The following is a 57,671-nucleotide window of genomic DNA, read 5'->3' as shown; positions in this document are numbered from 1 at the left end:
GCAGACACATGCGCCTGCCCGGTCCCGAGCATGCCGCCGTCCGGGCGAGCATCGCCATCATGCGAGATCGCCTGGCGGAATCTCTGACGCTGGCCACGATCGCCGCCGAGGTCCATTTGAGCGTGTACCACTTTGTCCGTGTTTTCCGGCAGGCTACCGGCGAGACACCGCACCGGTACCTCTCCCGGTTACGGATCGAGCAGGCGCGGCGGCTACTGTCCACCAGCTCCCTCAGCATCGAGCAGATCGCCCCGCGGTGCGGGTTCGCCACTCCGGGCGCGTTGTCGTCGGCCTTCCTGCGCCATACGGGTGTCCGCCCCGCGACCTACCGCAAGAACTGATCGATCGACGGCAATCGCCCGCATGTCCAGCGAAGTCGGCAGCTTCTACGTTTAGGTGCATGCCGTACTCCTATGGCGTGACTGCACGCTCGCAGGCTGCTCCTGACGCCGTCTTCGCGGCGCTCGCCCGTGCGGCCACCTGGCCCCGGTGGTCGCCGATCGACTCCGCCGATGTCGAGAGCGGCGACCCTGAGGACCGGCAAGAGGTCGGCGACACCAGGATCTTCCGCAGCGGCCGCAGCGTCTCCCGGGAGCGGATCGTCGAACTGATCGACAATCGGCGGTTCGTCTACGACAGCGTGAGTGGGCCCTTCCGTTCGTACCGCGGGACCATCGATCTCGCCCCGGTGCCCGGCGGGGGCACGCACATCACGTGGTCTGCCACCTTCAACCCAAAGATGCCGCTCTCGGGTGGTTTCTGGCAGTGGTATCTGACCCGCTTCATGCAACGCATGGCTGACGGTCTCGCCGCATACGCGAACGCCACCGATGGGTGATCAGCACCTCCCCATGGTGGCGGCGAAGTCCGAGGCGCAACGCGTCCCCCGCCGCGGCCGGCAGTCGTTCCTCGACCACCCGAGACAATGAAGGGACACACGATGTCCACGACGAGAGCACGCTCCATCCGCAGCCGGAGGTGGTGGGCGTTGTGGGGGCTGATGGCAGTGTCCGCGGTCGGCTTCGCCGTCCAGTCGGTACCGCCGTACCTGAGCGGAGACGCGGCCGACGCCGTATTGCCGCTCAACCCGGATGTGGCGCTGCACTACCTGTCCCTGACGGTGCACGCCGTCCCAGGTGGCCTCGCCCTGGCCCTCGGGCCGTTGCAATTCGTCAACCGCCTCCGCGTCCGCCGGCCCACGCTGCACCGCGTCGTCGGCCGGGTATACATGATGTCCATCGTGATCGCGTCCATCGCGGCCGCGGTCGCCGCCGCGGTCACGATCAGCGGCTTCGCGGTCCAGGTCGCGTTCTCCATCCTCGTGATGGCGTGGCTGTACACCCTGGCCATGGCTTACCGGAGCATCCGCCGCGGCGAGGTGCAACTGCACCGGATCTGGATGATCCGTAACTACGCTCTGACGTTCGCCGCGGTCACCCTACGCGCCTACCTGCTCCTCGGCCTGCAACTGTCCCCCTCGATGGAGTTCGAGGCGATCTACACCGCCGCCGTATGGGCGTCCATCCTGGGTAACGTCCTCGTAGCCGAGTACTTCATCGTCCAGCGCATGCTGGCCCCCTTGGCCCGTCGTCAGCAGCGCCGGGACGCCCCACTGCTCTCCACACCGGTATGACAGCCTCGCCGGGCGGCTCGTGCGGTAGCCGCCGGTGGCGGGGACGGCATCCCCCCGAGGTTAAAGCCAGCCCTTGCTGGTTAGTGGCCTTCGAACATCGGAACGAAAAGTCCCGCCAAGGCGAGGTAGCTGAACCCGGTCAGTACGGACGTCTCGGAACGTTCCCGGGCAGCCGCCCGCGGTGTGGGTGAAGGAGACCCCGAATAGCCGGACGCGTTCGAGGAGGTTCCATGCCCGCCGTGGCGACAGCCGCGTACATTGTGATCAGCGCCGCGTCCGCCTCGCACCCAGCCTGTTCACCACGCGACTCTTTTCCCCAAGGCTCCGAGCAGAGGCCCCATGACGGCCACACCGCGCTTGCTGTGATGGCCCCAGCGACATCAACCCTTCACGAAGCGCCCGAGGTGTCGGCGCAGTCACCGCATCGACCGAACACCTCGAGCGCATGTCGCGTCACCACGAAACCATGGGCATCGGCGACGTCATGCAGCCAGGACTCATCAGGCGGCTCCTCGAGAACCTACGGAGCCGACGACGGTTGCTGGCCACCTCACCTGGACAGTGGCTCCTCGCAAGGTTGCTCATTCGTATGAGTTACTGGTATCAACGAGGTAGTGAGCCAGTGAGATTGGCGCGGGCTCAATTAGATGACCTCGAGACTGAGAGACAGTGATGGCCAAGAGGACGCGAGCTCCCCGACAGAGCGACATCGCGCGGCTCGCCGGCGTCACTCAGTCCACGGTCTCGCTCGTGCTCAATGGTCGCGCGGCGGAGGAGTCCATCCCGCAGACGACGCAGGATCGCGTCCACGCGGCCGTCAAGGAACTCCAGTACGTCCCGAACGTCGCGGCCACCTCGCTGCGCGGGGGGCGCAACGGTCTGATCGGAGTCCACACCTTCGAGCCGGTGTTCCCCGTGGCCTCCGACGACTACTACCACCCGTTCCTGGTGGGGATCGAAGAGCAGGCCGTCGAGCTCAAGGTCGACCTCGTGCTGTTCGCGTCCACGCAGGGCGACGACGGGACCCGCAGGATCTACGCCAACGGGACCAACCGGCTTCGTCTGGCCGACGGAGCGGTGATGCTGGGTATGGAGCAGAACGAGGAGGAACTGGTCCGCCTCGCCTCCGAGCAGTACCCGTTCGTGTTCATCGGGCGACGAGACGGTGCGAGCGCGCAGCTCCCGTATGTGGCCCCCGATTACCACCAGGCGCTCGCCTCGGTCCTCGAGCCCCTCGCCGAGGCCGGCCACCGCCGCATCGCCTATCTCGGAGAGACCGCGCGCAGGAACCCGCAGGAGGCGCGCTACGAGGGCTTCCGTGCGCATGTCGCCCGCCTGGGCCTCGGCTCCGGCGACCCGCTGTTCATCGCGCCGGACGAGCTGAACGCCGAGGTGTTCCACGGGATCCTCCGCGAGGGCTCCACCGCGCTGGTGATCGAGAACCACGACTCCGCGACGATACTGGCCGCCATCGCGCAGGCCGTCGGGCTCGACATCCCCCGCGACCTCTCGGTCGTGGTGCTCGACACCGTGCCCGACGTGTCGCCTGCGCGCATCTGGAGCCAGATCCGGATACCGCGCCGCGCACTCGGTCGTCGCGCCATCTCCGTGCTCATGGAGCTGCTCGACGGGACCATCCCGAACACCTACCACGAGTTGCTCCCGGTCGAGCCGCCCTCGACGGCGACCATCACCAGCCCCCACACGTCCCGCTCGGCCATCCCGACCTGAGCGGAGCTGCACCCTGCACCCTGCATCAAGACCGAGTAGTTCTCTACTCATACGAAAAAGGAAATCCAATGAAGGCTCATGCTCCACGACGCGCCCAGCGCTGGGTCGGCGTCACCGCGCTGACGATCGGCGCGGTCCTGCTCGCCGGATGCACCTCGGCGCCGACCGACGACGCATCGCCGAGCGGCGACGGGTTAAAGGGGAAGACTCTGACCGTCTGGTTCCCCGGGACCAACCAGACCGAGATCGACCTCGTCACCGGACCGATCGCCAAGGCGTTCGAGAAGGAGACGGGCGCGAAGCTCGACGTCACCTTCGTCGACTGGGGCGACCTGTCCACGAAGCTGAACGCCGCGTTCGCCGCGGGGACCGCCCCGGACGTGTTCGGACACGGTCCGGCCGCGATCGCCGACTTCGTCGTCAACGACCGGCTCGAGCCCCTCGACGACTATCTCGCCAAGCTCGACTCGGCAGACCGAGAGGACATGGCCGCCGCCCTGCCGGGCGGACAGGTCGACGGCGTGCATTACCTGATGCCGCTGTCCATGCAGGGCAGCTTGATCGTGTACGACGCAGCCGACTTCACCGCCGCCGGGCTCGACCCCGACGCGCCGCCGAAGACGTGGGAAGAAGTGCGCGCCGCCGCGGAGAAGCTCACGGTGCGTGACGGCGACACCATCACCCGCTCCGGGCTGCTGGTGCCCAGCCAGGCGATCGGCCGACAGCAGACGTTTGCCGCACTGCTGGGATCGGCGGGGGGATCCCAGTTGAACGAGCAGGGCACCGAGGCCACGTTCAACTCCAAGCAGGGTGTCCAGGCGCTCGAGTTCTTCACCGATCTGTTCGCCGGTCCCAACGCAGTCTCGGCGAACCTCGGCGCGGACTACATCAACGCGCCGGCCGCGCAGCAGCCGATCGTTCTCGACACGGCAGCGATGGAGATCCAGTCGGCCAGCGGCGCGAACCAGATCGTCGCCGCGGCCCCCGACCTGGACCTTCGTGTGATGGATGCCCTGCCCTTCGAAGGGCAGGATGAGGGCTCCGCTCTGGGCGGATCGGGCCCCGGCCTGATGATCAACGCCGACAGCAAGGTGAAGGACCTCGCGTGGGCATTCATCTCGTACATGCTCGACCCTGAGGTCGGCGCCGAGTACACCGAGGGCATCGGCGCTGTTCCGGTACGCGCGTCTGCGGCTGAGACGGCCTACGTGAAGGACAACCCAGTGCTCCAGGTGTTCGTGGCGAACGCGCCGAACTTCAAGCCCAACCCGAATGTTCCGGGCTGGGTGCAGGCGCGAGACACGCTGGACAAGCACCTCGAGCAAGCGCTGAACGGCGTCGTGACCGCGCAGGAGGCACTGGACCAGGCGAAGGTCGAGGTCGACAAGGTCCTCGAGCGGAGCCGGTAGGAGCCTCTCCTCGTGTCGACCAGCACCCCCCGCACCACTTCGCCCCGCCCCGGACGCCGTCGCTGGAACCGCCTGCAGCTCATCGGTCTGCTGTTCGTGCTTCCCGCGGGCCTGTACATCCTGATCTTCCAGATGATCCCGGTCGTCTACGGGTTCATTCTCAGCTTCACCGACTACAACCCCATCCGCCGGGGCGGCCCCGAGTTCACCGGCGTCGACAACTACGCCGAACTCATCAGCAACCCCGAGTTCGGCAACGCGCTGCTGGTCACCGGGCGGTACGTGCTGCAGGTCCTGCCGCTGACGGTCGTCATCGCCCTCGTTCTCGCGCTGCTGGTGAACCGGCCGTTCCGCGGAGTCGGCCTGTTCCGCTCCGCGCTCTACCTCCCGCACATCGTCTCCCTGACCGTCGTGAGCCTGGTCTGGCTGTGGATGTACTCTCCGAACGGCCTGTTCAACGACATCCTCGCCACGTTCGGCCTTCCGCAGCAGACGTGGCTGCTGGATGCCGACACGGCGCTCAACGCCGCCTCGGCCATGCGGATCTGGAAGGCGCTCGGCAGCAACATGGTCCTCCTGCTGGCCGGTCTGCAGTCCATCCCTCGCGACCTGTATGAGGCCGCCCGCGTCGATGGCGCCGGTCGCTGGAACACCTTTCGCTACGTCACGCTCCCAGGGCTGCGGCCGATGCTCGTCTACGTCGTGACGATGGACATCGTCTTCCTCGCGCAAGGATTCGCCGAGATCTATGTCCTCACTAAGGGTGGGCCTCTGGGGTCGACCACGACCGTGAACTACCTGATCTACGCCGAGGCGTTCCAGTACAACCAGCTCGGATCGGCGTCGGCGATGGCGTTCGTGCTGTTCGCGTTCATCGTCGGGTTCTCTGCGCTCTCCGTCCGCTCGCTCGTTGGGAGACAGAAGTGACCGTCACGCGACCTATGGCGACCACCTCACGACGCACGACGAGGATCAAGGGCACGTCGCGCGTGCCGGCCATGATCTTCCTCTACGTCTTGTCGTTCCTGGTTGTCGTGCCTTTCCTGTGGATGATCAGCCTGGCCTTCACGCCGAACAACGAAGCGTTCGGTTCCGTCTCGCTGATCCCCGCTAACCCCACACTGGAGAACTTCGGCACGGCGTGGACGGACGCCAACCTCGCGCGGGCCATGCTCAACTCGACGATCGTCGCCGTCGGTGTCGTGGCATGCAACAGCGTCTTCTCGGTCCTCGCCGGCTACGCGTTCGCACTGATGCCGTTCCCCGGCAGCTTCGGCATCTTCCTCGGGATCGTCGCCACCACAGCGATCCCTGTCTCCGTGACTCTCATACCGCTGTTCCTGATGGCGCGCGGGATACCGCTGGCGGGAGGCAACGACATCCTCGGGCAAGGCGGCAGCGGGCTCCTCGACACCCTTGTCGGGGTCATGCTCCCGTACCTGGTCCTGCCGATGAACATCTTCCTCGCTCGTCAGTACTTCAGCACGGCATCCCCTGCGCTCGCCGAAGCAGCACGCATCGACGGCGCTGGCGAGTGGCGAATCTTCCGCTCCATCTACCTGCCGCTGGCGAAGCCGCTGATCGCTGTCGTCGCGATCTTCTCCTTCGTCGGCGTCTGGGACGACTTCCTCTGGCCGCTGGTGGTGACCAACACGGAGAGCTCCCAGACCGTGCAGCTGGCGCTGGCACGATTCCTCGCCAGCGGCAACATCCAGTACGGCCCGCTGATGGCCGGCGCGGTCATCGCGACCATCCCCGTCGTCGTCCTCTTCCTGTTCAACCAGCGCGCGTTCGTGGCCGGACTGGCCGACGGCAGCGTCAAGGGCTGACCGGCCCGACCCCTCGAAAGGAATCCTTTGCACACCTCCGCCATCTCCACAGATCTCCTCGTCGTCGGCGGGGGGCTCGGAGGCGTCGCGGCGGCGCTCACCGCCGCGAAGCTCGGACGCCGGGTCGTCCTCGCCGAACGCTCGACGTGGCTGGGCGGACAGCTGTCCACGCAGGCTGTGCCGCCTGACGAGCACCAGTGGATCGAGACCTCTCTGACCTCGCCCAGCTATCGGGCGCTGCGGGAGGCGATTCGCGGTCACTACCGGCGCGCGTACCCGCTCACCGAGGACGCCGCCGGGATCGAGCATCTCAATCCCGGGATGGGCTTCGTCTCGCGGATCTGCCACGAACCACGCGTCGGGGCCCTGGCGGTGGAGGAGATCCTCTCGGCGCACATCGCATCCGGGGCGATCACCGTGCTGCGCGAGCACACCGCGGTCGACGTGCGCCGGGATGGGCGACGGATCACGTCGGTGACGCTTCGCGCGCCGAACGGCGATCAGCTCGAGGTGCGCGCGACCCTGGTCGCCGATGCGACGGAGGAGGGCGACCTCATCGAGCTGGCCGGACTGCCGGTGGTCATCGGCGCGGAGGGGAAGGACGAGACCGGGGAGCTGCACGCCCCCGACGTCGCCGACGTCCACGACCAGCAGGCGGTCAGCTGGTGCGTCGCCCTGGAGTACCGCCCGGGGGAGGACCACACCATCCCCCGGCCCGACGGCTACGAGCACTGGCGCGACACCATCGACCCGCGCTGGCCCGGATCCCAGCTGTCCTGGGAGGACGTGGTCCCCGACACCCTGCAACCGCGGGTGCGCCCGTTGTTCGCGCAGTCCCCGGAGGAGGCGATCCGCACGCGTGCGGACGATCTCTGGCAGTACCGGCGGATCCTCGCCAGGCAGCTGCTGGACCCGGCCTTCACCGGCGGGGAGATCACCCTGGTCAACTGGCCGCAGATCGACTACTGGGAGCTGCCGCTGCACGGCGTGAGCCCGCAAACCCGTGAGAAGGCGCTGGAGGGCGCGCGCTCTCTCACCCGCAGCTTCGTGCACTGGATGCAGACCGAGGCGCCCCGCCACGACGGCGGGTTCGGCTACCCGGAGCTGCGTCCCCGCGGGGACGTCACGGGCACGGCCGACGGTCTCGCGAAGGAGGTGTACATCCGGGAGTCGCGGCGTATCCGCGCCCTGTTCACTGTCACCGAGGGACACATCGGCCGCCAGATGCGCGGTGCTGACGCGGGAAGCGCGATCTTCGCGGACAGCGTCGGCATCGGCTACTACCGCATCGACCTGCACCCCAGCACGTCGGGGCGCAACTACGTCGACATCGACTGCTTCCCCTTCCAGATCCCCCTCGGCGCGCTGATTGCGGCCGACGCCGACAACTTCGTCGCCGCGAACAAGAACATCGGTACCACCCACATCACCAACGGCGCATACCGGCTGCACCCGGTGGAGTGGTCGATCGGCGAAGCCGTCGGCGCCCTGGCCGCGCGCGTCGTGGAGACCGGTCTGGACCCGGCGCAGATCCGTGAGGACCTGCGGCAGCTGACGCAGCTTCAGCGGGTGCTCGCCGAGGATCTCGGGGTGTCCCTGGCCTGGCCGGAGCAGACCCGCACCGGCGGGGCTGCGTTCGACCGTGTCCCGATGCCGTCTGATGACGCGGCGCCGGCTCCCGCGCCGGCGGGGGTGTAGCAGAGATGCTCACCGACCTCGACGAGGCAGGGCTGCTCGACTACCTCGGCGCCGTGGTCGACCCGGAGGACTTCGGAGCGATTGGGAAGAGCAAGAGATGAGACTGCGACGAACCGACGTGCGCGACGGCTGGACCCTTCTCCACCTGGAAGGAACGGCGCCCGTCGGGGTGGGTGGCGTGCGCGTCCCGGCCGAGGTCCCCGGCACCGTGCACACCGCGTTGCACGCCGCCGGCATCACCGAGGATCCCTACCTGGACGATCAGGAGTCCGCTCAGGCGTGGATCGGTCGGTCACGGTGGCGATACCGCACCGACTTCGATCTGGACGATCTCGGCCCCGGACTCGACCTCGTCTTCGACGGCATCGACACGGTCGCCACGGTTCGGCTGAACGGTCACGAGCTCGGCCGCCCCGAGAACATGCACCGCAGCTACCGGTACGACATCCGAGCCGCCGCGCGGCGCGGATCGAACGCCCTGGAGGTCGACCTCGAGTCGCCCGTCCGCGAGGCCGACCGCCGCTCGCTGGAGCTGGGATACCGGCCGCATGTGAACCCCCACCCGTTCAACGCGCTGCGCAAGATGGCATCCAGCTTCGGCTGGGATTGGGGAATCGACACGGCCAGCGTCGGCATCTGGCGTCCGGTGCGGGTGGAGCGGTGGACCGCGCGGCTGAGCGACGTGCGCCCCGTCGCCACCGTGGAGGGTTCGCTCGGGCTGCTTGCTTTGCACATCGATGTCGCCCGCGCCGATCGCGATCGGCGCCTTGCCGTCTCCGTGACGATCGGGGGCCGAACGATCCGCGCCGATCTGGGCCGGGACACCGACCGGATCGTGGTCGACGTGGAGGTTCCCGACGTGCGGATGTGGTGGCCTCGCGGGCACGGGGACCCCGCGCTCTACGACGTCACGGTCGCCCTGATCGATGTCAGCGACCCCGCATCTGAGACGGTGCTCGACGTGCGCGACCAGCGTATCGGGTTCCGCACGGTCCACCTCGACACGACACCCGACGAGCACGGCACTCCGTTCACGGTCCAGGTCAACGGTCGCCGCATCGAGGTCCGCGGCGCGAACTGGATCCCCGACGACGCGTTCCCGCACCGGGTCATCCGTGACCGCTACGCCGCCCGCATCGGTCAGGCCAAGTTCGCCGGGCTGAACCTGTTGCGCGTCTGGGGAGGTGGCATCTACGAGTCCGACGACTTCTACGATCTCTGCGACGAGCGAGGGATCCTCGTGATGCAGGACTTCCTGTTCGCGTGCGCCGCCTACGCCGAGGAGGAGCCGTTGCGCGGCGAGGTCGAGGCGGAAGCGCGTGAAGCGGTCACTCGCCTCGCCGGGCATCCGTCGCTGGTGATCCTCAACGGCAACAACGAGAACCTCTGGGGCCTTCACGAGTGGGGCTACGTCTCGCGGCTGGACGGCGCCACGTGGGGGGCGTGGTACTACCACGACCTCCTGCCCAGGATCGTCGAGGAGCTCGCACCGCACATCGGATACACCCCCGGAAGCCCGTTCACCCCCGCCAGCAGCGGGCTCGGCGACGACCCGGATCACAACGACCCGCGTCACGGCAGCATCCACATCTGGGACGTGTGGAACGAGAAGGACTACCTCGACTACCTCGACTACACACCGCGGTTCGTGGCGGAGTTCGGCTGGCAGGCACCACCGGCCTGGGCGACGCTGACGCGTGCCGTCTCCGATGACCCGCTCACGCCGGAGTCTCCGGGCATGGTCGTCCACCAGAAGGCCATCAACGGCAACGACAAGCTCACCGACGGGCTGCTCCCGCACCTGCGGCTGCCGAACGACATGTCGGACTGGCACTGGGCGATGCAGCTCAATCAGGCGGCCGCGATCCGCACCGGGATCGGATGGTTCCGCTCCCGCGCGCCGATCTGCTCCGGCACCATCGTCTGGCAGCTCAACGACTGCTGGCCGGTGACCTCCTGGTCGGCCGTCGACGGTGACGGGCGCGCGAAGCCGATGCTCTATGCGCTGCGACACGTCAACCGGGAACAGCTGGTCACGATCCAGCCCGCTCCGGACGGTCTCGAGGCGGCGATCCTCAACGACACCGACCAGCGATGGGACGGCGAGCTGCTGCTGGAACGCAGAGACTACGAGGGCGCGATCCTGGCAGAGGCCGCCATCGCGGTCGCCGTCGGACCCCGCAGTGCGCAGCGCGTCCGGATCCCCGACGAGATCGGCACCGCCTCCTCCCCGGAACGGGAACTGGTCGTCGCGGCCCTCCACGGCGTCCGCGCCCTCTGGTTCTTCGCCGAGTACCGAGACAGCGCGCTCGCGTCGGCGTCGTTCCGCGCCGAGGTGAGCAGGATCCCGGAGGGATACGAGCTGACCGTCCAGGCCAGAACGCTGATCCGGGATCTCACCCTCCTCATCGACAAGGTCGATCCGGCGGGGTTCGTCGACGACGCCCTCATCACGCTGCTGCCCGGGGAGCAGACCACGCTGCGGATCCACAGCACCGAGGAGCTGGACCTCGAGACCCTCAGCTCGCCCGACGTGCTCCGATCCGCGAACCAGCTCGTTCCGTCAGTCCAGGTGATGCCCGAACGACCACATGTAAGGGCGTAGCCCGCGCGGTCCCAGAGACCGTCTGGCACAACTTCATCGAGCTCATTTCGATTCACACCGATTCCCTAGGAGGTTGATCATGGAAGATCAGTCCGTTCCCTCAGCGTTTCGTCTGTCCCTCTCCCGCCGACAGACCCTCATCGGCATGGCCACGGGAGCAGCGGTGTTCACCCTGGCGCTGAACACGGCAAGGCCCGCGCTCGCCGCGACATCCGAGACCGGCGGCCCGCTGGCCGATGTCATCCCGTTGCCACCCGGTGCCCCCGACCGCAGTCTCTTCGCTGCGGCTGAGCAACGACTGGCCCCGTATCTGGCCGTGCTCGCGCCCTTGGCGAACGGGGTGGAGGATGAGGACCCGAACACGTACGGGTTCATGAGGGGCGGGTTCTGGCGGTCGCCGGCCGAACCGTTCAACGCCCGGGTGCAGGAGAACGTCTTCACCCTGTCGTGGTTCCACGCGAACGCCCGGAGCTGGAACCCCTACACGGGTGACCCCGCGCTGCTGGCGCGCCTGGACGCCGCCATCGGCCACTATCTCAAGCTGCAGAAGCCAGAGGGCTGCTGGCCGGAGTACTCCGCCGGAGAGCTGTCACGACCCGCGACGGGCTTCGCGCTCGGCTTCCTCACCGTCACGCTCGTGGAACTCCAACGCACCGGCACACTGCCCGAGACCCAAAGCAAGATTATCGCCGCCCTCCGCAAGGCCGCGGACTGGTTCCTGGACCCGGCCAACCCGAGGGTCTGGTCGAACCCGATCCCGTACACCAATCAGGTCGCCGGGGGCCTTCTGGGGATCGCGGAAGCACTGCCGTTGCTCGGCGATCCCACCCTGGCCACCCGTCTCAACGAGCGGATCGACGTGCTCGCCCGGGACGGACTGAGCCCCGTCGGCTACTTCTACGAGCAGAACGGAAACGACCTGGGGTACTCGCTCGGTGTCATGACGCCCGACCTGGCGGCGCTCTACGAGACCACCGGCTCGCCCGTCGTGAAGCAGATGCAGGAGACGTACTACGAGTGGATCCGGTACAACTTCGTGCGCGAACCCGACGGCGCCGGCTGGTTCTGCAACGTCGCGACGTCGTCGCGCACCTCCCTCTACATCCTCGACGACGTGAAGGACGACAGCTACAAGGCGGACATCAACTCCCTGTGGACGTCCAGCATCCCCGCCTCGGCGGCCTTCACGACGGCCCAGGAGGACAAGGCGGCGCTGAGGGCAGAATGGGCGGCGTCGACCGAACCGGTGCCGCAGCCGCCGGCAGGCCAGGTCGATCCGCAGGTGGTGCGCCTCTCCACCTACCCCGAGAGATTCCCCACCCGCGCTGACAAGGATGCCGCGATCAGCACCATGCCCTACCTGACCTCCGACAGCTTAGTGGAGTTCCGGACCGATCCGCGCGGGCAGCAGTTCCTCTTCGTCCGAAAGCCCCCCTACTACTTCGGGGGCCTGTTCGGCGTCCGTGCCACATCCCGGGTCCAGAGCGGGCTGAGTTTCCTCTGGCACCCGGATGCCGGCATGCTGCTCTACAGTACGAACAACTCCGTGGAAGGGTGCTGGGGCACGCATCGTTCCGACCGGTTCACCAGCATCGACTCCAACGGGAACCTGTCCGCCCGGTACTTCCGGGGCGATCCGGCCCAGAACGATGAGCTTGCGCTCGACGAGGTGAGCTCAGCCGAGCATCTCGGCATCCGCTACACGACGCCGGACGGTCGACTCACGAAGGACGTCGATCTCCGCGCCGATGCCCTTCGCGTCAAGGTCACCGCGCTCCAGCACTCGACGGAGCGCATGCCTCTCGTGCTGCGCGGCGACGATCGTCTGACGCTGCTCGGTCCGGTGGAGACGGAGTGGACGCCGGGTGTCGACGTCGCGGGCGAGGGCACGGGGCTGCGCGTCCGGCGCGGTCGCACGGACATGGTCATCGAGTGGAACGCGACGCTGACGGCTCGAGTGGTGCCGAAGACGCAGACGTACTTCAAGGACGCCTCCCGGCGCCAGCACATGCTGCTCCTGCCGTTCGGCACCGAACTGGAGTACACGGTGCGCTTCGCGGACGTCGCGGCGCTCGACGTGACGGCAGCGGTCACGCCACGCACGCGCGGCGGGAAGGTGCACTTGTCGGTGGCGGCGACGAACGACAACACCTTCCCGGTGGACGTGGCGATCGCCACCGCCTACGGCGACAAGACGTTCAGGAACGTGGTCCCCGGCAAGACCGTGAGCGCGTCGATCAACACGCGGCTGACCTCCGTCCCCGCAGGCGTGGCCACCATCACCGCGACAGGCGTCGTGCACGGTGAGACCGTCACCGCGACCAGGTCCGCCGACTACGGAGCGTTCCCGGCCGCACCGTGACTCGCGGCACTGTCCGAACTCATCACCGAACACGGCTGGACTGCCAGGGACGAGCCCCGCTGAACAGCGCCTCATTGCTTAGCGGGATTTTGCGGCCGGATATGGTTACTCGCAGGTAGAGGCGTGCGTCGCCTCGGCGGTCGTCAGCCTTCGGGGTGACCGTCGTAGGCGCGGAGCTTGTATTCGGTGGTCTCCAGCGCGAGGGTGAGTTCTCGGATCTGTCGCTTGATACGGTCGCGCTGGTCGAGCATGATGCGCCTGCGTTCAGGGATCGTGCTCGCACCTTGCTCGATGAGCGCGATGTACCGCTTGAGGTCGTGCATGGTCATGCCCGACAGACGCATCCGTGTGAGGAAGACCAGACGACGCAGGTCGAACGCGGTGTACTCGCGGTACCCGGAAGCATTGCGGGCGGGTCGCACGAGGCCCTGCTGTTCGTAGTAGCGGAGCGTATGCGTGGACAGGCCGACGAGGCCGGCGGCCTCGGCGACGCCCTTCGGCGCCGTCGAGGCGTCGATCGTGGCGTCGTTCACCAGTTCGTGCAGCGTATCGATCACCGACGTGGACGGCTCGTCGCCGGTGGCGAGGATGCGTTCGATCAGCGCTTCGGTTGCCATGGACGACAGCGTAGGACGGTCAGAATGCACGCGCCGCAGGCGGCATCCCGGGGAAGTCCGCCGACTCGCTCATGGAAGCCCACTTCTGGACGTCGTCGAGCGCGCGCTGGTAGACGCGGGTGAGGTTGCGGACCGCCTCGGCTCCGAGCGGCAATCGCAGCGGCGCGTCGGCGGTGTCGAGCATGTCGCGGATCACGGTGGCAGCGCGGTCCGGGTCGCCTTCCTGGATGCCGTCGGCCTCCGCCATGTTCGTGCGCACGGCACCGATCACCTCGTCGTAGCTCGCATTCTGGTCCGCAGTGTTGAGCACGTCGGATGCGTTGAACTCGGTGCGGAAGCGGCTGGGCTCGACGATCAGCACGCGGATACCGAACGGCGCGACCTCGCCCGCGAGGGCCTCGGACCAGCCTTCCAGCGCGAACTTGCCGGCCGAGTAGCTGCCGACCGCGGGGAACGACATCCGGCCTCCCTGGCTGCTCATCTGCACGATCGCGCCCGAGCGGCCCTCCCGCATGTGCGGGAGGACCGCTCGCACGTAGGCGGCTGGGCCGAACAGGTGCTGTTCGAGCATGTCCCGCAGCTCGCGGTCCGTGATCTCCTCGGCAGCCCCGACCTGCCCGGCACCGGCGTTGTTGACGAGCACGTTGATCCGCCCGAACATGTAGAGGGCGCGCCGCACGACTGCGGCGGCCGCTGACGTGTCCCGCACATCGTGTTCAACCGCCACGAACCGATCTCCGTAGCGAGCCTTGAGCGCGTCGAACCGGTCAACGCGCCGCGCCGTCCCGACCACCTGCTCGCCGGCCCGCAGGGCGGCCTCGGCCAGCGCCAGTCCGAGGCCCGAACTCGCGCCGGTGATGATCCACGTCTTGATGTCGTTGGTTGTAGCCATGACCCCGACGGTAAAGATTCGAGCGCGCTCCAAGGCAAGTGGGCAACGAAAGACCGGTTGGGGCCGCGCCACCACAGAAGGAGCGACCGGTCCTCGTCAGGCGCGCGGGATCTCGGTCGGCAACCACTGACCTGCATGCGTCGTCGGTCAACCCCCTCGAACTTCAACAAGATTGCGAAGCCGAGTCGCGTGGCGTCCCGTTTCCGGCAATAAGGTCGCGCTCGACCCTCCAGCAGATCATGGCCATCAACTCCCTTGCCCAACGGGTTGGCACTGCCTGGAACCGACAATTTTTTTATTCCTTGACAGTTCTAGTTGTCGGTGGCTAGCGTGAAGGCATGTTCGACGTGGGAGTCATTGAGGAAGCCGGAGCGGCGGAGGTGGCGCTCGCCCCGATCCGGGCGCGGCTGCTGGCCCTGCTGGTCGAGCCGTGCTCGGCGACCAGCCTGGCGGCCGTCCTCGGGCTGCCCCGGCAGAAGGTGAACTACCACCTCAAGACCCTCGAATCGCACGGGCTCGTCGAGTTGGTCGAGGAGCGGCGTAAGGGCAACGTCACCGAGCGGGTGTTGCGGGCGACCGCCGCCTCGTTCGTGATCTCGCCGTCGGCGCTCGCGAGCGTACAGCCCGACCCGGCACGCTCACCCGACCGGCTTTCCGCGCGCTGGCTGCTGGCCATCGCCGCACGGCTGGTCAGGGAGGTCGGCCAGCTCATCACCGGCGCCTCGCGCGCCGGGAAGCCGGTCGCCACGTTCGCGCTCGACGGCACGGTGCGGTTCGCCTCCGCCGCCGACCGCGCCGCCTTCGTCCAGGAGCTCGCCACCGAGGTCACCGCCCTGGTGAGCCGCTACCACGACGAGAACGCCCCTGACGGCCGTGACCACCGGGTCATCGTCGCCATCCACCCGAGCATCAAGCCGCAGCCCGATAGCGGCCACGAGCAGACCAACTAAGGGAGTCCTGAAATGTCGCACGAATTCCAGCTGACCCACGACATCGACCTCGAAGCCACCCCCGAGCAGGTGTGGGCCGCCATCGCCACCGGACCGGGCATCGACTCCTGGTTCATGGGCCGCAACGAGATCGAGCCCCGCGAGGGCGGCGTCGCCACCATGACGATGCCCGGCTTCACCGCCGAGTCCACGGTCACCGCCTGGGACCCGGGCCGCCGCTTCGCCTATCGCGGCAAGGCCGCCGAAGACGGTTCGTTCATGGCCATGGAGTACCTCATCGAGGGCCGCGACGACGGCTCCACCACGCTGCGCTTCGTGCACAGCGGCATCCTGACCGGCGACTGGGAGGCCGAGTACGACGCGCTGAAGAAGGGCAACCCCCTCTACCTGCGGACCCTCGCCCAGTATGTCAAGCACTTCCCGGGCCGTACGGCGGTGCCGGTCTCCGCGTTCGGCCCGCAGCAGCCCGACCAGGACACGGTCTGGGCGGCCGTCACCCGCGCCACCGGGCTGTCCAAGGACGTCCGCGAGGGCGACGAGGTGCACTTCACGATCGACGGCGAACCGATCGACGGCGTGGTCGACACCGTGCTGGAGCCGTCGTTCCTGGGCGTGCGCACCGACGACGCGCTGCTGCGGTTCGTCGGCGGCGGCGGCATGGTGCTCACCGGCCACCACATCTTCCGCGACGTGGACCAGGCCACCGCCGAACGTACCTGGGGCGACTGGCTCGCCGCGGCGCTGGCATAGCCGGAGAAGGCCTCCGTACGGAACGAGCGCCGGTCACCGTCGACGCCTGACGAGTTCTCGTTCTGCGAGGAAGCGGACGACGATGAAGCCGATGCTCGCGGCAGCCACCGTCCAGACGATCGTCTTCCCTATGGTCTCGACTACCTCGTTCCTGCCGGGTGGGAGCACGATCATCTGGACGGTGGCGCCGACCGGCACGGTCAATCTCGCGAGCAGCCCGATCGTTCCCGGTCGCTTGGCGCATGCACCGACGGCACCCAAGGGCGCTCCGAAGATGACGCTGGTGATCCACCACACGAGTGGTTCGGCCCCGTACCAGGAGAAGTGTTCTGCGGTGCGGATGGTGTCCACGACGGAGTAAGCGGTCGTGGCCGCGAGCAGGGCCAGTGCACCAGCGGCAGCGCCCTGCGCCAGTGCGGTGGGATGGCTCTCCCCCGCGCGTGTGATCAGCCATCCCACCGCGACCGCCAATCCCGCCCAAGCCCAGCCGGAGTCGAGCAGCACGCTCACGATTTCCGCGATTGACCATCCGCTGGTGGTGTAGGCACGGCTTTCAAGGTCGGCGTAGCTGTGGGAGATGCCGTTCACGAGGGAGGTTGCCGCGCCGAACACCGCTCCGACCGTCAGGGCGCTCATCAGCATCTGCGCGAGGCGGGTCACTCGCGAGCGGTCCTGCCGTCGACCGCTATGTCGCTGATCGTCAGTCACGATGCCTTCCTACCAAACTCAGCCAGGTCAGCTGGTGCCGCCGGGGGAGATCAGGCCGGTCTCGTAGGCGACCACCACGGCTTGGACGCGGTCGCGCAGGCCGAGTTTGGACAGGATGCGCGCGACGTGGGTCTTCACCGTGGTCACGCTGAGGGTCAGCTGGTCGGCGAGTTCGGCGTTGCTCAGGCCCGTGGCGAGCAGGCGCAGGACGTCCAGTTCCCGGGGCGTCAGCTGGGAGAGGTCACGGTGGAGGGTGGGCTTCACGCTGTCGCGGCGGGCGAAACGTTCGACCAAGCGGCGGGTGATGGTGGGCGCGAGCAGGGCGTCGCCGGAGCGCACCAGGCGTACCGCGGCCACCAGGTGTTCGGGTGTGACGTCCTTGAGCAGGAACCCGCTCGCCCCCGCGGCGAGTGCGGCGTACACGTAGTGGTCGAGGTCGTAGGTGGTCAGGATCAGCACGCGGGTGTCCTCGGCGCCGCCCGCGAGGATCCGGCGGGTGGCTTCGAGGCCGTCCATCCGCGGCATGCGGATGTCCATGAGCACGACGTCGGGCCTGGTACGGCGGACCGCGGCGACGGCTTCGTCCCCGTCGGCGGCCTCGGCCGCCACTTCGATGCCGTCGGCGGCGAGGATCATGCGGAATCCCGTGCGTACCAGTGCCTGGTCGTCGGCGATGACGGCGCGCAACCGCTCGGTCATGTTGTCCTCCACGGGACGCGGGCCTGGATCCGGAATCCGCCTCCCACCGTCCGTCCGGCGTCCAGAGTCCCGCCGTAGACGGCGAGTCGCTCGCGCAACCCGATCAGCCCCCTGCCGTCGCCGGTCCGCGGCCCGGCGCTTCGTGCGCCGCCGGTGTCGGTCACCTCGATCTCCAGCCAGTCGCCGTCATGACCGATCGTCACGAACGCGGCGGCTCCGGCCGCGTGCTTGATCGTGTTGGTGAGGGCCTCCTGCACGACGCGGTAGGCGGCGAGGTCGATCCCGGGAGGCAGCGGCCCAGGCGGCGACACCTCGACGCTCACCGGCACGCCGGCGGCGCGGACCCGTTCCACCAGGGCGTCGAGCTGGTCGAGCCCGGGTTGGGGTTCGAGCCCGTCGGAAGGCCCGTCGAGACGCTCGCCGCCCGGGCCGGCGAGCAGGCCCATGACGTTGCGCAGTTCGGCCATGGCGGCCCGGCCGCCGGACTCGATCGCGAGCAGAGCCTGCTTCGACTGTTCCGGCTCCACGTCCATGACCTTGCGGGCCGCGCCGGCCTGGATCACCATCACGCTGACATTGTGGGTCACCACATCGTGGAGTTCGGCGGCGATCCGGGAGCGCTCCTCCGCGACGGCCCTGCGCATGGCGTTTTCCTGTGCCTGCCGCAGCTCATCGAGCCGATGCCGGCTGGCTCCCAGCTGTCGCCGCCAGAAATGGACGAAGCTTCCGAAGACGCCGACGCTCAGCAGGACGACGAACGGGCCCATCCAATTCGGGAGCGTAGGCGCGACGTCCCGGAAGGCGCCACCGGCGAGTCCGGCCGCGAGCACGAGGCCGCCCATTGCCAGGAATCGGTTACGGCTGTAGGCGACGGCGCCGTACGAGGCGACAGCGCAGGTCAGCACGGTGATCCAGGTCGCACTCGCGTATGTGGCCAGCGCTGCGGCCAGCACCACCCAGAAGGTGATGAGCGGGTACCGGCGCCGCGCCGCCAGCGGCAACGCCGTCAGCGCCACAAGGAACGCAGGCGGGTCGTCGGGCAGAGGCTGGTTGCCGGACGGGTTGCCAGGGGGCGGGGACAGGACGTCAGGAGGTGGTGGGAAATCGGTCGGGAGATCAGGAAGCGGCGGTGTGGGCGGGGTGGGGGGTCGGAGCCGTAAGTACTCGATCGCGTCGGGCTGATTCGCGATAGGGCCGATCACTGGATACCTCGCCGATACGGTCACCACGATGACCGTCAGGACGATCGCGACCACCACGTCGGCGGCGAGTGCTCTGCGAGACGGCCTTGGGAGTCCGTCGCCAGTGTCCCGGACGCCGAGCCGGTCCGGGCTGTCCAGGTCGAGCACATGCCGCCACCACGGTGGTCGTTCACCGGTCTCCACCGGCACATTGTCACGCCTGCCTGTCCCCTCCCGCATCGGCCGTTGTGACGGGGCTCGCGGTCTTGGGGAGTACATCGCAGGGATGACCTGGCGGCCCTTCGTTCTCGGGAGGTACGCGATCTCGGCATGACGGCCGACGCGCACCGGCATGGACAGTGCCTAGTTTCGTTCGCGACCTCGACCAAGCACCTCTCGGGAGGACATAGCGTGACCCCTGTCTTAGAGGCCCAGGGACTGGGCAAGAGGTACGGCAGACGCTGGGCGCTGAGCGACTGCACCATCGACATCCCGGCGGGCCACGTCGTCGGGCTGGTGGGCCCCAACGGGGCCGGCAAGACGACGCTGCTGAAGCTGGCCTGTGGCCAGCTCGAACCGACGGCGGGTGACATCACGGTGCTCGGCGGGCGACCCGGGAGCACGTCCGCGCAGCTGGCCAGAGTCGGGTTCGTCGCCCAGGACACCCCTGTCTACGCCGGGCTGAGCATCGCCGAACACCTGCGATTGGGCGCCCGGCTCAACCCACGCTGGGACCCCGCCATGGCGCGGGAACGAATCGGACAGCTCGGTCTCGATCCCTCGCGCCGGGCAGACAAGCTGTCGGGCGGCCAGCGCGCCCAGCTCGCCCTTGCCCTTGGCCTGGCCAAACGGCCTGAACTGCTGATCCTGGACGAACCGGTCGCCTCGCTCGATCCGCTCGCCCGCCGCGACTTCCTGTGGGGGCTGACGGAGGCCACCGTGGAGCACAAGCTGAGCGTGGTGCTCTCCTCCCACCTGGTCTCCGACCTGGAACGGGTCTGCGACTATCTGATCATCCTCGTCGACTCCCGCGTTCGGATGGCCGGGGACGTTGACCGGTTGCTGGCCACCCATCACCGGCTCGCCGGCCCGCGTTCCGCCCTCGATCGGCTCCCCGCCGACCAGCATGTGATCTCCGCCAGCCACGCCGACCGGCAGAGCACCGTCGTCGTCCGTACCGACTCCCCGATCCACGACCCCGTCTGGACGGTCGGCCGGCTCAGCCTGGAGGACCTCGTCCTCGCGTACATGGACAAGCATGCCGTGGAGGTGCAGCGATGATCTGGCTGACCTGGCGGCAGTTCCGCGGTTCGGCCGCGATGATGGTCGCCGTACTTGTGGTCCTCGCCGCCGTCCTGGCCCTGACCGGCCCGGATCTGGCCTCCCAGTACGCCGCCGGGGTCGCCGGTTGCACCCCGGACAACACCTGCGACGAGTTCTTCGACGGCTTCTTCGACGGATATCAGCTCCCCTTCGTGGCCGTCAGCTTCGTCGTGCTGGCGCTGCCCGCTCTCGTGGGGCTTTTCTGGGGAGCCCCGTTGATCACTCGTGAGTTGGAGGCGGGCACGCATCTGCTGGTGTGGAACCAGAGCGTCACCCGTGGCCGCTGGCTGGCGGTCAAGCTCGGGCTCGTCGGTCTGGTGGCCATGTTCGCCGCCTGTCTGTGCGGTCTCGTGGTGACCTGGTGGTCCGATCCGCTGGACAAGTCGGCTGTTGCGGACCTGGCTTTGATGGCTCCGTTGGTGTTCGGCGCGCGTGGCATCGCTCCGATGGGGTATGCGGCTTTCGCCTTCGTCCTGGGTGTGACCGTGGGCATGCTGGTGCGTCGCACGCTGCCCGCCATGGCCCTCACCCTGGCTGCCTTCGCCGCGATCCAGCTCGCCATGCCGCTGCTGGTCCGGCCCCATCTGATGCCCCCGGTCACCGCGACCTTCGAGCTCAGCCACGTGAACGGGGGCGGCATCCACGTACAAGGGCAGGGAGGCGGACCCGTGCACATATCCATGCAGCCGGCCGTTCCCGGCCACGCGGGCGCCTGGGTCCTGTCCAGCGACCTCCTCGATCCGTCCGGACGCACGATCGCCGGCACGGACGAAGAAGCGCCCCTCCCCTTATCCGCGACGTCGGGACCATGCGCGCCAGCAGGAGGACCACCGAGCTTGGACGCGTGCTGGATCGAGATCAACCGGCTTGGCTACCGGCAGCAGGCGACCTACCACCCCCTTGAGCGCTTCTGGCCCTTCCAGTGGATCGAGACCGGAATCTACGCCCTGCTCACCGTCGGGCTCACGTGGTTCTCCTTCTGGTGGATCCGGAGACGCCTGTCATGACCATCCTCAGGTCCGCGGCCGCCGGGCTCGCCCTCCTCCTGGCGGCGGCCTGCACGGCGCCGACGCCACCGCGCACCCAGGCGAGCGCGGCGGGCGCGACGGCCTGCGCGCACCCCCAGGGACGGCTCGGGACCGAGACGGCCACCACGATCGACGTCGCCGAGCAGGCGTACTTCTGCATCCTCGGCAACTACTACAGCGGCGCCACGCTGGACGCCCGCTCGCTACTGACCGCTGGGTTCCTCGCCCTGACGCAGGAGCTCAACCGCGACGGACGCGACGTGCCCGAGGCGATCATGCCGGCGCTGACCGGTGACAGGAAGGCCGACTGGGCCGCCTTCGAGGCCGCCTATCGGAAGATCACCGATCAGGTTCCCGACCTCCGCGACAAGCTGGTCGTGGTCACCCTCGAAGGCATCGTGGCCGCCCTCGGCGACAACCACGCCCGCTGGACGCACGACGTCAAACGTCCGCCCGACTACTACGACGGCGACGGCTACGGCCTGGGGTTCCAGGCGAATGTCAACGGTCCGCAGGTGGATGGCAGCACCCCCCGCGTCGCCCTCCCGCCGCTGTTCGTCACCACCGTCGAGGGTGGCGCGGCGCGGGGCGCCGGTCTGCGCCCCGGCGACATCATCGAGTCGATCAACGAGTCGGCGCCCTTCGTCGACGGCGAGGCCACCCCGGCGATCGCCGCTCTGTATCCGGAATACCCGGAGGCGAGCCCGGTCGAGTTGCGGCTCCTGCGGCAGACCACCGGCTGGACAGTCTCGCTCAAACCCGGTCTCTACCCGCGCGATCCGGCCACCCTGCGGGTGGTGCGGTCGAAGTTGCTGGACGACGTCGCCTACGTACGGCTGACCGGATTCGCTCCCGACTCGGCGAACAGGGTCCTCAAGGCGATCTCCAGGCTGCGAACCGGCCGGACGCTGTCCGGCGTCGTGCTGGACCTACGCGGCAACGGCGGCGGCAGCCCCGTGGAGGCGACCCGGCTGCTGAGCGCCTTCGTCCACGGCAAGATCACCGCCTACCAATGCACCGTGGACAACAGATGCGCGACCGCGCGAACCGACGACACCGTCGAACTGCTCAACCTGCCGCTGGTCGTGCTCATCGACCACGGCTGCGCCTCGGCCTGCGAGCACGTCAGCTCCGCGGTCAAGGACCTGCGCCTCGGCCAGCTGGTCGGAACCAGAACCGCCGGCGTGATCTCCGGCCCGGCGCAGCCCTACCAGCTCGCCAACAACACCATCCTGAGCTTCCCCGCCAGACACCACCTCGGGCCCAACCGCGAAGTCATCGACCGGATCGGCGTGCCACCCGACCACCACGTGCCGCTGACCCCGCAGGACGCGGCCGCCGGACGCGACCCCGCGCTGACCAAGGCCCTGACCTTGCTGCACAAGTGAACGGACCTCCCCATGAGACAGCTCCTGGCCGTCGCCCTAGGACTGGTCGTCCTGGCCGCGTCCGCCTGCTCCGCCCCCGCACCGCCCCGGTCCGACGCCCCGTCGGCCACGCCGGCCGGGCCCGCCACCCTGCCCTCGCCTACCGGTGACCGTCCGGTCGGCACCACCGTTCTGTATCTGACGGACACCTCCCGCCCCGACCCCTGGGACCTCGACGTCCAAGCCAGGGAGCTCAAGGTCACCGTGTGGTATCCGACCGAGCGGCGCGACGGGCAGCGTGCTCCGTACATGACGCCGAAGGAATCGGAGCTGCTCCTGAAGGGCTCGGGGATGGCGAGCACGCCGTACGACACGCTGAGCAAGACCCGGACCAACGCCGTCCAGGACGCCGAACCCGTCCGGGAAAAGCTTCCGCTGGTGGTGCTCTCCCCCGGCTTCACCAAGCCGATGAGCACCCTCACGTCCCTGGCCGAGGACCTGGCCAGCCGCGGGTACGTCGTGGCCGGGATCGACCACACCTACGAGAGCTACGCCACCACCCTGTCCGACGGGCGGGTCGCCGAATGCCTGGCGTGTGACAGCGACACAGACCCGGGCTTCCACGCCGGGCTGGTCCAGGGCCGGGCGGCCGATGTCTCCTTCGTCCTCGACCAGCTGACCTCCAAATGGAAGCATTCCGGCCTGATCGACCGCACAAGGATGGCGATGGTGGGCCAGTCGATCGGCGGGGCCAGCACTGTGGCGGCCATGGTCAAAGACCCACGCATACGCGCCGGCATCGACATGGACGGCACCACCTACGCTCGGATCCCCAAGAGCGGCCTCTCCCGGCCGTTCATGTTCCTGGGTTCGCGAGAGCATGTCCCGGGCGGCCGCGACAATTCGTGGGACCGCGACTGGAAGCTGCTGACCGGGTGGAAGCGCTGGCTCGTGCTGTCGGACGCCGAACACCAGTCCTTCACTGACATTCCGCTGGTGGCAGACGTCCTCGGCCTCGAACCTCTCCCTGGCATGCTGCCCGCGGCCCGTGGCGCAGAGCTCACCCGCGCGTACGTGGCGGCCTTCCTCGACCAGCACCTGCGTGGCACACCGCAGCCCCTGCTCGATCAAGCGTCGGCGAGGTATCCGGAAGTCAAGGTTTGCATGGTCGAGCAGAAGAAGGGGTGCCGGTAGGAGCGTGTCATGAGCCCCAAACGGCGTTGATCTTGCTGTGACTTGCCTGGTCAATGCTGGGTGGTCATGAAACCCCCCGATGCGCATCGACGAGCTGGTCGAGCACTGGACGATCCTGGACGAAGAGCGCGACTGCTATGGCATCAGTGGTGGGGCGCAATAGAACGAATGTATGGTGGCCGCCTGATCGCCGGTTTCGGCGGAGGAGTCATCCCAACGTCGTGTCCGGACTGGAGTTTGCTGGGTGGCTCGCCCGGGCACCGAGACGGTCCGGCCCTTGACGGGCGCTCCACCGCGAAGTACTCGACTGCGGTGTGAGTGAGGATTGATACCAGATGTCGACAGGTGCGGCTCCAGCCGCCCGAGCCGGAAAGGCCGTGTCAGTGAGGCTTGAGACCAGGGTGTCCGGCTGGTGAGAAGATCGGGATGCTTCGAAATCGCAAACGCCGTACTCGCAAGATTGCCGGGACCGCTGCACGCCCTTGCGCTGAAGCACCGTGAGCTGCTGAAGTTCGCGGTGGTGGGTGGAACAGCGTTCCTGGTGGACAACACGGTGTTCTATGGGCTGAAGCTGACCATTCTGGAACCGAAGCCGGTGACCGCGAAGGTCATCGCGGTGCTCGTGGCGACGATCGTGTCCTATGTGCTGAACCGTGAGTGGTCGTTCCGGACCAGGGGCGGTCGCGAGCGCCATCACGAGGCGGCGCTGTTCTTCCTGGTCAGTGGCGTCGGTCTGGTGCTCAGCTCCGTGCCGCTATGGATCTCCCGGTACGTGTTCCTGCTGGAGACCCCGGACGTGAGCCTGGTCACCCAGGAGATCGCCGACTTCATGAGCGCGCAGGTCATTGGCACGCTGATCGCCATGGTCTTCCGTTTCTGGGCGTTCCGGAAGTGGGTCTTCCCCGACGAGGAGGCTCACCCCGGCCGCGTGCGGCTGGCTCCGGTTCCCAAGCCCAAGGATGAGGCGGCCTGATCCGACCCTCCACTCGCCGGGGTGCATTGCTGCATCGAGGCTCCCTCAGCTGTCGTTCAACCAAGGAATAACTCGGTCACGACCGTGTCGGCCGAGGCATGCGACCGGAGAATCGGGCGGCTTGTCATATCCCTCTGCCTTCTTCCGGCCGGCCCCCCAGTTCAGCGGTGACGGCGCGCTCGCGCAGCAGCGCGGCCTCGGCGCGGGCCTCCTCCAGCGCGATACGAAGATCAGCCGTACGCGCCCGTTCGACGGCCAGCTCGGCCCGCGTCGCGTCCCGCTCGGCCACCGCCCCAGCCGCCCGCTCCCCCTCCCGCGCAAGCGCCGCCTCCGCCGCCCGCACCTGCTCACCGGCCGCCTTCACCCGCTCCCGCCCGTCCCGCTCCGCCTGCTTCCTCGCCTGTACGGCCTCCGCCGCCTCCCCCACCGCCCGCGCCCGCGCCACCTCGGCCGCCTCCGTCCGCACCACGGCCCGATCACGCTCCCCTTCGGCCGCTTCCGCCCGCGCCAACGCCCGCACCACGCCCTGCTCGGCGACGACAAGCTCCGCCCGCACCCGCGCCGCGTCCTCCACCGCCCGAGCCGCCTTCGCCACCGCTCGTTCCGCCCGCTCCCCCTCCCGTACGGCTTTCGCCTCCGCGTCCCGCGCCTCGCCCGCCGCCCGCTCGACCCGCTCCGCCGCCTCGGCCATAACCTGATCGCGGTCCGCCTCGGCCCGGCTCGCGCGCCGCCCCGCCTCCTCCGCGGCCTGCCGCGCCACCCGCTCGGTCGCCGCCGCCTCCCGCAGCGCCGCCAGCGCCTGCTCCCGCGCGTTCTCCGCATCCGCGAACGCGCTGTCCCGCTCCGCGTTCGCCTCCTCGGCCAGCCCGCGCGCCTCCGCCGTCTCCCTGCGGGCTTCCTCGGTGGCCTTGCGCGAGAGCCGTACCTGCTCGAAGGCCTGTTCCCGTTCGCTCCTGGCGACCGCGACCCTCGTGTGCGCCTCCGCCTGCACCGCGCTCAGCTTCGCCTCCACCCCCGCCGGACTCAACTCATCGGCCAAAACCTGCGCCAACGGCGCGATCGCCGCCGCCAGCCCACGCTCCATCCGGTCGTACAACTCCTCCGCCCGCGCCAGCGCCCCATCCAGCCCCGGCGTGGCCCGCCGCATCTCCCGCTCCCGCTTGGCCGCCGCCTGACAGTCCCCCTCCGGGCAGTACTCCTTCGGCCTCCCCCGCCCGTTGCGCTGCTCGATCGCCGTCCCACAGTGCTTACACGTTGTCACCACAAGATCACCCTATCCGATTTTCTAGAAACAGAAAATCAATAAAAGCGATCTGTTCCATCTAGCCTCTAGTGAGGGATCCCACATAATCCTCGTTATGTAGCATGCCGTCTCACCGACCTGAGGGCCCTTGAGCAGGCCCTGTTCTCGTATAGCTACCGCCAGGTGGCGTGTAGCGCTGAGTAACCGCCGTAGACCTCGTTTCCCGGCTCTTGCGGTCTCGTTGAGCTGAACGAGTGATGGGGAAGGGGCGGGGCGGATGCGGCAGGACTGGGAGCCGGAAGACCTGATCGAGGTCTGGACGCTGCTCGAAGACGACATGAAGAGGGTGCGGAACAAGTCCAGGGCGACCCGGTTGGGCTTCGCGTTGTTGCTCAAGTTTTTCGAGGTGGAGGCCCGGTTCCCGGAGTCGGCCAAGGAGATGCCCGCGGCGGCGGTGGAGTACGTGGCCCAGCAGGTGAAAGTGCCGTCAGGGGCGTGGGCGAACTACGACTGGCAGGGCGACCGGATCAAGCGGCACCGCAAGGAGATCCGGGAGGCGTACGGGTTCCGGGCGAACACCGAGGAGGACCAGGAGCGGCTGGCCGAGTGGCTGGCCGCTGAGCTGTGTCCGGTGGAGCTGTCGCGGGACCGGCTGGCGGCGGCTGTGGTGGCCCAGTGCCGGAACGAGCACATCGAGCCGCCCGCCCCAGGGCGGGTCGGGCGGCTGGTGGGCAAGGCGGTCAAGGACTTCGAGACCCAGTTCTGCCGCAGCAGGATGGAGCGCGCTGACCCCGATCTGGCCGTTTCCGGTCTTTCCCAGCGTTCCGGAGTACATCCGGGCCACTCCGGGGGAATCCAGGCCGTCCTTGGGGAAGCCGACATCGTCGATGACGACCGCCCGCGGGCCGATCCGCTCCAGCGCCCACCGAGTGAGGTTCTCCCGGACCGGTTCGTAGTCCCACGTCGAGTCGGCCATGAATTGCTGTAATCGCTGGGTGTCAACTCCCAGTCGTTCCGCCATCGGATCCATCGACTTGCGTCGCCCGTCCAGCATCAACCCCCGCACATACAACTCGCCCGTAGCCAGCTGGTCACGGCGACGAAGCACCCTGCGCAGCATCCGACCTGCGAACTTCTCAAGCTGAGGGCGTACCAGCGCCATCTCGTCAGGTGTCACAAGATCATGATCCCGAAGCGATTTCTCAAAACGATCACACTAGGCGATCACCAATCTTACGAAGTACTACTAGGCCGACCGGCAAAAGAGACACCCATTCATGCGATCACGAAGACCGCGCGCGATCCTCGCTGCCGCGTTCCTTGCGGCGGTGACCGCGGTGGTGCTCACCAGACGTTACCGGCCAGCGCTCAAGACGACGGGGCTTCGCAACCCGGTACCCGGCCGGCGGTTATGGGTGTCGGCAGGCTGGCCGTCACAGCCGCGTCCACCAGCGGACTCCAGTTGATCGCCAACGAGCGTGAACACATCTCGAAGTCCATCGCGGCGGTTACCACCGATTCCGATATCGGTGCTGCGCTCACCGTTCGGCCGTCGGTCGCCGGCGCGACCGAGCCGTCCACCGCGCGCACCAGAGCCTGGTAGAGCAGATGAGGGCCGGCGCCACTGTAACCCCCGCCGAACACCGTGCCCGAGCAGAAGTGTCGCCGTTATCATTGACCGGTGATCGGCAACCTTGAGTCGTTCCAGGACAAGCTGGCCGCCAGCGGGTTTCCGCCGCTGGTCAACAAGCTGGCCGGGGCCAGCTTCCGGGGCCGGATCGCCACCCGTGACCTCGGGCCGCTGCGGCTGGTCTCCCTCGACACGCCCGAGAGCGCCTGCATCGGGCGGGAGCGCGACGCCTCCGACGGCGAGAACCTGGCGGTCAAGGTGATGACCCGGGGCCGGACGCGGATCGAGCAAGGGCGCGCCGTCGCCGAACTCGGGCCGACCGACCTGGTACTGCTCGATCCCACGCGTACGCTCCGGTTCGCGAGCACCGCCGCGGCGCACGTCACCATCCTGGTTCCGCGCCGGGAGCTTCGGATCCGGCCCGCGCAGATCGACCGGCTCATCGGCGTACGCATCGACGGCAGCCGCGGCCCGGGCGCTCTCGTCTCCGTGCTGGCCCGGGAGTCGGCGCGGTCGGCGACCGAGTTCCGCGAGGCGGAGGCGCTGCGGTCGGCGGCGGCCGTCGTCGAGCTGATCGCGGTCGCGCTGGAGGCCCGGCTCGGCGACGAACAACCGGCCCCGGACGAGTGGCTGCGGAACCGGATCGCTGGCTACATCGAGAGCCGGCTGGCCGATCCCGATCTGTCCCCGCCCGGCATCGCCGCCGCCCACAACATATCCGTACGCCGGCTGCACAAGCTGTTCGAGGACCAGCCGCTCACCGTCGCGGCCCTGATCCGCCGTCGCCGCCTGGAGCGCTGCCGGGCTGAGCTGACCGGAAGCGGACGTACGGTCACCGCCGTGGCCGCCCGGTGGGGATTCTCCGATCCCACCCATTTCAGCAAGCTCTTCAAGGCGACGTACGGCTACAACGCCCGCGCACTGGTAACCAGCAACCGTGCACAGACGACCAAGACGCGCACAGCCGGCCCGGAGAAGGATGGTGGTGACCAAGGCAGGCAATAGCAATAGGAGAAGTCGTGGCGAAGGTAAACATCGTCCGCCCCGGTGAGGGCGAGATCCTCGGCAGCGGGGCGCAGCAGATCCGCATCCTGGAGAACGGCGAGCACACCGACCACCGGCTGGGGTTCGCCGAGGTCACCATTCCGCCGGGCACCCCGAGCCCGTTGCAGCATCGCCACGCCCAGCATGACGAGGGCTTCTACGTGCTGGCGGGAACTTTCCGGTTCACCGTCGGCGAGGACCAATACGACGCCGGGCCGGGCACCTGGGTCATCGTGCCGACCGGGGCGCCACACACGTTCGCCAACGTCGGCGACGAGAACGCGGTCATGCTGAACACCTTCACGCCGGACCTGTATGTGCAGTACTTCCGCGACTTCAAGGCCATGATCGATTCCGGGCAGCCGGTCAACGCCGAGACCATGAAACCGCTCTGGAAGAACTACGCCACCGAGATCTCGAACGAATACGCCTCGTGAAGCGCCTTCAATACGACCGCTACGGCGGCCCGGAGGTGATGCGGCTCGCTGAGTTCGAGCCACCACGCCCGGGTCCGGATGAGGTTCTCGTCCGCGTCCGAGCGGCGGCTTCCAACGCGCTGGACTGGAAGATGCGCAACGGCGAGATGAAGCTGATGACCGGCCGCTCCTTTCCCCGGGCGATGGGGCACGACTTCGCCGGAGTCGTCGAGGCGGTCGGCGCCGGCGTCACCCGCCTCAAGGCCGGCGACGCGGTACTCGGCCACGCTCGGTTCCGGCAGGCGGGGGCGTTCGCCGAGATGGTGACGGCCCCGGAGAAGGCGGTCGTGCTCAAACCGGTGGACCTTTCGTACGAGCAGGCCGCCGCCCTGCCGACCGTGGGCGTGACCGCCTACCAGGCCACGGCGGAAATCCGGCCCGGGCAGGCGGTCTTCGTCAACGGGTGCCTGGGCGGGGTGGGCCGGGCCGCCGCCCAGTTCGCCCGGGCGCGGGGAGCCTCGGTCGCCGGCAGCTGCCGCAACCCTGCGGCCGACGAGGCCCGCGAGCTCGGCGTCGAGCCGGTCGTGGGTTTCGGCTTCGACCCGGCCGCCCTCGCGGAACGGTTCGATCTCGTCCTCGACACGCCCGGCATGCTTCCCTTCGCCGCGGCCCGAACGCTGCTGAAGCCCGGCGGAACCATCATCGACATCGTCCCAACCCCGGCCAAAATGATCAGAAGCGCACTGCCCGGCCCGTTCCGGGCGATGATGGGCCGGCCGGTGACCGCCGACCTGGAGGAGGTGGCCCGGACCCTGCGCCTGCCCATCGCCCGTACGGTCCCGTTGGCCGAGGCGATTCCCGCCCTGACGGAGCTGGAGCGCGAGCAGCGCCCGAAGGGCGGCAAACTGGTCATCGCCATGGCCGGAAGCTAAGCCGGGCCGAGTTAGGGCGTGTCCTGTAGGTTGGCACGCAGCCATAACACGATGGCGGCGATGATGATTTCTGAGCGGTAGTAGGTGACGCGTTTGGCGTAGCTGGTGGCGATCGCGCGGAACTGTTTGAGTCGATTGAAGCAGCGCTCGACGACGTTGCGGCCGGTGTAGCGCTCGGGATCGAAGGCGGATGGGCGTCCACCGCGGGAGCCCTTGGCTTTGCGGCGGGCGATCTGGTTGCTGCGTTCCGGGCTGGTGAACGCGATCCCGCGAGCTCGCATTGCCGCCCGGGTTGACGGGTGGGAGTACGCCTTGTCGGCCAGGACCCGGTTGGGGTGTGTACGAGGGCGGCCGGGTCCGTCACGGCCGACGGCTATCTGGTCCAGCAGTGGCAGCAGTTGCGGGTTGTCCCCGGCCTGGCCCGGGGACAAGATGACCGACATGGGTAGTCCGCGCGCGTCGACGGCAAGGTGGATCTTGCTGGTCAGTCCGCCGCGGGATCGTCCGAGGGCTTCTCCGTCGACGGCGAGGTCTTCGACCCACTCGGTGGTGCAGCCCCCTTTTTTCCGGGCTCCGGCAGCGTGCTGGTGGGCCCGGACAGAGCTGGCGTCGATGCTGAACGTCCATTCCACGTTCCCGACCGAGTCGTCTTTGACGATCACCTCGTCGAGGATGCGTTGCCAGGTGCCGTCCCCGGTCCAGATCCGCAGCCGCTCGTGTGCGGTCTTCCACGGCCCGTAGCGTTCGGGCAGGTCTCGCCACGGAGCACCTGCTCGACCTCCTCCTCGTCTACACGATCCGCTCCTGGATGACCGAGACCACCAGCGGATCCTGGCCCGGCGCACTGGGCGACCCGGTGACGGCCGCCGCCCTGCGGGCGATGCACTCGACACCGGCCGCGCCGTGGAGCAACGACCGCCTGGCCGCAGAGGCGGGTGTCTCCCGTCCCACCCTGGCGCGCCGGTTCACCACTCTGGTCGGCCGCCCTCCGATGGCGTACCTCACCTGGTGGCGCGTGATCCTTGCCGCCACCCTGCTCCGCGACACCAAGGAAACCCTGGCCGCCATCGCCAGCCGAGTCGGCTACGGCAGCCCGTACGCACTCTCCCACGCCTTCGAGAGGGAGTTCGGCACTACACCGGGGCGGTATCGAGCGCATGTCAACGCGGGCCAAGGTTGCGATGTTGTAACTTCCCGGCGATCAGCTACACGGCCGCCGCACATGCCGCGCTCCTGAGCCTGGCACGGGCCGGCTGTCTCCACTGGCGAACATGTCTGTGAACAAGCACATGGCGCGGCCCTACCCTTTCGCGATGCACCCAGACGGACTACAGTGTCGTCCCGTACCTAAGCGGGCGCTTAGGTACGGGACAGCGTGCAAATGCCGATGGCCACCGACGGCGGCCGCCTGACGTTTCACGCCTGTCCCCCAACTCAGCGCCGTCGAGGGACTTGTCTGATGCTTACCAACGAGCACGGAGTCGTGGTGACCGGTGCGGCCCGGGGTATCGGCCGCGCGATCGCGACCAAGCTCGCGTTGGAAGGATGCCGAGTGGTGGCCGCCGACATCGACGCGATCGAACTTGAAGAGGTCGCCCATGAGATCGGCGCATACGCCGCGCCCGGCGATGCCGCTTCGGCCGAAGGGGCAGCCGCCCTTGTCGCGCAAGCCCGCGAGCATCTCAAGGCGATCGACGCGTGGTATGGCAACGCCGGGGTCGATCGCGGGCGGGGCCTGGATGCCACGGAGCAGGATTGGGCCAGTTCGTGGGATATCAACGTGATGGCCCATGTGCGAGCCGCACAACTGCTGCTACCCGAGTGGCTCGACCGGGGCGAAGGCCGGTTCGTTGTCACGGCCTCGGCAGCCGGCTTGCTGACAATGCTGACTGCGCCGTCCTACAGCGTCACGAAGCACGCTGCCCTGGCGTTCGCGGAATGGCTCTCTGCCACTTACCGCCATCGCGGGGTGGTGGTTCAAGCGATTTGCCCACAAGGCGTGAAGACCTCGATGCTGGACCGCGCCGGGAGAGTGCAGGAGATCCTTAGCCACGACGCCGCCCTGGATCCCGCCGACGTGGCCGAGTTCGTATGGCAGTCCGCACAGGACGACCGCTTCCTGGTCCTACCGCATGGTCGAGTCGCTGCGTACTACAAGGCTCGCGCTGCCGACACCGACGCATGGCTCGTGAATATGAACCATCTTCAAGTCCGCCTGGAGAACAGCGAACAAGAACCGCCCTTGTGACTGCCTCCCACCGGATCCGTGGCAATACTAAGCAATCGCTCATGTGGGTGTTCGCCTCAGTGCGAATGGCGTAGCCACAGCAACTCAGCCCGAGGAGAAGACGTGGAGCCTTCAGCAGCACAGCAGCGGCTTCTGGACGCCGCCGTAGACGCCTTTGCCGAGAGCGGATTCGGTGGCACCAGTACAAGGGACATCGCTACCCGTGCCGGCCGAAGCCCTGCCGCGGTGTACATCCATCACGAGTCCAAGGAGGAGCTGCTCTTCGCAGTTAGCATCCAGGGCCACATCGACTCCATGGAGTGCCTCAGGCAGGCGGCAGCGTCCAGCAACGACCCAGCCGAACGACTGCATGGCATGGTCTACGCGTATAGCCGGTGGCACATGGTCAACGCCAAACTCGGGCGTGTTGTCCAGTACGAGTTTCATGCGCTAACCGCGGAGCACAGGCAGGAAATTCTCGCGCTACGCCGGCAGTTCCAGAAGGTAATGGTCGAAGCGGTGTTGGACGGAGTGCACGCCGGCCGATTCTCCGTGGACGACGCAGCCGGCACTGCCAGGGCGTTGCTGTCGCTGTGTATCGACTTGGCGCGCTGGTTCGAACCGGGCCCGGGACGCAAAGTGGGCGTCGTTGCCGATCTCAACGCCGACCTTGCCTTGCGCATTGTGAACGCGCGGCCTTCCGGCGCCCCGCGCGCAGCCCAGAACCGGAACCCCGTCAAACGTCCAGCCAAGGCGTCGAGCCGACGGGGAGGCGCCGCTGCCAAGGCGACGGTCCAGCGGGAAGGGACATCGAAGTGAGGCGCTCTGTTTACGGCGAGGAGCACGAGGCCTTTCGCGACTCGGTCAGAAGGTTCTTGGAACGAAGCGCCGTACCCAACGTGGGAAAGTACCTGGAGGATCACGCCATCTCTCGGGAATTCTGGCTCGCGGCCGGCGAGCAGGGACTGCTCGGCCTGGAAATCCCAGAGGCCTACGGCGGGGTCGGGGCCGGCGACTACCGCTTTAACGCGGTACTCGGAGAAGAACTCGCCAAGGTCAGCGCCGCGCTCAATAGCTGCTGGGGTATCCACGCGGAAATCGTGGCGCCCTATCTGGTCGCACTCACGAACGATGAACAGCGCAAGCGGTGGCTACCGGGAGTCGCCTCAGGCGAAATTCTCTGCGCCATCGCCATGACCGAGCCCAGCGGTGGCTCTGACCTAGCCGCGCTGAAGACCACCGCCGTGCGCGATGGGGACTCGTGGGTGATCAACGGCTCGAAAACGTTCATCACGAATGGCTACTCCGCGGACCTGGTGATCGTCGCAACCCGCACCTCTTCTGAGAAGAGGGCCCATGGCATCACCCTTTTCGCCGTGGAGTCGACCACGAGCGGCTTTTCTCGGGGACGCAAGCTGGACAAGGTCGGCCAAGAGGAATCAGACACCGCCGAACTCTTCTTCGACGACGTCCGCGTCACCGAAAGCGAGATGATCGGCGACCTCGACGGCGGATTCATCCACATGATGCAGAACTTGCCGCAGGAAAGACTGAGCTGCGCGGTGAGTAACGTGGCGCACGCCAAAGAGATCCTCAACGAGACGCTTGCCTACACCAAGGAGCGGCAGGCCTTCGGGAAGCCCATCGGCTCGTTTCAGCACAACAAGTTCCTGCTGGCACAACTGTTCACGCAGATCGAGGTGATCGAGGCATACGTCGACAAGTGCGTCGATGCATACACCCGGCAGGAGCTCACCCCCATCGACGCGGCCAAGGCCAAGTGGTGGTCCTCTCAGGTCCAGTCCGAGGTGCTCGACCACTGTGTGCAGCTCCACGGGGGCTACGGCTACATGAACGAATACCGCGTCGCCCGCGCGTGGCGCGATGCCAGAGTCACCAAGATCTGGGCCGGTTCCAACGAAATCATGAGAGAACTCATCGGCCGCGACCTGGGGTTGTGAGATCCACCTGCATTCCTGCGTCGTCCGACCAATCTCAACTCGCCTTGTCCGTCACATGATGCTGTCGATCCAAGGAGCAGTTGATGTCTGAAACCCGTATTGCCGTCATCACTGGAGCCGCTCGGGGCATCGGTGCTGCCACTGCCCGCCGATTGGCCAGTGACGGGCACAAGGTAGCTGTCCTCGATCTCGACGCCGAGGCCTGCCGCGGCACGGTCGACTCCATCGTCTCCGCCGGCGGCACCGCATTGGCAGTGGGAGCGGACGTCAGCGACGAAGCCTCCGTCTTGGAGGCGTTCGAGGCGATCGTCAACGGACTCGGCACCCCAACAATCCTCGTCAACAACGCTGGCATCATCCGCGACAACCTGCTGTTCAAGATGACCGTAGACGACTGGGACGCAGTGACGGGCGTCCACCTTCGCGGGGCATTCCTGATGAGTCGCGCCGCGCAGCGGCACATGACCGAAGCGAAGTTCGGACGCATCGTCAATGTCTCCAGCACGTCCGCCCTGGGCAATCGCGGACAGGCCAACTACTCTGCCGCGAAGGCCGGCCTGCAAGGCTTCACGAAGACCTTGGCTATAGAGCTGGGCAAGTTTGGAGTGACGGTGAACGCGGTCGCGCCCGGCTTCATCCAAACTGACATGACCGCCTCTACCGCTGAGCGTATGGGGATGGCGTTCGACGACTTCATCGCGGCCTCCGCTGCCCAGATCCCGGTGGCTCGGGCCGGTCAGCCAGAAGACGTCGCGCACGCTGTCCGGTTCCTCGTGAGTGAGGAAGCCGGGTTCGTCTCCGGCCAGGTGCTCTACGTAGCCGGCGGCCCCACCGACTGACTGAAGCATGGATCGTTCGGCCACCCGGCCTTATCGATCTGAGAACGGACAACGATATTGAGAATCTTGAACGGCATTGATGACCTCGAACGTTCGGTCGGCACCCACTTGGGCTATTCGGAGTGGCATCAGGTCACGCAGGAGCAGGTCAACGCCTTTGCTGACGCCACCGGCGACCGCCAGTGGATCCACGTCGACCCGGCCCGCGCCGCCGTCGGCCCTTTCGGGGCCGCGATCGCGCACGGCCGTCTTGCTGTCGGGCGATGACGTGGAGGTTGTGGACGACCGCGGTGCGTCGTAGGTCGAACAGGTTCTTGCGGGTGCCGCGGTAGCGGGCGCGCCGGTCTTGCCAACGTCCGATGTGGGCCAGGGTGTGTTCCACCGCCACTCGCCGGCGGAGTTCGGCGCGTCCGGCCGGAGTGCGCTGGCGTTCGCGGAGTTCGGACAGCAGGTGCTCGTCGGAGTGAATGCTCACGCTGCGGCCCCGGACGCTGGTGGTGCAGCGCTCGCGCAGCGGGCAGGCCGCGCAGGCCGCGGCGGGGAAATGCACCGTGCGGAAGCCGACCAGGGTGCCCTGGCGAACGGAGCCCGCTCGGTATTGAGGCAGTCCAGCACCAGCTGCCAGCGCCGATCCATGATCGTCGCCTCGATCACCTCGTCGTCGGAGACCCCGGCATAGGCCTGCAGGATCAACGCCAGCGCCAGCTGAGCGGGCGGCACGGGCGGCTGTCCTTTGACGGCATCGTGGTACATGCCCGCCAGTTCGTCCTGGAAGGCGTCATCGAACAGCTCGTGCCGGTGCAGGCGCAGGAAGACGAACAGTTTGGCCCGTTTGATCGCCTTGATGATGGTCTGCTCTGCCGGTGACAGCTCCACCGGCGGTTGCCACGCTCTGGGACGCATGAATCACTGGATCCTCTCCCTGACCCCGACCGAGACGCGATCAGGAAGAGGTACCACAAGACAATCCAGGACTACATGACCGACTCTCTAGACCACCCAGCCTGCGTGCACTGGCGCAAGCGATAACCAAACCACCGACCTACCGTTGATTACGGCGTGGACCAGGCACTAGGCCTGGCCGCCTACTCGATCGCTGGAGGGAGGCATCCCGTTGACGCCGAGAATCAAGCCTGGCGTGGCCGTCGCGCCACCGTCGACGAGGAGCGTCTGACCGGAGATGTAGCTGGCGAGGTCGCTGACGAGAAACGCTACGGCGTCAGCGATCTCCGCCGGAACACCCATACGTCGCAGTGGGATGCTACCGGTGAAGTCGACCTGCTGCTGGCCCGGCTCGGGTGCTGTCGCCGGGGTGTTGATGCGTCCGGGGGCGATGCAGTTCACGCGAATGCCGAAGGGCCCGTACTCATAGGCGAGGGTCCGCGTCAACGATGAGATGCCGGCCTTCGCGGCGCCGTAGGCGGCGGCCAGCGGTGAACTCAACACGCCTGCAATGGAGCCGACATGTACGATCGTCCCGCCGCCGGACTGCACCATATCGCCAAGCGCGCTCCGAGTGAGTTGGAAGACGTACGTCAGGTTCATGGCTTGAATCAGCGACCACTCCTCGTCGGTCACCTCGTGAGTCAACCTGTAGGGGGCGAGCGCCCAGGAACCGCCAGCGACGTTCACGAGGATGTCGACGCTGCCGAGTTGCTCGGTTGCCGACGGGACGATCTGATCAACCTGGCTGGCATCGAGCAGATTCGCGATAATCGGCACCGCCGTGCCGCCGGCTTGCCGGACTGCCGCTACAGTGCCCGCCGCGCGATCCGCGCGGGAGTCGACGACAGCCACCGCCGCACCCGCCTCGGCGAGACGCAGCGCGACCGCTTCGCCGATACCGCGCCCGGCACCGGCGACCACAGCGACGCGGCCGGCTAGGGACAACGAAATCGGCATCAGAATGCGACCTCGCCCTGGCCGCCGCTCATGACCAGGTCGTGGCCGGTGAGAAAGCTCGCCTCGTCCGAAGCAAGGAATAGGATCCCGTAGGCGATCTCGATCGGCTGAGCGGCCCGTTTGAAATAGCGGTTCGACTCCTGCTTGTGAGCCCAGGCCTCCGTGTCCTCGGCCCCGCGAGCATGCGCAAGTGGGGTGTCCACCAGACCGGGCGAGATGCAGTTGACACGGATGTTCGGCGCGTAGTCCAAAGCCATCTGACGAGTGAGCGCCTTGATTGCACCTTTCGAGGCATGGTACGAGGCGAGCCGCGGCGAGGCCGTCGTCGCATGGTTGGAGCAGGTGTTCACAATGGCGCCCCGACCGCGGTCGAGCATCACCCTCAAGGCGGCCTTCGACACCATGAAGGTCCCCGTCACGTTCACGTCAAAGACCCGCTCCCACTCGGCTCGGGCTATCTCGTGGACGGCACCCGGCTTTCCGGTACCGGCGTTGTTGTGCAGCACGTCGACGGTGCCGTACTCCGCCACCGCATGCGCGATCATGGCCTCCGCCGCGGCCTCGTCGGAGACGTCCAGGACGAACGGAGAAGCGGTGCCGCCTGCTGCGATGATCTCGTCGCACACGCCGCGAGCCGCGTCACCCGACATGTCACCCACGACCACGGCGGCGGCGCCGTGCGCGGCGAAGAGCTTGGCCGTTGCGGCCCCGATGCCGCTTCCTGAGCCGGTGACAACGCAGACCTTTCCCTCCATGCGTCCAGTGGTCATGGCGTCCTCTCGGCTGCGAGTTTCAGAAAGGCGTCGAGCGACTCCGGCACTGAGAGGCTTTCGCGTTCTAGGGCGACCTCTGGCGGGACGCCCTGAAAGATCCGCTTGAGCGGGACTTCGACGAGCTTGCCGGTGCGCGTGCGCGGAATCGCCGAAACCTGGATCACCTCATCCGGCACGTGCCTTGGGCTGGCGTGTCGGCGCACCGCGTCCTTGATCGCCGCGACGAGATCCTCGGAAAAGTCGGTGCCGTCCTCCAAGACGACGAACAATGGCATGTAGTAGCCGCCGTCCAGCAGTTCGATACCGAGAACGAGAGAGTCCGCCACGTCGGGCAGTCGGCCGAGCGCGGCGTAGATTTCGGCCGAACCGATGCGCACTCCTCCCCTGTTCAGGGTCGAGTCGGAGCGACCCAGGATGCGGCAGGTGCCGCGTTCAGTGATCTCCAGCCAGTCGCCGTGGCGCCACACCCCCGGCCATGGCTCGAAGTACGAGGACCGGCAGCGCTTCCCCTCGGCGTCGTTCCACAGCCGCAACGGCATCGACGGCATGGGCTGCGTAACGACCAGTTCCCCGAGTTCGCCGATCACGGGCTTGCCGTCGCTGTTCCACGACTGGACGTCCACGCCGAGCAGAGGGCGCTGCAGCTCGCCTTCGGTGACCGACAGCAGCGAGGTGCCCCCGATGAAGCCGCTGGCGATGTCGGTGCCTCCGGAAGAGGAGGCGAGGAGCACGTCGGGCTTGACCGCCTCGTACACCCAGCGGAACGTCGAGGCAGGCAACGGCGACCCCGTCGAACCGATAGTGCGCAGACGAGAGAGGTCGAATCGCTCCCCCGGCTTCGCGCCCGCCCTCTCACAAGCGGTGAGGTAACCGGCGCTGGTGCCGAGGTAGGTGATGCCGAGCCTCTCCACCAAGGCGAACTGCACTTGGAGGTCGGGGTAGTTCGGGCTGCCGTCATGGACGACGACCGTGGCACCGCTCAGCAGCGCGGAGGTCGCGATATTCCACATGATCCAGCCGGTGGAGGTGTACCAGTAGAAGCGGTCACCCGGCCCGATGTCGTTCTGCAGCATCGACATCTTGCGCTGCTCGAGGACGATCCCACCGTGACCGTGCACGATTCCCTTAGGCCGGCCGGTGGTACCAGAGGAGTAGACAATCCATAGTGGATGGTCGAACGGCACGCGCACGAACGCTGGTTCTTGCTCCTCGGCGATCGCATCGGCCCAGGCGAGAACGTCGGCCGAGCGCGTCTCCAGACCGAGAACGGGCACCGCGATGGTCGCGCGCAGACTCGGCAGCGAGGCTCGGATCAAGTCCACTTGCTCGCGACGGTCGTGCTGCTTGCCGTTGAATCTGTACCCGTCGGCAGCGACGAGCACCGTCGGCTCGACTTGAGAAATTCGATCGAGCACGGCCGAGGTGCCGAAGTCGGGCGGACAGACGGTCCACACGGCACCGATCGACGCGCAGCCGAGCAGGGCGACGACTGCTTCTAAGCCGTTCGGGAGGTAGGCGGCGACCCGGTCGCCGGGCTTGACGCCGAGGCCTCTCAGCGTTGCCGCGAAGGCGCCGGCCCAGCGTCGCAGTTGCAACTGGGAAACCTCTGTGACGCGGTACTGCTCGTCCACGAGGACGAGGGCCGGGTGATCTTCTGTGGCGTCTCGCAGCATCTGCTCCGCGTAGTTGATCGAGCACTCCGGGAACCAGACGGCGCCCGGCATCCGGGCATCCGGCAGGACCGGCCCGTGATCTGTCGGTAGCGTCCCGCTCCATATGGCGAGGTCCGACCAGAAATCCTCCAGTTGATGCACTGACCAGCGCCATACGGCGTCGTAGTCGGTGGGGTCGCCGAAGGTCAAGTCTCGTCGCTGGCCAACCCAGGTCGCGAAGGCGTGCAGACGCGTGGCGCGAATCGACTCTGGAGTCGGTCGCCAGAGCACCGACGGTTCAGGTTCGTCTGGCACTGCTGCTCCTCTTACGGGAGGTTGGCGTTGTAGGCCGCCGCCACGTCGACGGTGCATCCCGAGATGAAGCGGGACTCCTCGGCCGCGAGGTGGAGCACCTCGTGAGAGATGTCCGTCGGCTCGACCCAGATCGTGGGCATGGGATTCATCTGCGTGAGCCGCGCCTCCATGTCCTCAAGGCCGGGAGCGTCCTTCTCGGGCACGAACACCTTGTAGACCTCGTCGTGGTGCATCATCGGCGTGTTCACAGCACCGGGTAGCACCGCGTTGCAGGTGATCATGTACGGTGCGGCCTCCAGCGCGACGGCCTTCACCAGGCCGATCAGCGCCCACTTCGAGGCGGCGTAGTGGCTCAGGTTCGGTACGCCGCGCCGGGCGGCCTGCGACGAGGTAACGACGATCCGCCCGTACTTTCGCTCCATCATGTGCGGCAGTACGGCGCGGATGCTGTTGGCGACGCCGGTGAGGTTGACGTCGATCGTGTCCTGCCACGCCTGGTCGTCCATGTCAACGAGCTGGTGGTACGTGACGACGCCGGCATTGGCCGCCAAGATGTCGATGTGACCGAAGGCTGCGATGCCGTCCGCCACGACGGCACGCATCGCGTCGATGCTGCGTACATCCGCCTCGACCACGAGGGCCTTCCGCTCCAGGCCCTCGACCGCAGAGGCGGTCTCACGCAACTCCGCGGAGGTTCCCAATGGGTACGGCACCGAATCGACCGGCTTGGGCACATCGACGAGGATGACGTCTGCACCGTTCTTAGCGAACTGGATCGCATGCTCACGGCCCTGGCCATGGGCGGCGCCGGTGACAAGTGCTATCCGTCGGGTGAAATTTGGCATGGTGCCGACTACTCCATCCTTGTCACGGTGTGCTGAATGAGGCCGAACAGCGAGGTGCCGTCGTCGGCGATCGCTTCGATGGTGACGGTGTCTCCTGCGGACAGGAAGGGCGTCACGGCAGCCCCGCTCTCCATGATTTCGACACCGCGCTTCTCCGCGATGCAGCCGAAGCCGCACTCCGTGTCGCCGTTGGAAATGGTCCCAGTGCCGATCATCGACCCGGCGATAAGCGGTCGCGTCCTGGTGAACTCCCCGATGATCTGCGGAAGGCCGAAGGAGAAATCGCGATCGGCCCGAGGAGCGCCGTACAGCGTTCCGTTGACGCTGCACTGCAGCGCTGCCCGCAGGAAGGAATTCTGCCACGCGGTACCGAGGGTGGCTGGCGTGACGAGGAACGGAGCGAAGCCTCGGCCGGGCTTGGATCCGTATGTGCCTGTCCCTTGACGGCGTTCCTCCACCAGTAGACGTCGATATGTGACGTCGTTGGTGATGCCGACCAGCTTGATGTGTTCGGGCGCCTGTGCTGCTGTCGTTCCCTGTGGAGCATCACCGGTGACGACAAAGACGGTCGGCTCATAGTCGAGTTCCCACGTCTCGTCAGGTAACGGCACCTCGGCGCGGGGTGGCCAGTTCGGCGCGCCGCCGCTCTGATAGACGATAGGGCGCTCGCGGTGTCGGTCAGGCAGCGCCTCCCCTCGGCCGCCGCGAATCCGCTCCATGTGCGAGAGGTACGAACTGCCCTCCGCCCAGTGGTAAACCCGGGGCAGTGGCGCCGCGAAGACCGCGCCGTCAACGGGGCTCCCTAGCGTCGGGTCGTCGAGCGACTCGAAGACGCCCTCCAGCAACGTCACGGATTCCGCCCAGGTGTCAAGCGACTGCTGCATGGTCCGTGGGCCTTGCGGCGGGACCAGAAATCGGGTCCTGTCGCTGCTGACGACCACCAGTGTTCCGTCTAGGCCACCGCCGGCCAACGAGGCAAGGATCATTTCGCTGCGGTGGCCACGGTGCTGTATTCGGCCGGCACGCAGAACTCAAGAGTCATGTAGTCAGGCGAAACGTCGAACGCGTTGTGAATCGAACCGCGCGACAGCGTCATGAGGTCGCCCGCGAATACTCGCTGGTTCGGCTCCCCGGGGCGGGCGACGTCGAGCCATCCGCGGATTGGCAGGAAGAACTGCGCCATCGAGTGGTAGTGCTCTCCTGTGCCGCCAGGCGGCGAGGGCTCGATCTCATCGAGCTTGATGATGTGGATGTGCACGCGCCCGTCGGTCGGGATGCGGGTGCCCAAGTCGCGGTACAGCGACCACCGGCGGGGGCCGTCGCCACGCACGTACGCGTCGGGCCGGTCGAAGGTGTAGACGCCCTTCAGATGGGCGAACTCGGCGGCGCGCTTTGGCTTGGGAGCGTCTTTGCCGGTGACTGTGCCGTAGTCGGAGGGGCCGAAAACCTCGACGCCTTCGAAGTCGTCGGACACCGCGCTGATCCGGTAGCGCCAGTAGGGCGGCTGGTAGGCGGAGGCACCCTTGTCGAGGACGAGGTCCTGGCCGTCCTCGGTCCGGACAGAGATCGAGCCATTCAAGACGAAGAACCACTGAAAGTCGGCGTCGTGGAACTGCCAGTCCGTGCTGGCATCCCCCTCTTTGCCCGTGTACCGGACGTGGCGGCCTACCAAGGCCCCGTCTGTGTTGGCGGCCAGGTGAAGGTCGCGGTACTCCAGTCCGGCGACCGGACCCTGCTCCCAGGTGCCCCCGTCCTTGCGGACCAGTTCGGTCTTGATGTCCAGGGGGTTGTCCATGTCCCAGCCGGAGCGCCAGGTCGTCGCGGGGGTCATCGCGTGTCTCAACTCCACTCGTGTGCGTCTGGCGCTCATATGAGCGCTGTGCGAACGAAGCTTGTCACGCGCATCACATGGCGTCAACAAGTCCTTGCCGTTCGATCCGTCGTGCGTGCGATGAATTGCGGGTCTTGCGTCAACGCATGTCTGGCAAGATGGTGGTTGCCTGTCCCGAGTAGGAGGCCCATGTCCGAGGTAGCTGAAGGTCCGTATGTCCACGCGCTCGAACGCGGACTCGCCGTCCTCCGGTGCTTCCACGACGACCGGGACCAGCTGACGATCTCGGACGTCGCGCGAGAGGCAGGGATGGACCGGGCGGTGGCTCGTCGCTTCCTGCACACGTTGGTGGCACTTGGCTATCTCGGCACGGTGAACTCCCGTTTCTATGTGCGCCCGAGAGTGCTCGAGCTGGCGCGCCCGTACCTCGACTCGGTCACGAACGTCGACGTGATCCAGCCGCACCTCGAGCAGCTCACGAAAGAGGTCGGCGAGACGTCGATGGCCTTCGTTCTGGATGGCCACGAGATCGTCTTCGTCGCTGGCGTTCAGGCCAAACGACTGGTGTCGGTCCACGTCGTTCTCGGCACGCGGGTTCCGGCGTACTGCAGCCCGCCTGGCAGGGTGCTGCTGGGCTCGCTCTCCCCCGACCAGCTTGACGACTACTTCCGTCATGTCGAGCTAGTGCAGCGCACTCCGCACACGGTCACCTCCGAGAATGCGTTGCGGGAGGAGATCAAGAAAGTCGCCGAACAGGGCTACTCCCTCGTCGACCAGGAGCTGGAGTCACAGCTGCGCACCGTCGCCGTTCCCATTCGGGACCGCGGGGGCAAGATCGTCGCGGCAGCCTCCATCGGAACGACGCTGGACGTCGCGATGGAGCATCTCGGCGGCGAGCTGCTGAGCAAGCTGACGACAGCCGCCACCGAGATGGAGCGAGACCTGGCATTGATCCGCTGAGCGGGAGCCACGTCCGCTCAGGCGTTGAACGCCGCCGCGACGTCCAGCATGGCGCCGGTGACGTACCGGGCCTCGTCGGCGACGAGATACAGCACCCCTGCCGAGATGTCCTCCGGCTGAATCCACTCGGTCGGCATCGGATTGAGCTGGCGGAGAACCGCCTCCATATCCTCGAGCGTCGGGTTGTCCAGGTCCGGACGGAACGTCCGGTAGACCTCATCGTTCTTCATCATCGGCGTCTCCACGCCGCCCGGGAGGATCGCGTTGCAGGTGATCCCGCCGAAGGGCGCCACTTCCAGCGCGACAGTACGAACCAGGCCTGACAGCCCCCATTTGGCAGAGCAGTAGTGCGCCAAGTTAGGTATGCCCTTTCGCCCGGCCTGCGACGATGTCACGACGATCCGGCCGTAGGAGCGCTCGATCATGTGCGGCAACACGGCTCGGATGGTGTTGGCCGTCCCGGTCAGATTGACGTCGATCATGTCGTGCCACATTTGGTCCGACATCGTGGCCAGTGGGCTGTACGAGGCGATGCCCGCGTTCGCCAGCAGGATGTCGATCTGGCCGAACCTCGCGATGGTGTCCGACACGACGCGTCGCATGTCCGCCATGGACCGGGTGTCGCCCTGCAGAGCGATCGCCGGGATGTCCTCCGCCTGGACCAGCTTCACCGTCTCATCCAGCTCGGCCTCGGTACCGAGCGGGTAGCTGACGGAGGCGATCGGCTTCGGGGCGTCGACCAGGGCGATCCTCGCCCCCTCCCGCGCGAGGGCAATGGCGTGAGACCTGCCCTGGCCCCGCGCGCCGCCGGTGATGAGGGCGACCTTGTTCTCCAACTTCCCCATGGTGATGTGCTCCTTACGAGGTGTGAAACAACGTTGTGCCGCCTCGGCTCTAGTCGAGGGCGGCGTAGACCGAGCGGATGAGCGGCTCGGCCCGGTAACCGCCGACGATGCCGTTGTACGTGCCGAGGACCCCGGGCTCCATCCGGTTCATGATGTAGGCGAAGGTCAGCCCACGGTCGATGTCGTTGATGAGCATGGAGCCTCCCCAGCCCGCCCAGAAGCAGACTCGACTGTCGGGCAGGTACGGGAATTGCTCCGGGTACGACAAGGCGTAACCGATGCCCCAGCGGATCGGCAGCCCGAGGTAGAGGTCGACACCTTTGGACTGCTCCTCGAAAATCCGGTCGATGGTCGCTTGGGAGAGCAACCGAACCCCGTGCGCCTCGCCGCCATTGGAGACCACCGACTGGATCCTCGCCAGCGAACGGGCATTGCCGTGGCCGTTGCCCGCCGCGCAGAACTCCGAGCGCCGCCATCGGACGTCCCAGCAGGTTGCGGGGTCGGTCGCGAGAGCGGCGATGGTCAGCTTGTAGCCCACGCTGTTCTTGTCCTCGAAGGCGAGTTCCGCGTCGAAGGCCGGGCCGGGAGGTGGGAGGATCAACGGGGAGATCCGGTAGTCCTCCCACTCTGGCAGGCCGATGCTGAAGTCGGCGCCGAGCGGAGCGGCGATCTCGGTGGCGACGAACTTGCCGAGACTAAGACCGGTCACCTTCAGCACGACGCCATGGATGAGGTGTCCGATGCTCAAGGCGTGGTAGCCGCCGGCGGTGCCGGGTTCCCACCACGGAGCCATGGCGGCTAGCTTGGCCAGGGAGATGTCCGGGTCGTAGATGTCGTCCATCGTCACCGGCATGTCCCAGCCGGCCACGCCGGAGGTGTGGGAGAGGATCTGCTTGACTAGGACATTTTCCTTACCGTTTTCCGCGAATTCGGGCCAGTACTTCGCTACCGGAGCATCCAGATCGACCAGACCCCGGTCGACCAGCATGAGCAGAGCGAGTACGGCGACCGTCTTCGTATTCGACCAGCAGTTGACGATCGTGTTTCTTTCCCACGGCCTGGTGTGTGCCTGGTCGATCCAGCCGCCCCAGGCGTCGATGACCGGCTCGCCCTTCACGAAAAGGGCGACCGAGGCGCCGACATCGTCGCCTGCGGCGAGGTGCTCGTCGAGGACGTCGATCACTCGCTGGAACTTCTTGTCCCACGTTCCTTCGACAGTCATGGCCTGGCCTGCCTTTCAGTCTCGTTCTTCGGTGCGTTGTTGCCTGCTTGGTGGCCGTCCCGACCCCACCAATAGACCGGGTCGGACCGGTCACGTCGGGACATGACCCAGTCCTCGGGGGAGAGATCCTGCACATCTACCTGCAGCGACTCGTCGAAGACGACCACGCGGTCGGCGATCGCCCAGCGCCCGTCACGGCGTTCGAAGCGGTCCACGTAACGGCAGCGGCTCACGCGTTCGGCCTGCCGCGCCTGGCTGTCTTCGGGCCGCATGCGCAGGAATGCGATACAGTACGACTCGACGAAGGCCAGGTTGTCCCTGTCGAACTCGATGATGACGTTGGTGACGAAGTGTTGCGCGGAGTCGATGACCTGGTGGCGGCTGCGGATGTCCTCGACCAGGCCTAGTGCCGTACCCGTATAGGAGCCATGCGTATCGATGGCGTCATCGAAATAGCATGCCGCTATGCCCTCGTAGTCCAGTCGATCGACTGAACGTGCATAGCGGTACAGGCACTCGTGAATAGCCAGACGGTCGGCGAGGCGCTCCAACATGTTGTTCCTCCGATCACTCGGTTGGCGCCGCTACCGGCGACGGGTGAGGCGGACAGAGAGGGCGACGGCCAGGATCAGGGCGCAGCCGTTGAAGAGACTGGAGATCCACGACGGAGCCCCGGCGAGTTGCAGCCCGTAAATGCCGGTCGCGAGGAGCACGCAGGCAACGAGGGTGCCGAGCACGTTCACTCGGCCGTTGTTGCGGACCTGCGTCGCACCCAGTAGCACCGTGGAGAATGCGGGCAGCAGATACGGCGTGCCGATATCCGGTCCACCCGTCCCGAGTTGCGCGGAGAGCACGACGCCGGCGAAGGAGGCGATGAGCCCGGAGGCCACCAGCGAGCCGAAGGAGATCAAGTTCACCCGGACACCGGCGAGACGGGCCGCTTCGGAGTTGCCGCCGATGCCGTAGAGGTACCGCCCTACTGTGGTCGCCTCGGTGACGTACCAGATGATGATGGCGACGACGACCGCGTACCACACCGGGTAGGCGAGGCCGACGAGGGTGCCCTGGCCCAGCTTGGTGAAGCTGTGGGCGTTGTCATTCGTCCCCACCAACTGGTTGCCGTCGGTGATCCAGTACGCGATGGCGGCGAGGACGCTGGACATACCCAGGGTGGCGATGAAAGAACTGACCTGCAGTCCCACGATCACCACGCCGTTGACGACGCCGATCACTAGGCCCACGCCGAAGGTGGCGAGGATCGCCAGCACGACTGGTGTCCCGCCTTCGATCAGTTTGAGCGAGAGAACCACGGCAACTCCCAGCGTGGCCGCCACGGAGAGATCGAAGATGCCGGCGGCCAGGGGCAGGATCAGCGCGAGCGCCGCCATGAAAGTGACGGCCTGGTTCTGGCTCACTGCCTTCAACGTGGTGGCAGTCAGGAAGGTGTCCGGCAGGGCCGTCCCGAAGATCACCACCAGCACTGCAAGGACGAGGACCCCGCTGAACCTATCCAAGGCGAGTTTCTCGGCAAACGATCGCTGCAGTGGCTTGGCCCTAGCCACTGACGTCGTCATGCCCCGGCCTCTTCTGTCTTTCGCGCCTCGGGCGTGGCGGCCAGGCACGCCGCAGTGATCGCAGCGGCTTCGACCGGTCCAGGGAGCTCACTCTCGACACGTCCTCCGGAGAAGACAAGTATGCGCGTACACAACAACGCCAGTTCCTCACTATCCGTCGAGCAGACGACCACCGAGCAGCCTGATGAGGCGGCTGCACGGATTCGGTCGTGGATGTCTTGTTTGGCCCCGACGTCAACGCCTTGAGTGGGTTCGTCGAGGATCAGCACTCGTGGCTCCAGGCGGAGCCACCTCGCGAGAATGACCTTCTGGGCGTTGCCGCCGGAAAGTCGCGACATCAACGCGTGCGGCTCGCGCGGACGTACGTCGAGTTCGCCCAGCCATCCCTGGACGGTGCGCATCTCCTCTCGACGACGCAGCCAGCCCTTCTGGCTGAAGTCCTTCAGACGCGCCAGCGTGAGGTTCTCGGCCACAGTGTGGCCGTGGACCACGGCGACTCGCGGCCGGTTCGCTGGCACCATGGCGATCCCTGCCCCGATGCTCAGGTCTGGCCGGCCAGAAGGCACGAAGTGGCCGTCGACGACGACGTCGCCAGTCCGCGGAAGGCCGCCGAAGATGAGCGATGCTGCCGCCTCACGGCCCGAGCCGGTGATGCCGGCGATGCCGAGGATCTCGCCCTTTCGCACGTCGGCACTGAGCTTGTGAACCGTGGCGCCGGAGATCGACTTCAGCTCCAGGACCACGGAGCGCTCGTCGACGACGGCGGTCTGTGTTGAGGACTGGACCGGGTGGCCCACGATCAGCTCGATGAGGGTGCTCCGGTCGAGGCCGGCGATCGGCCTCGTGGTGATCAGACGGCCGCCACGCAACACGGTGACCGAGTCCGCGAGTTCGAACACCTCGTCCAAGTGGTGGGAGATGAACAGGACCGCAACGCCGTTGTCGCGGACCCTGCGGACGAGGTCGAAAAGCCGCTCTACCTCGGGGCCGGGCAGGTTGGCTGTCGGTTCGTCCAGCACCAGCAGTTGCGGCCTTGAGTGGTGCTCGGCCACCGCGCGGGCGACCGCGACCGCTGTCCTTTCGCTGGCCTGCAGCTTCCCGGTCGGGACAGTGACGTCGACGTCATAGCCGAGTTCGGCGAGGTTCTGCCGAGCTTCGCGGCGCCGGTCAGCCCAGTTGACCGGCCGGCCGCGGCCACAGCCGAAGCCTCTGCCCAGACCGAGGTTCTCGACGACATTGAGCGAGTCGACGAGGGCCAAGTCCTGGTGCACGAATCGCAGTCCGGCATTCTTCGCCTCACCGGCGTGAGTAGTGGTGACCGGGTTCCCAGCCACCGCCACCTCAGTGCCCGCATCGGGTTCGTAGTAGCCGGCGAGGATCTTCACCAGCGTGCTCTTGCCTGAGCCGTTCTCACCAACGATGGCCCGGATCTCTCCGGGAAGCACCGCTAGGCTCACGTCCTCCAGCACTCGCACGCCGCCAAAGGTCTTGCTGGCGGAGTGCACCTGCAGCGCTGGAGTGACCTGATCCTTGAAGAGCCCGGCATCCTCGTCGGATGACGACTCAACCAACATGCCACGCCTTCTTGAACTGATCGCGGAATCCGGCCACGGCGACGTACTGGCCTTCCTCGATGGCGATCGTGTTCACGTTCGCCTTGGTGATCATCTGGCCGGGAAGTGGTACCGCGACCGCGGCAGCGACATCGTCTCCGGCGTAGTGGCGCGCCAGGGCGTCGATGGTGCGCCACCCCATCATTTCAACCGGATAGCCCGCCCATGCTCTCTCGTCACCGGTCTTGAGGGCCTCCAGGTTAGGGGCTGAAGGAGACTCACCAATGATGTTGATGCCCGAGATGCCGGCGGTCTTGAGCGCAGTGCTCACACCCAGTGCAGTGTCGCCGTTGCCGAAGACGGCCCACTTGGCCTGCGGGTTGCGCTGGAAGTAGGCGACGACGTTGGCCGGTGTCTTCGTGCCGACGTCCGCAAGCTGCTGGTTTTGGTCGTCGACCGTGCAGCCCGGGCACCAAGTCTTGACGGCGGCGATGAAGGCGCCGGTGAACGCCTTCAGGATCGGGAACGCATTGATATTGAAGAGGCCAGCCCGGCCCTTGCCGTCCGACTCGGTGATGAAGTAGGCAGCCACCAGCTTGGCGTAGAGCACGATCTGGTCGGAGCCCGCCACGTTCGCCAGAACTCCGTCAACCGGGCCTTCGGCGCCGACGTTCTGGATCACGGTGACGCCCTTACTCTTCGCCTCGGCGATTTGGGACGTGAATACCGTCGAGTCAGCGGTGCCACAAATGCAGATCGCGTCGGGGGTCTTCTGCAGAGCAGCCTCGAAGGCCTTGATTGCATCGGCCGGCGAGGAACCTGCGTTGATCGTGCTGAAGTCCCAACCGAGGGCCGCAGAGCCTTCGCGCATGCCGGTAGCCACCCGCGCGGCGATCGGCTGCGGGGTGACCAGCAGCATGATGACCTTCTTGCCCTTCGGCGGGGCCTCCTCGAGGTCGGAGACGCCGATGCTGGTTGGGTTCCTTGCGTTCGCTGCGATGTAGTCCGCGGCTTCCTTCAGGCCCGGGTTCCCGGCCGCAGTGCCGTTCTCGCCGCTCTTAGTGGCCCCGGGCGAGCCACCGGACGAACTGCACGCGGAGATCAGCAGGCCCGCAGTGGCGAGAAACGCCACGAGCGCGAGGCGGCGAGACTCCGTTGTCATGCTACTCCCTAGGATTGTGTGCGCTGGACGCATACTCATGCGTTGGACGCCCAACTCTGACAGGGGGCAGGTGTGGCGTCAATCACGTTGAGGACACGTTTCCGCGGCCGTGAGCGCCGACGGACGCGGCAGCGGCTCCGCCACCGCACCATAAGTCCGTAGGTGCCGCACTTCGCCCCGAGATGCTCCCTCGCCAGGGCGAATACCTGTTCTCTGCTCGTGGCGCCGAAGAGCACGCGGCCGAGCACGATCGTCCTCAGCGGTCAAGGCGCCGGCCACGGCGCCTTGACAAAGACGCGGACTGGCGAGCACCGCCATGTGAGCGGCCCTGAATGCCTAGGGCCTATCTGACGGATCATGGTGTTGCCCGGTCGCGTTTCGCGCGGAGCCAGCCCGCTCCGGGATCGTGTGCGGGATACCCCGCGCCCACAGCGACCTGCGGTTGGCCTTCGACCCGTAGGCCTTGTCCGCGGTCAGATGGTCAAGCTTCTTGCGGTGCCGGCCCACCCCGCCCGGGCGCGGGACGGCCACCGCGTCGAGCAGCGCCACCAACTCCTTGGTATCCGCCGCCTGCCCGGCGGTGAGCCGTTTGACCAGGCTCCGGCCGCGACCCTCGGCCAGGAGGTGCACCTTCGTGGTCAACCCACCCCGGGACCGGCCGATCGCCTGCGCGGCACGTGATTCATCCGCGCTCAACCCCCTTTACGCGCTCCAGCGGCATGCTGATGCGCCCGCACGATCGTGGCGTCGACCTGGGCACGCCACTCCAGTTCCCCAACAGCGTCGGCATCGGCCTGCAACCGCTGCTCGATCCGCGCCCACGTCCCGTCAGGCTCCCACTGCGAGAAGCGGTGATAGCACGTTTTCCACGGCCCGTACCGCTCCGGCACCTGATGCCACTTCGCACCATTGTCGATCCGCCACAGAATCCCGTTGATCACCTGCCGGTGATCACGCCAACGCCCACCACGCTACGGAACCATGCTCGGCAACGGCGGCGCCAACCGCGCCCATTCCACATCGGACAGATCACCGGCCACGCCACACCGTACCCGCTACAAGATCCGTCAGATAGGCCCTAGTTTGCCCTCGGCCCCATGATGGCGGGCGGTCTGGGATCTGGGCTGGTGGGCAGGCCAGCTCCCCCGCGGTTCGGTTCATCCTGAGCCAGTGAAGTTGTCCGACTCCTCAACGCCGTCTGGAAGGAGTCGGACAACGCAATGCAGAGCTGGTCGACGAGAAGCTCGAGTGTCCTCACAAAGGTTGGAGCAGCACGACGGGGATCCGTCGAGCCGTCTTCAACTGGTACTCGGCGTAGGTCGGGAACGCCTCGACGGCGCGATCCCACCAGGTGTCACGCTCGGCGCCGGTGAGCACGCGCGTCAGGTAACGCCGCTTGGTCGCGCCGTCCTGCAATTCGACCTGCGGCTGATGCAGAAGGTTCCCGTACCACTCCGGGTTCTCGGGCCTGCCGCCGTATGAGGCGATCGCGACGTACTGACCGTCGTGTTCGACGCGTATTAGAGGGCTCTTGCGGACCTTCCCACTCTTCCGTCCGATCGTGGTAAGCACCACGATCGGACGATCCTGCATAGTGTTCCCCTCGGTTCCGTTCGAGCGTTCGAACAGCTCGACCTGCTCGCGAGCGAAGTCCCGCGGAGTGGGTTCGTACTCCTCCTCGAAGACTGCGAGCGGGTCGTCGACACCCTGCAACGAGTGTCGGAACAGCAGTCGGGCTGCCGGGGATCCGTTGAGCAGCCGGTTGGTGCGACGACGGACCCGCCACCCCTCGGGCCGACGTTCCAGGGCCCATCTGTTGGCGGTCAGACGGCGGATCATGAAACCGTGTGGGCCGTTGGCGATGAGGATCTGGTAAGTAATGGCCACGGCCGTGTCGCCTTGCAAGGTGATCCGTGGCGGGGAGACCTGGTGGGACGAGCCGACGCGCACATACTCCTGATGCGTCTCGCTGTAGAGCATGTCGCGAATCTGTTGCCGGTTCCCCAGCTCCCAGCCGTCGATTTCGTAAATGCCGTCCTCGACCCAGATCTCTCCTGCCAGGTCGATGGAGTTGCTGTCCACCGAGGGGCCGTAGGAGGCGAGCAAGTGCTGAATCTCGACGATGTCGTTCAGGCGTGTGACGGCTCGCTCGAGTTCAGCGACCCGCTGCTCCAGGCCCTGGCTGTTGTCTCCCACTCCGGTTCCCCTCAGGCGTCGGTCATTTCGATCAACGGGCACCCTGCTTCAACCAGCGCAACTGTTCTTCTCATGTCTGCCTCGGATGCGGGCTCATAGGGGCGACCGAATCGACCGGCTTGGGGAGGTCGACGAGCGCTACGTCCGCGCCTCGAGCAAGACGCACCGCATGAGAACGCGCCTGTCCACGCGGGCCGCCAGCAATGAACGCGGTACGACCGCCCAGTCCCGACATCCGCTTACTTCTCCAATCGCTGTTGCGATGGCAGCACGTGCGGGGATGCGATCACCACTCGGCAAAGGTTGAACCGGCAGCATAACTTAGGCGTGTGCACACCGCGCTCTAGTGTGCGTTCTGCGAACGTCCCATTTTAATTGGGCCATGTCAACGCCCGCTAGGTCGCGGTGTTGTAACTTCTGGCCACGTCAAGCGAGGAGCAGTCCCACACCCCACCACCAGCGGTGGCTTCCCGCCGCTGACGCACAGTTGTGGATTTGTCGTTTTGAGATAGGAAGGCCTTCGAGGAGGCTGAGTGCAGAAATTAGCGATGGAGGTTGATCTTGATGAGCTATCGCAGATAGTGGCTGATTATCTGCGGTAGCGTCGTGCGTGGCGACGCAGGTGTTCGCGGACGAGGAGCTTGAGCTTCTGCGGGAGTTCCCGGAGATCGGCCGGGACGAGTTAGCCCGGTTCTTCACGCTGACGCCGGCGGATGTGGCGTTCGTCGACCCTGCAGGCCCTGGGCCACCGGTGCGGCCACCGGTGCGGCCAGCGGTGCCAGCCGCTGACGCCCTCCACGGCTGCGGCCTCCGCCAGCTCGAACTGCCGATCGCCGGGATCCGTGCTGATCACCGCCGTGGTACCAGCAGCAGGTCGCCGGTGCCGGACGCAACCGAGCAAGCAGGTGCCACCGCTTTGTGCGCATTCGCGACATCCCTGATGGTCGTCCGTTGTCGTCTTCAAAGGACCCTTTGACGACAGGGCACCGAGAACGCGACGATCATGCGGAAACAGGTCCTCCGATCCAATGAGATCCGATCGGAGTTGACGACAGGGTTTGGCGACAGATAGAACCATGATCAACAGGGCGCACCGACAGAAACGGGAGCTTCCGGGCATGGCGGAGCTGTTCTACACGCGGGTGTCGACCGACGAGCAGAGCACCCACTCGCCGTGCGCGAGTGGTGCCGCGCCCACGGCACGGCGCTGCGGGTGCTGTCCGGGCCGCTGTCGGGCATCGTCGACCTGGCCGCCACCGACGCGACCACCACCATGCTGGTCAACGTGCTGGTCTCAGTCGGGCAGTTCCAGCGCGACCTGCAGAACGAACTCACCCGAGAAGGTCTTGTCGCTGCCTGGGACACGGGCAGCCGCTCCGGCCGCCGTTCCCGCGTCGTGGAGCTCGGCGTCCTGGACGACGTGCGTACCGCGTTTCGCGACGGCGCCAGCATCGCCGCGCTTGCCCGCGAACACGAGGTGAGCCGGGTTGCCATCCGCACCGCTGTGGCCGACCTGCAGCCCGGACGTGCGCCGCGGCAGCCCGGCGAGCCGGTACCGGTGGTGCTGGAGATGCCCGGCCAACTCGCCAATCACCTACGCAGCAACGAAAATCTGGGTGAGGCCGAGCGTTCCGCGATCGCCGCCGGCCGCGAGGTGCGGCGCGGCCAGGGCTTCACCCTGCACCTCACCGCCACCCCGCAGGTCCACCAGTCGCTGCTCGCCGCCGCGGCGGCCCTGGGCGCCGAGGGCGCGGCCTCCGCCGACCGCAAGGCCTACCGGGTCTACCAGCAACGACTCGACACCGCTCTCACCGCACCGGCAGGGAGGGCGTGGCCCGGCACTTGGCCAGGCAGGCCGGCACGGTGAGTCGTGAGTCCGGCCTGGGTTCGTGGCGCGCGGCCCTGCGATGGATCAGCGGCGAAAGGCTCAACCAGCCACAGGAGGCTCCGGTCGCCTCCGGCTGGTGGGGATACAGCCTCGCAGGAGCGGCCCGGCTAGCGCGAGCGTGCCGCCCACCTCGACGGCCAGGCCGTGTTCGCCGTCGACTACCAGCCCTGCCGCCGCTGCGGACTGGCCTGGGTCGAGCAGCCCTACACCGACCCGCTGCACCAGCGCTGTGGTCCGACATCCGGGACATCCACGGAGAAGCTGCCCAGGGCTGGCGGCGCGAGCGTGGAGGGGACCGACGACCCCACGTGGATGTTGACGATCCGGATCACGCGCAGCACGTCCGCGAACGCCGGGATCAGCGACCCGGTCCACGGCCCGGCGCAGACCACCAGGCGGGCGGCCCGCACGGCGCCGTGCGGGGTGCGCACCACCACGCCCTCGCCGTCCGGGGCCCAGTCCAGCACGGGGGTCCCGTCGTGCCGCCGCACCCCGTACCCGCGGCCGAGCTCGGCCAGAGCGGTGGCTACAGGCAGAAACACCTCTGCCCTCACGTCCGGCTGGGCTGATCATGTCCGGCTGAGCAAAGCGGGCCGATCAGCCACTACCCGGCCTCGCGGGCCCTTTCTGGCGTATTCGGTTCCCACCCCTACAAGGCGACGAGTTCAGCGATCTTCTTAGCCGCGCAGCGTGCCGGGCACCACCAGCCCGCCGATGCCCATCACCTGGTCGTTGACCACGTTCAGCCAGGTCGCGCCGCGCTGGCGGGCGAAGTAGAGCGGGTTGTTGCCGGTGTGCAGGTTGGCCACCGGGACCACGAAGCGCAACCCGTCGGCGGAGGCGATGTGCCCGCTGCCCCAAGCGGAGACGACGTCGATGTCGGCCTGGGTAGCGATGAGGCGGGCGTTGGCCGCCGCGATCGTCTCGCCGCGCAGGTAGCCCTGGTCGACCTGCTGCAGCCGGGCCCGGGTCAGGGCGGGCACGTTCGGCTTCTCGATCGGGACCAGGCCGACATTGCACGCCTCGGCCACGATCAACGCCGCCAGGCTCATCGGGAAGTCCTCCATCGTGGTGTCGGCGCCGGAGATGTGGGTGAAGTCGGCGGGCAGGCCGGTGCGGTCGAAGACCTCCAGCAGCAGCTCGGGGAAGTCCACCCAGGGCAGCATCCCGTCCACCAGCGCGCGCAGCTGCTTCATCAGCGGCGGCTCGGCCAGCGCGCCGAGCCGCTCCAGCTGGAGCCGGCCGCCGACGAACTGCACCGCGGTGTTCACGCCGAGCCCGTCCAGCACCCGCGCGTACGCGCCCTCCAGCGCGCCGGCCAGTTCAGCCAGGTGCCCGGCCGGTTCGATCTCCTGCTCCAGCGAGATCAGCACGCGGGGCCGGGCCTGCTCCCACGCATCCCCGTCCAGGAGGCGGGCCCGCGGGTCGCTCCACCGCTCCGACCCTTCGGCGAACACGTCCCGACGGCGTAATGCCTGGTGCAGGTGCTCAGCGCGCACAGCACGAACGCGGCCTTGTCGATCTGCCCGTCGGGAAGGTCGGGGTTGCGATAGACCAGCGGCCGCCACGACCCGGTGATCAGATGCTCGTGCGCGGTGATGTCGTCCGGGCCGTACCGGCGGCGGCTCTTGGCCATCACGGCGGCGGCACCCACCATGGCCAGCACCCGGGTCCCGGCCTCCAGCGCGCGGAACCGGATCGTGGTCAGCAGCGGCTCGATGAAGCCCTGCACCGTGCGGTAGCGCTTGACCAGCTCGGCCCGCCACTCGGCGGCCGCGTCGTCATCGGTGACCGGCACGAAGGCGGCCACCGTCTCCACCGCGGCCGCCAGTTTTTCGCGAGGCACCACCTCCTCGATGGCCTTCCACGCCTCCACCAGCGACACCAGCCGTTCTTCGGTGGCCTCGGGGGTGGTCATCAGCACCTCCATCGCCGAGGCCATGGTCCGCGCTGCCTTACGCAACTTCGGGAAGGTGCGCAGCTGCTCGGCCTTGCCCGCACGCTCGGCGCGGGCCAGCAGGTGGGAGGTGATCAGCAGATCCAGCACGTCCAGCGCGTCGTCGACCGAGGAGGTCTCCAGGTGGCGCACGGTGGCCAGCAGTGTCGCGCCCTTGCGGGGCTCGGCCAGGTCGCGCAGGGTGGGCGCCTTGGCGGCCAGCCCGTAGCGGGCCAGCGCCGCCAGCTTGACCGCCGGCACCGGATCGGTGGCCACCGCGCCCACGCCGAGCCCGGCGATCTCGGCCACCCGCCGCAGCTCCTCGACCATCACCCGGCTCGACGCCTTGACCGGCGGCGTGCGCAGCCGCTCCAGCTCCGAACGGCGCGCCCCCTCCGGCACCGTCAGCAACCCGGCCAGCGCCTGCCGCATGCCGTCCGGCAACCGGCCCGCCAGCAGAGCGTGCAGCCGTTCGTTCTCCGCCCGCCGCACCTCCCCGACCAGCCGCACTAGCAGGGGTCCCGGTAGCAATGAAGAAATTTCCAACGGATATACCGCTGACCTGCGACAATGCACGGCTCTATGGCTGAGGTCTCGGTTCGCTTACGGTGTCAACAGGCGGCAGGGTCAGCGAGGACGGCGGCGCTGGATGGGGTCGGCTTCGGCGGTGACGCGGGCGGAGGTCTCTTCGCCGAGGCGGACGTAGCGGCCGAGGCTGGCCAGGTGCTGATGGCGGCTCTTGGCCTGCAGTTCGGGCGCGGTGCGGCCGGCTTGGGCCAGATGCTGGAGCGCGCTGTGGCGGAGCTGGTGGAGCGTCCATCCCTGCCGGTGCGGGTCGAGCGTGGCCGAGGCGGTCTTGAACAGGTATTCGGCGCGGGGGTAGGACAGCCGGCCGTGCCCGGTGGTCGGGTCGATGTCGGCGGCTGCGGGTGTGCGGGGTCCGGAGGCAGGAGCGCGCCGGTCGGCCAGGAACACCGGTCCGCCGGTGCGGCCGGCCAGTAGGCGGGGCAGGAGCCGGGCGGTGGGGGTGGCCCAGTGCACGTATTCGAGGGCGCCGCCCTTGGAGACGACGCGGGCGCGGCGGAATTCCAGGTCGAGGTCTTCGACGTTGAGGGTGAGGATTTCCTCGGCGCGGGCGGCCGTGTCGTACAACAGCCTCCACAGCACCCGTTCCCGCAGGGCGTGGGCGGGGCCGGTGAACAGCGTCTCCAGCCGGGCGGCTGGGATGGCGCGGTCGCCGCGGCGGGCGGGTTTGCGGCGTTCCAGGCGCCGGGCCGGGTTGGTGGCCAGCAGTTCCTGGCGCTGGCCCCAGGTGGTGAAGGAGCACAGAGCGGACAGGTGCCGGTTCCAGGTGGCGGCTGCCGCGGTCTTCCAGCGGTCCATCACCTCGGCGTAGTGCTCGGGGGCCAGGGTGGCGACGGGATGTGCGGGGCCGGCCACAGCGGTCAGCCGGGCGAGGGTCTCGGCGTAGCCGACGCGGGTGGTGGTCGCGGTGATGGAGTCGAGAAAGCGCTCAACCGCGACCATCGTCGTCATGCCGGTCGTCGCGCCGGTGGCTGGGTCGGGGACGGAGTCGGGCTGGCCGGGGAAGGCCACGACGGACACGGGCGTCCTCCTGACAGGCGATGTGACACATAATGTTGCCGAGTCGCCCTCCCGGCGGCGGAGGGCGAGCTGGGCGGACACGATCCGACGAGCGCCAGTGTGACAGATAATCTAAGTTCTGTGTCACACTGCCGGTCCGGGTGGTGGCCAGCGACTCCGCACGGCATCCGG

At 67.4% G+C, this 57,671-nt stretch carries 54 protein-coding genes and 4 pseudogenes (1 of these 58 only partly in view); 29 read left to right on the top strand and 29 right to left on the bottom strand.

The genetic code is table 11. The features are described from left to right. The 10 genes from Aple_RS02520 to Aple_RS02475 form a co-directional block, all read left to right on the top strand. A protein-coding gene (locus Aple_RS02520) for an AraC family transcriptional regulator (protein ID WP_155342757.1) crosses the window boundary here: on the top strand, nt 1-341 show its final stretch. Its footprint begins 538 nt before the window's first position; the window shows 341 of its 879 coding nt (coding positions 539-879); its start codon lies beyond the left edge, outside the window; its stop codon occupies nt 339-341. Nucleotides 342-400: 59 nt separating this feature from the next. Then, on the top strand, nt 401-838 hold the full coding sequence (locus Aple_RS02515; RefSeq protein WP_155342756.1) for an SRPBCC family protein: 438 nt from the start codon (nt 401-403) through the stop codon (nt 836-838). Between the two features lie 102 nt (nt 839-940). Then, entirely contained in the window at nt 941-1,633 is a 693-nt protein-coding gene (locus tag Aple_RS02510) for a DUF2306 domain-containing protein (RefSeq protein WP_246264046.1), read from the top strand. 672 nt (nt 1,634-2,305) lie between these two features. After that, nucleotides 2,306-3,364, top strand: coding sequence for a LacI family DNA-binding transcriptional regulator (locus Aple_RS02505; protein ID WP_155342754.1), 1,059 nt, complete (start codon nt 2,306-2,308; stop codon nt 3,362-3,364). Nucleotides 3,365-3,432: 68 nt separating this feature from the next. Continuing rightward, nucleotides 3,433-4,773, top strand: coding sequence for an ABC transporter substrate-binding protein (locus Aple_RS02500; protein ID WP_155342753.1), 1,341 nt, complete (start codon nt 3,433-3,435; stop codon nt 4,771-4,773). Nucleotides 4,774-4,785: 12 nt separating this feature from the next. Next, the gene (locus Aple_RS02495) at nt 4,786-5,700 is read left to right on the top strand and encodes a carbohydrate ABC transporter permease (RefSeq protein WP_155342752.1); all 915 of its coding nucleotides are present in this window, start codon (nt 4,786-4,788) and stop codon (nt 5,698-5,700) included. Beyond that, nucleotides 5,697-6,602 carry a carbohydrate ABC transporter permease gene (locus Aple_RS02490; RefSeq protein WP_155342751.1) on the top strand — a complete coding sequence of 302 codons (906 nt, stop codon included), beginning with the start codon at nt 5,697-5,699 and terminating at the stop codon, nt 6,600-6,602. Before Aple_RS02495 ends, Aple_RS02490 begins: the two co-directional genes overlap by 4 nt. Nucleotides 6,603-6,629: 27 nt before the next feature. Further along, entirely contained in the window at nt 6,630-8,300 is a 1,671-nt protein-coding gene (locus Aple_RS02485) for an FAD-dependent oxidoreductase (RefSeq protein WP_155342750.1), read from the top strand. Nucleotides 8,301-8,397: 97 nt separating this feature from the next. Beyond that, nucleotides 8,398-10,905: a glycoside hydrolase family 2 protein gene (locus Aple_RS02480; protein WP_155342749.1), complete on the top strand. Its 2,508-nt coding sequence runs from the start codon at nt 8,398-8,400 to the stop codon at nt 10,903-10,905. A gap of 145 nt (nt 10,906-11,050) precedes the next feature. Then, nucleotides 11,051-13,267, top strand: a complete 2,217-nt coding sequence (locus Aple_RS02475) for a hypothetical protein (protein ID WP_155342748.1) — start codon at nt 11,051-11,053, stop codon at nt 13,265-13,267. A gap of 143 nt (nt 13,268-13,410) precedes the next feature. On the opposite strand, the gene Aple_RS02470 is transcribed toward Aple_RS02475, so the two are convergent. Continuing rightward, complete coding sequence (locus Aple_RS02470) at nt 13,411-13,884, bottom strand: MerR family transcriptional regulator (RefSeq protein WP_155342747.1); 474 nt, start codon at nt 13,882-13,884, stop codon at nt 13,411-13,413. Nucleotides 13,885-13,903: 19 nt separating this feature from the next. Continuing rightward, nucleotides 13,904-14,776, bottom strand: a complete 873-nt coding sequence (locus tag Aple_RS02465; protein WP_155342746.1) for an SDR family NAD(P)-dependent oxidoreductase — start codon at nt 14,774-14,776, stop codon at nt 13,904-13,906. A 338-nt stretch (nt 14,777-15,114) separates the two neighbouring features. On the opposite strand from Aple_RS02465, the gene Aple_RS02460 reads away from it, so the two are divergent. Both Aple_RS02460 and Aple_RS02455 read left to right on the top strand, forming a co-directional pair. Further along, nucleotides 15,115-15,726: an ArsR/SmtB family transcription factor gene (locus Aple_RS02460; RefSeq protein ID WP_174889774.1), complete on the top strand. Its 612-nt coding sequence runs from the start codon at nt 15,115-15,117 to the stop codon at nt 15,724-15,726. 12 nt (nt 15,727-15,738) lie between these two features. Further along, nucleotides 15,739-16,476, top strand: coding sequence for an SRPBCC family protein (locus Aple_RS02455; RefSeq protein ID WP_155342745.1), 738 nt, complete (start codon nt 15,739-15,741; stop codon nt 16,474-16,476). Nucleotides 16,477-16,509: 33 nt separating this feature from the next. On the opposite strand, the gene Aple_RS02450 is transcribed toward Aple_RS02455, so the two are convergent. The 3 genes from Aple_RS02450 to Aple_RS02440 all read right to left on the bottom strand — a co-directional run bounded on the left by Aple_RS02450 (nt 16,510) and on the right by Aple_RS02440 (nt 19,268). Next, the gene (locus Aple_RS02450) at nt 16,510-17,136 is read right to left on the bottom strand and encodes a hypothetical protein (RefSeq protein WP_246264044.1); all 627 of its coding nucleotides are present in this window, start codon (nt 17,134-17,136) and stop codon (nt 16,510-16,512) included. A gap of 75 nt (nt 17,137-17,211) precedes the next feature. Next, nucleotides 17,212-17,883 carry a response regulator gene (locus Aple_RS02445; protein WP_155342743.1) on the bottom strand — a complete coding sequence of 224 codons (672 nt, stop codon included), beginning with the start codon at nt 17,881-17,883 and terminating at the stop codon, nt 17,212-17,214. After that, entirely contained in the window at nt 17,880-19,268 is a 1,389-nt protein-coding gene (locus tag Aple_RS02440; protein ID WP_246264042.1) for a sensor histidine kinase, read from the bottom strand. Before Aple_RS02440 ends, Aple_RS02445 begins: the two co-directional genes overlap by 4 nt. A gap of 207 nt (nt 19,269-19,475) precedes the next feature. Here Aple_RS02440 and Aple_RS02435 point away from each other — a divergent pair, with 207 nt between their 5' ends. The 5 genes from Aple_RS02435 to Aple_RS02415 all read left to right on the top strand — a co-directional run bounded on the left by Aple_RS02435 (nt 19,476) and on the right by Aple_RS02415 (nt 24,949). Next, nucleotides 19,476-20,345, top strand: coding sequence for an ABC transporter ATP-binding protein (locus tag Aple_RS02435; RefSeq protein WP_155342742.1), 870 nt, complete (start codon nt 19,476-19,478; stop codon nt 20,343-20,345). After that, nucleotides 20,342-21,394: an ABC-2 membrane transporter-related protein gene (locus Aple_RS02430; protein ID WP_155342741.1), complete on the top strand. Its 1,053-nt coding sequence runs from the start codon at nt 20,342-20,344 to the stop codon at nt 21,392-21,394. The genes Aple_RS02435 and Aple_RS02430 overlap by 4 nt, the downstream gene beginning before the upstream one ends. Beyond that, nucleotides 21,391-22,803: a S41 family peptidase gene (locus tag Aple_RS02425; protein WP_155342740.1), complete on the top strand. Its 1,413-nt coding sequence runs from the start codon at nt 21,391-21,393 to the stop codon at nt 22,801-22,803. Before Aple_RS02430 ends, Aple_RS02425 begins: the two co-directional genes overlap by 4 nt. A gap of 12 nt (nt 22,804-22,815) precedes the next feature. Then, nucleotides 22,816-23,976, top strand: coding sequence for an alpha/beta hydrolase family protein (locus Aple_RS02420; RefSeq protein WP_155342739.1), 1,161 nt, complete (start codon nt 22,816-22,818; stop codon nt 23,974-23,976). A gap of 460 nt (nt 23,977-24,436) precedes the next feature. Beyond that, complete coding sequence (locus Aple_RS02415; protein ID WP_246264040.1) at nt 24,437-24,949, top strand: GtrA family protein; 513 nt, start codon at nt 24,437-24,439, stop codon at nt 24,947-24,949. 124 nt (nt 24,950-25,073) lie between these two features. Here Aple_RS02415 and Aple_RS55415 read toward each other — a convergent pair whose 3' ends face one another. Beyond that, complete coding sequence (locus Aple_RS55415) at nt 25,074-26,210, bottom strand: coiled-coil domain-containing protein (protein ID WP_155342737.1); 1,137 nt, start codon at nt 26,208-26,210, stop codon at nt 25,074-25,076. A 259-nt stretch (nt 26,211-26,469) separates the two neighbouring features. On the opposite strand from Aple_RS55415, the pseudogene Aple_RS56160 reads away from it, so the two are divergent. Beyond that, nucleotides 26,470-26,919: pseudogene (locus tag Aple_RS56160) on the top strand (DUF4158 domain-containing protein); the annotation flags it as partial. Between the two features lie 57 nt (nt 26,920-26,976). On the opposite strand, the pseudogene Aple_RS56610 reads toward Aple_RS56160, so the two are convergent. Then, nucleotides 26,977-27,369, bottom strand: a pseudogene (locus Aple_RS56610) (transposase); the annotation flags it as partial. Nucleotides 27,370-27,560: 191 nt separating this feature from the next. After that, a complete protein-coding gene (locus Aple_RS56700; protein WP_507767391.1) occupies nt 27,561-27,836 on the bottom strand; it encodes a hypothetical protein in 276 nt (91 codons plus the stop codon). A gap of 37 nt (nt 27,837-27,873) precedes the next feature. On the opposite strand from Aple_RS56700, the gene Aple_RS02390 reads away from it, so the two are divergent. From Aple_RS02390 to Aple_RS02380, 3 genes are read left to right on the top strand one after another with little or no spacing between them, the layout of a single operon-like run. Further along, complete coding sequence (locus Aple_RS02390) at nt 27,874-28,827, top strand: helix-turn-helix domain-containing protein (protein ID WP_155342734.1); 954 nt, start codon at nt 27,874-27,876, stop codon at nt 28,825-28,827. A gap of 14 nt (nt 28,828-28,841) precedes the next feature. Next, a complete protein-coding gene (locus Aple_RS02385; protein ID WP_155342733.1) occupies nt 28,842-29,303 on the top strand; it encodes a cupin domain-containing protein in 462 nt (153 codons plus the stop codon). After that, nucleotides 29,300-30,214: an NADP-dependent oxidoreductase gene (locus tag Aple_RS02380; RefSeq protein ID WP_218038077.1), complete on the top strand. Its 915-nt coding sequence runs from the start codon at nt 29,300-29,302 to the stop codon at nt 30,212-30,214. The genes Aple_RS02385 and Aple_RS02380 overlap by 4 nt, the downstream gene beginning before the upstream one ends. Before the next feature lie 11 nt (nt 30,215-30,225). Here the strand turns inward: Aple_RS02380 and Aple_RS02375 are convergent, their stop codons facing one another. Further along, complete coding sequence (locus Aple_RS02375) at nt 30,226-31,059, bottom strand: IS5 family transposase (RefSeq protein WP_170321246.1); 834 nt, start codon at nt 31,057-31,059, stop codon at nt 30,226-30,228. Between Aple_RS02375 and Aple_RS02370 the strand changes: the two genes are divergently transcribed. The 6 genes from Aple_RS02370 to Aple_RS02345 all read left to right on the top strand — a co-directional run bounded on the left by Aple_RS02370 (nt 31,023) and on the right by Aple_RS02345 (nt 35,508). Further along, nucleotides 31,023-31,451 (top strand): helix-turn-helix domain-containing protein, encoded by a 429-nt coding sequence (locus Aple_RS02370; RefSeq protein WP_155342730.1) that lies wholly within the window; start codon nt 31,023-31,025, stop codon nt 31,449-31,451. The genes Aple_RS02375 and Aple_RS02370 overlap by 37 nt on opposite strands. Before the next feature lie 222 nt (nt 31,452-31,673). Then, nucleotides 31,674-32,462: an SDR family oxidoreductase gene (locus Aple_RS02365; protein ID WP_155342729.1), complete on the top strand. Its 789-nt coding sequence runs from the start codon at nt 31,674-31,676 to the stop codon at nt 32,460-32,462. Nucleotides 32,463-32,564: 102 nt separating this feature from the next. Beyond that, nucleotides 32,565-33,260, top strand: a complete 696-nt coding sequence (locus Aple_RS02360) for a TetR/AcrR family transcriptional regulator (RefSeq protein WP_218038076.1) — start codon at nt 32,565-32,567, stop codon at nt 33,258-33,260. Continuing rightward, nucleotides 33,257-34,402, top strand: coding sequence for an acyl-CoA dehydrogenase family protein (locus tag Aple_RS02355; protein WP_155342728.1), 1,146 nt, complete (start codon nt 33,257-33,259; stop codon nt 34,400-34,402). Before Aple_RS02360 ends, Aple_RS02355 begins: the two co-directional genes overlap by 4 nt. Nucleotides 34,403-34,485: 83 nt before the next feature. Beyond that, complete coding sequence (gene fabG, locus Aple_RS02350) at nt 34,486-35,241, top strand: 3-oxoacyl-ACP reductase FabG (RefSeq protein WP_155342727.1); 756 nt, start codon at nt 34,486-34,488, stop codon at nt 35,239-35,241. Nucleotides 35,242-35,298: 57 nt separating this feature from the next. Then, nucleotides 35,299-35,508: a MaoC/PaaZ C-terminal domain-containing protein gene (locus tag Aple_RS02345; protein ID WP_155342726.1), complete on the top strand. Its 210-nt coding sequence runs from the start codon at nt 35,299-35,301 to the stop codon at nt 35,506-35,508. Here the strand turns inward: Aple_RS02345 and Aple_RS02340 are convergent. From Aple_RS02340 to Aple_RS51765, 7 genes and pseudogenes are all read right to left on the bottom strand, one after another. Next, nucleotides 35,471-36,144, bottom strand: a pseudogene (locus Aple_RS02340) (transposase family protein); the annotation flags it as partial. The gene Aple_RS02345 and the pseudogene Aple_RS02340 overlap by 38 nt on opposite strands. A 168-nt stretch (nt 36,145-36,312) precedes the next feature. Continuing rightward, the gene (locus Aple_RS02335; RefSeq protein WP_155342725.1) at nt 36,313-37,143 is read right to left on the bottom strand and encodes an SDR family NAD(P)-dependent oxidoreductase; all 831 of its coding nucleotides are present in this window, start codon (nt 37,141-37,143) and stop codon (nt 36,313-36,315) included. Then, nucleotides 37,143-37,913, bottom strand: a complete 771-nt coding sequence (locus tag Aple_RS02330) for an SDR family NAD(P)-dependent oxidoreductase (protein ID WP_155342724.1) — start codon at nt 37,911-37,913, stop codon at nt 37,143-37,145. Before Aple_RS02330 ends, Aple_RS02335 begins: the two co-directional genes overlap by 1 nt. After that, complete coding sequence (locus tag Aple_RS02325) at nt 37,910-39,883, bottom strand: acetoacetate--CoA ligase (protein ID WP_246264038.1); 1,974 nt, start codon at nt 39,881-39,883, stop codon at nt 37,910-37,912. Before Aple_RS02325 ends, Aple_RS02330 begins: the two co-directional genes overlap by 4 nt. Nucleotides 39,884-39,894: 11 nt before the next feature. After that, nucleotides 39,895-40,728, bottom strand: a complete 834-nt coding sequence (locus Aple_RS02320; RefSeq protein ID WP_155342722.1) for a mycofactocin-coupled SDR family oxidoreductase — start codon at nt 40,726-40,728, stop codon at nt 39,895-39,897. A gap of 8 nt (nt 40,729-40,736) precedes the next feature. Next, nucleotides 40,737-41,714 (bottom strand): fumarylacetoacetate hydrolase family protein, encoded by a 978-nt coding sequence (locus Aple_RS02315; protein ID WP_155342721.1) that lies wholly within the window; start codon nt 41,712-41,714, stop codon nt 40,737-40,739. Then, nucleotides 41,711-42,523 (bottom strand): cupin domain-containing protein, encoded by an 813-nt coding sequence (locus Aple_RS51765; protein WP_170321245.1) that lies wholly within the window; start codon nt 42,521-42,523, stop codon nt 41,711-41,713. Before Aple_RS51765 ends, Aple_RS02315 begins: the two co-directional genes overlap by 4 nt. A 225-nt stretch (nt 42,524-42,748) precedes the next feature. On the opposite strand from Aple_RS51765, the gene Aple_RS51760 reads away from it, so the two are divergent. Then, nucleotides 42,749-43,519: an IclR family transcriptional regulator domain-containing protein gene (locus Aple_RS51760; protein ID WP_170321244.1), complete on the top strand. Its 771-nt coding sequence runs from the start codon at nt 42,749-42,751 to the stop codon at nt 43,517-43,519. Nucleotides 43,520-43,536: 17 nt separating this feature from the next. On the opposite strand, the gene Aple_RS02300 is transcribed toward Aple_RS51760, so the two are convergent. The 9 genes and pseudogenes from Aple_RS02300 to Aple_RS55985 all read right to left on the bottom strand — a co-directional run bounded on the left by Aple_RS02300 (nt 43,537) and on the right by Aple_RS55985 (nt 52,071). Beyond that, entirely contained in the window at nt 43,537-44,364 is an 828-nt protein-coding gene (locus tag Aple_RS02300; RefSeq protein ID WP_155342718.1) for a mycofactocin-coupled SDR family oxidoreductase, read from the bottom strand. 49 nt (nt 44,365-44,413) lie between these two features. Further along, entirely contained in the window at nt 44,414-45,586 is a 1,173-nt protein-coding gene (locus Aple_RS02295) for a serine hydrolase domain-containing protein (protein ID WP_155342717.1), read from the bottom strand. Further along, nucleotides 45,583-46,140: a nuclear transport factor 2 family protein gene (locus Aple_RS02290; protein WP_170321243.1), complete on the bottom strand. Its 558-nt coding sequence runs from the start codon at nt 46,138-46,140 to the stop codon at nt 45,583-45,585. The genes Aple_RS02295 and Aple_RS02290 overlap by 4 nt, the downstream gene beginning before the upstream one ends. Nucleotides 46,141-46,170: 30 nt before the next feature. Next, on the bottom strand, nt 46,171-47,058 hold the full coding sequence (locus Aple_RS02285) for an ABC transporter permease (protein ID WP_170321242.1): 888 nt from the start codon (nt 47,056-47,058) through the stop codon (nt 46,171-46,173). Nucleotides 47,059-47,156: 98 nt separating this feature from the next. After that, nucleotides 47,157-48,734 carry a sugar ABC transporter ATP-binding protein gene (locus Aple_RS02280; protein ID WP_155342715.1) on the bottom strand — a complete coding sequence of 526 codons (1,578 nt, stop codon included), beginning with the start codon at nt 48,732-48,734 and terminating at the stop codon, nt 47,157-47,159. After that, nucleotides 48,724-49,875: a sugar ABC transporter substrate-binding protein gene (locus tag Aple_RS02275; RefSeq protein ID WP_170321241.1), complete on the bottom strand. Its 1,152-nt coding sequence runs from the start codon at nt 49,873-49,875 to the stop codon at nt 48,724-48,726. Before Aple_RS02275 ends, Aple_RS02280 begins: the two co-directional genes overlap by 11 nt. A gap of 336 nt (nt 49,876-50,211) precedes the next feature. After that, nucleotides 50,212-50,571 carry a transposase gene (locus Aple_RS02270; protein ID WP_155342713.1) on the bottom strand — a complete coding sequence of 120 codons (360 nt, stop codon included), beginning with the start codon at nt 50,569-50,571 and terminating at the stop codon, nt 50,212-50,214. Beyond that, a pseudogene (locus Aple_RS02265) lies at nt 50,568-50,831 on the bottom strand (transposase); the annotation flags it as partial. The pseudogene Aple_RS02265 and the gene Aple_RS02270, both read right to left, overlap by 4 nt. 298 nt (nt 50,832-51,129) lie before the next feature. After that, nucleotides 51,130-52,071, bottom strand: coding sequence for a nitroreductase/quinone reductase family protein (locus Aple_RS55985; protein WP_308805491.1), 942 nt, complete (start codon nt 52,069-52,071; stop codon nt 51,130-51,132). Nucleotides 52,072-53,245: 1,174 nt separating this feature from the next. Here Aple_RS55985 and Aple_RS53080 point away from each other — a divergent pair. Continuing rightward, on the top strand, nt 53,246-53,938 hold the full coding sequence (locus Aple_RS53080) for a serine integrase family protein (RefSeq protein WP_218038075.1): 693 nt from the start codon (nt 53,246-53,248) through the stop codon (nt 53,936-53,938). Nucleotides 53,939-54,162: 224 nt separating this feature from the next. On the opposite strand, the gene Aple_RS02250 is transcribed toward Aple_RS53080, so the two are convergent. The 4 genes from Aple_RS02250 to Aple_RS02235 form a co-directional block, all read right to left on the bottom strand. Continuing rightward, complete coding sequence (locus Aple_RS02250) at nt 54,163-54,501, bottom strand: FAD-dependent oxidoreductase (RefSeq protein WP_218038074.1); 339 nt, start codon at nt 54,499-54,501, stop codon at nt 54,163-54,165. A gap of 135 nt (nt 54,502-54,636) precedes the next feature. Continuing rightward, entirely contained in the window at nt 54,637-55,332 is a 696-nt protein-coding gene (locus Aple_RS02245; RefSeq protein WP_155342709.1) for a Tn3 family transposase, read from the bottom strand. Further along, nucleotides 55,326-56,405, bottom strand: coding sequence for a hypothetical protein (locus tag Aple_RS02240; RefSeq protein WP_155342708.1), 1,080 nt, complete (start codon nt 56,403-56,405; stop codon nt 55,326-55,328). Before Aple_RS02240 ends, Aple_RS02245 begins: the two co-directional genes overlap by 7 nt. Before the next feature lie 117 nt (nt 56,406-56,522). After that, a complete protein-coding gene (locus Aple_RS02235; protein WP_246264036.1) occupies nt 56,523-57,500 on the bottom strand; it encodes a tyrosine-type recombinase/integrase in 978 nt (325 codons plus the stop codon). Nucleotides 57,501-57,671 lie beyond the last annotated feature (171 nt).

Origin of the sequence: Acrocarpospora pleiomorpha, from assembly GCF_009687885.1 — a bacterium.
GTDB lineage: Bacteria > Actinomycetota > Actinomycetes > Streptosporangiales > Streptosporangiaceae > Acrocarpospora > Acrocarpospora pleiomorpha.
Note: the sequence above shows the minus strand (reverse complement) of the source record. Positions and strands in the feature narration are given on the sequence as shown.

Bases quoted from the DNA above. Each gene is read 5' to 3' on its own strand.
- Aple_RS02515 (WP_155342756.1), top strand. From the start codon at position 401: ATGCCGTACTCCTATGGCGTGACTGCACGCTCGCAGGCTGCTCCTGAC.
- Aple_RS02510 (WP_246264046.1), top strand. From the start codon at position 941: ATGTCCACGACGAGAGCACGCTCCATCCGCAGCCGGAGGTGGTGGGCG.
- Aple_RS02505 (WP_155342754.1), top strand. From the start codon at position 2,306: ATGGCCAAGAGGACGCGAGCTCCCCGACAGAGCGACATCGCGCGGCTC.
- Aple_RS02500 (WP_155342753.1), top strand. From the start codon at position 3,433: ATGAAGGCTCATGCTCCACGACGCGCCCAGCGCTGGGTCGGCGTCACC.
- Aple_RS02480 (WP_155342749.1), top strand. From the start codon at position 8,398: ATGAGACTGCGACGAACCGACGTGCGCGACGGCTGGACCCTTCTCCAC.
- Aple_RS02475 (WP_155342748.1), top strand. From the start codon at position 11,051: ATGGCCACGGGAGCAGCGGTGTTCACCCTGGCGCTGAACACGGCAAGG.
- Aple_RS02470 (WP_155342747.1), bottom strand. From the start codon at position 13,884: ATGGCAACCGAAGCGCTGATCGAACGCATCCTCGCCACCGGCGACGAG.
- Aple_RS02465 (WP_155342746.1), bottom strand. From the start codon at position 14,776: ATGGCTACAACCAACGACATCAAGACGTGGATCATCACCGGCGCGAGT.
- Aple_RS02460 (WP_174889774.1), top strand. From the start codon at position 15,115: ATGTTCGACGTGGGAGTCATTGAGGAAGCCGGAGCGGCGGAGGTGGCG.
- Aple_RS02455 (WP_155342745.1), top strand. From the start codon at position 15,739: ATGTCGCACGAATTCCAGCTGACCCACGACATCGACCTCGAAGCCACC.
- Aple_RS02445 (WP_155342743.1), bottom strand. From the start codon at position 17,883: ATGACCGAGCGGTTGCGCGCCGTCATCGCCGACGACCAGGCACTGGTA.
- Aple_RS02430 (WP_155342741.1), top strand. From the start codon at position 20,342: ATGATCTGGCTGACCTGGCGGCAGTTCCGCGGTTCGGCCGCGATGATG.
- Aple_RS02425 (WP_155342740.1), top strand. From the start codon at position 21,391: ATGACCATCCTCAGGTCCGCGGCCGCCGGGCTCGCCCTCCTCCTGGCG.
- Aple_RS02420 (WP_155342739.1), top strand. From the start codon at position 22,816: ATGAGACAGCTCCTGGCCGTCGCCCTAGGACTGGTCGTCCTGGCCGCG.
- Aple_RS02370 (WP_155342730.1), top strand. From the start codon at position 31,023: ATGACCGAGACCACCAGCGGATCCTGGCCCGGCGCACTGGGCGACCCG.
- Aple_RS02365 (WP_155342729.1), top strand. From the start codon at position 31,674: ATGCTTACCAACGAGCACGGAGTCGTGGTGACCGGTGCGGCCCGGGGT.
- fabG (WP_155342727.1), top strand. From the start codon at position 34,486: ATGTCTGAAACCCGTATTGCCGTCATCACTGGAGCCGCTCGGGGCATC.
- Aple_RS02335 (WP_155342725.1), bottom strand. From the start codon at position 37,143: ATGCCGATTTCGTTGTCCCTAGCCGGCCGCGTCGCTGTGGTCGCCGGT.
- Aple_RS02330 (WP_155342724.1), bottom strand. From the start codon at position 37,913: ATGACCACTGGACGCATGGAGGGAAAGGTCTGCGTTGTCACCGGCTCA.
- Aple_RS02320 (WP_155342722.1), bottom strand. From the start codon at position 40,728: ATGCCAAATTTCACCCGACGGATAGCACTTGTCACCGGCGCCGCCCAT.
- Aple_RS02315 (WP_155342721.1), bottom strand. From the start codon at position 41,714: ATGATCCTTGCCTCGTTGGCCGGCGGTGGCCTAGACGGAACACTGGTG.
- Aple_RS51765 (WP_170321245.1), bottom strand. From the start codon at position 42,523: ATGGACAACCCCCTGGACATCAAGACCGAACTGGTCCGCAAGGACGGG.
- Aple_RS51760 (WP_170321244.1), top strand. From the start codon at position 42,749: ATGTCCGAGGTAGCTGAAGGTCCGTATGTCCACGCGCTCGAACGCGGA.
- Aple_RS02300 (WP_155342718.1), bottom strand. From the start codon at position 44,364: ATGGGGAAGTTGGAGAACAAGGTCGCCCTCATCACCGGCGGCGCGCGG.
- Aple_RS02295 (WP_155342717.1), bottom strand. From the start codon at position 45,586: ATGACTGTCGAAGGAACGTGGGACAAGAAGTTCCAGCGAGTGATCGAC.
- Aple_RS02290 (WP_170321243.1), bottom strand. From the start codon at position 46,140: ATGTTGGAGCGCCTCGCCGACCGTCTGGCTATTCACGAGTGCCTGTAC.
- Aple_RS02280 (WP_155342715.1), bottom strand. From the start codon at position 48,734: ATGTTGGTTGAGTCGTCATCCGACGAGGATGCCGGGCTCTTCAAGGAT.
- Aple_RS02275 (WP_170321241.1), bottom strand. From the start codon at position 49,875: ATGACAACGGAGTCTCGCCGCCTCGCGCTCGTGGCGTTTCTCGCCACT.